This is a genomic window from Neorhizobium sp. NPDC001467 (assembly GCF_050275975.1).
Classification (GTDB): Bacteria; Pseudomonadota; Alphaproteobacteria; order Rhizobiales; family Rhizobiaceae; genus Neorhizobium.
In genome coordinates, this window is sequence record NZ_JBNNPS010000004.1 from 284,158 (window position 1) to 332,525 (window position 48,368).

General features: G+C 61.4%; 42 protein-coding genes, 1 tRNA gene and 2 pseudogenes (1 of these 45 running past the window's edge). 31 read left to right on the top strand and 14 right to left on the bottom strand.

Translation table 11 applies throughout. The annotated features are described in order from the left end of the window. Positions 1-87 carry the final stretch of a YihY/virulence factor BrkB family protein gene (locus ACQKKX_RS11670; protein ID WP_427570851.1) on the top strand. The gene continues 882 nt to the left of window position 1, outside the view, so the window shows 87 of its 969 coding nt (coding positions 883-969); its start codon lies beyond the left edge, outside the window; its stop codon occupies positions 85-87. On the opposite strand, the gene gluQRS is transcribed toward ACQKKX_RS11670, so the two are convergent. After that, positions 49-936, bottom strand: a complete 888-nt coding sequence (gene gluQRS / locus ACQKKX_RS11675; RefSeq protein ID WP_427570852.1) for a tRNA glutamyl-Q(34) synthetase GluQRS — start codon at positions 934-936, stop codon at positions 49-51. The two genes, ACQKKX_RS11670 and gluQRS, sit on opposite strands and share 39 nt — an antisense overlap. A gap of 73 nt (positions 937-1,009) precedes the next feature. Here gluQRS and ACQKKX_RS11680 point away from each other — a divergent pair, with 73 nt between their 5' ends. Both ACQKKX_RS11680 and ACQKKX_RS11685 read left to right on the top strand, forming a co-directional pair. Next, positions 1,010-1,651 (top strand): DNA-3-methyladenine glycosylase family protein, encoded by a 642-nt coding sequence (locus tag ACQKKX_RS11680; RefSeq protein ID WP_427570853.1) that lies wholly within the window; start codon positions 1,010-1,012, stop codon positions 1,649-1,651. Positions 1,652-1,785: 134 nt separating this feature from the next. Continuing rightward, positions 1,786-2,343, top strand: a complete 558-nt coding sequence (locus tag ACQKKX_RS11685; protein WP_427570854.1) for an HNH endonuclease — start codon at positions 1,786-1,788, stop codon at positions 2,341-2,343. A gap of 118 nt (positions 2,344-2,461) precedes the next feature. On the opposite strand, the gene ACQKKX_RS11690 is transcribed toward ACQKKX_RS11685, so the two are convergent. Continuing rightward, positions 2,462-2,989: a disulfide bond formation protein B gene (locus tag ACQKKX_RS11690; RefSeq protein ID WP_427570855.1), complete on the bottom strand. Its 528-nt coding sequence runs from the start codon at positions 2,987-2,989 to the stop codon at positions 2,462-2,464. 255 nt (positions 2,990-3,244) lie between these two features. Here ACQKKX_RS11690 and ACQKKX_RS11695 point away from each other — a divergent pair. Continuing rightward, positions 3,245-3,329, top strand: a tRNA-Leu gene (locus ACQKKX_RS11695). A 125-nt stretch (positions 3,330-3,454) separates the two neighbouring features. Here the strand turns inward: ACQKKX_RS11695 and rhaI are convergent. Next, positions 3,455-4,747, bottom strand: coding sequence for an L-rhamnose catabolism isomerase (gene rhaI, locus ACQKKX_RS11700; protein ID WP_427570856.1), 1,293 nt, complete (start codon positions 4,745-4,747; stop codon positions 3,455-3,457). Positions 4,748-4,930: 183 nt separating this feature from the next. Beyond that, a complete protein-coding gene (locus ACQKKX_RS11705) occupies positions 4,931-7,027 on the bottom strand; it encodes a bifunctional rhamnulose-1-phosphate aldolase/short-chain dehydrogenase (RefSeq protein ID WP_427570857.1) in 2,097 nt (698 codons plus the stop codon). A gap of 199 nt (positions 7,028-7,226) precedes the next feature. On the opposite strand from ACQKKX_RS11705, the gene ACQKKX_RS11710 reads away from it, so the two are divergent. From ACQKKX_RS11710 to ACQKKX_RS11740, 7 genes are all read left to right on the top strand, one after another. Continuing rightward, positions 7,227-8,045, top strand: coding sequence for a DeoR/GlpR family DNA-binding transcription regulator (locus ACQKKX_RS11710; protein ID WP_427570858.1), 819 nt, complete (start codon positions 7,227-7,229; stop codon positions 8,043-8,045). A gap of 51 nt (positions 8,046-8,096) precedes the next feature. After that, positions 8,097-9,092, top strand: coding sequence for a rhamnose ABC transporter substrate-binding protein (gene rhaS / locus ACQKKX_RS11715; RefSeq protein ID WP_427570859.1), 996 nt, complete (start codon positions 8,097-8,099; stop codon positions 9,090-9,092). 71 nt (positions 9,093-9,163) lie between these two features. Then, complete coding sequence (locus ACQKKX_RS11720; protein ID WP_427570860.1) at positions 9,164-10,717, top strand: sugar ABC transporter ATP-binding protein; 1,554 nt, start codon at positions 9,164-9,166, stop codon at positions 10,715-10,717. A 10-nt stretch (positions 10,718-10,727) separates the two neighbouring features. Beyond that, a complete protein-coding gene (locus ACQKKX_RS11725; RefSeq protein ID WP_427570861.1) occupies positions 10,728-11,717 on the top strand; it encodes an ABC transporter permease in 990 nt (329 codons plus the stop codon). Next, positions 11,714-12,742 carry an ABC transporter permease gene (locus tag ACQKKX_RS11730; protein ID WP_427570862.1) on the top strand — a complete coding sequence of 343 codons (1,029 nt, stop codon included), beginning with the start codon at positions 11,714-11,716 and terminating at the stop codon, positions 12,740-12,742. The genes ACQKKX_RS11725 and ACQKKX_RS11730 overlap by 4 nt, the downstream gene beginning before the upstream one ends. Continuing rightward, complete coding sequence (gene rhaM / locus ACQKKX_RS11735; protein ID WP_427570863.1) at positions 12,739-13,059, top strand: L-rhamnose mutarotase; 321 nt, start codon at positions 12,739-12,741, stop codon at positions 13,057-13,059. Before ACQKKX_RS11730 ends, rhaM begins: the two co-directional genes overlap by 4 nt. After that, positions 13,056-14,441: an FGGY-family carbohydrate kinase gene (locus ACQKKX_RS11740; protein ID WP_427570864.1), complete on the top strand. Its 1,386-nt coding sequence runs from the start codon at positions 13,056-13,058 to the stop codon at positions 14,439-14,441. Before rhaM ends, ACQKKX_RS11740 begins: the two co-directional genes overlap by 4 nt. A gap of 185 nt (positions 14,442-14,626) precedes the next feature. On the opposite strand, the gene ACQKKX_RS11745 is transcribed toward ACQKKX_RS11740, so the two are convergent. The 3 genes from ACQKKX_RS11745 to secA form a co-directional block, all read right to left on the bottom strand. Next, the gene (locus ACQKKX_RS11745; protein ID WP_427570865.1) at positions 14,627-15,895 is read right to left on the bottom strand and encodes a GNAT family N-acetyltransferase; all 1,269 of its coding nucleotides are present in this window, start codon (positions 15,893-15,895) and stop codon (positions 14,627-14,629) included. Further along, complete coding sequence (locus ACQKKX_RS11750) at positions 15,892-17,310, bottom strand: lipopolysaccharide biosynthesis protein (protein WP_427570907.1); 1,419 nt, start codon at positions 17,308-17,310, stop codon at positions 15,892-15,894. The genes ACQKKX_RS11745 and ACQKKX_RS11750 overlap by 4 nt, the downstream gene beginning before the upstream one ends. A gap of 176 nt (positions 17,311-17,486) precedes the next feature. After that, positions 17,487-20,198 carry a preprotein translocase subunit SecA gene (gene secA, locus ACQKKX_RS11755; protein ID WP_427570866.1) on the bottom strand — a complete coding sequence of 904 codons (2,712 nt, stop codon included), beginning with the start codon at positions 20,196-20,198 and terminating at the stop codon, positions 17,487-17,489. A 249-nt stretch (positions 20,199-20,447) separates the two neighbouring features. Here secA and ACQKKX_RS11760 point away from each other — a divergent pair, with 249 nt between their 5' ends. From ACQKKX_RS11760 to ACQKKX_RS11785, 6 genes are all read left to right on the top strand, one after another. Further along, positions 20,448-21,302, top strand: a complete 855-nt coding sequence (locus ACQKKX_RS11760; protein WP_427570867.1) for a peptidylprolyl isomerase — start codon at positions 20,448-20,450, stop codon at positions 21,300-21,302. A gap of 75 nt (positions 21,303-21,377) precedes the next feature. Beyond that, positions 21,378-22,619: a bifunctional glutamate N-acetyltransferase/amino-acid acetyltransferase ArgJ gene (gene argJ / locus ACQKKX_RS11765; protein WP_427570868.1), complete on the top strand. Its 1,242-nt coding sequence runs from the start codon at positions 21,378-21,380 to the stop codon at positions 22,617-22,619. Positions 22,620-22,626: 7 nt separating this feature from the next. Continuing rightward, on the top strand, positions 22,627-23,406 hold the full coding sequence (locus tag ACQKKX_RS11770) for a GNAT family N-acetyltransferase (protein WP_427570869.1): 780 nt from the start codon (positions 22,627-22,629) through the stop codon (positions 23,404-23,406). Further along, positions 23,403-23,822: an 8-oxo-dGTP diphosphatase MutT gene (mutT, locus tag ACQKKX_RS11775; protein WP_427570870.1), complete on the top strand. Its 420-nt coding sequence runs from the start codon at positions 23,403-23,405 to the stop codon at positions 23,820-23,822. The genes ACQKKX_RS11770 and mutT overlap by 4 nt, the downstream gene beginning before the upstream one ends. A 131-nt stretch (positions 23,823-23,953) precedes the next feature. Further along, on the top strand, positions 23,954-24,286 hold the full coding sequence (locus ACQKKX_RS11780) for a hypothetical protein (protein ID WP_427570871.1): 333 nt from the start codon (positions 23,954-23,956) through the stop codon (positions 24,284-24,286). A 9-nt stretch (positions 24,287-24,295) separates the two neighbouring features. Next, positions 24,296-24,469: a Flp family type IVb pilin gene (locus ACQKKX_RS11785; protein WP_427570872.1), complete on the top strand. Its 174-nt coding sequence runs from the start codon at positions 24,296-24,298 to the stop codon at positions 24,467-24,469. Positions 24,470-24,471: 2 nt separating this feature from the next. Here ACQKKX_RS11785 and ACQKKX_RS11790 read toward each other — a convergent pair whose 3' ends face one another. Then, the gene (locus ACQKKX_RS11790) at positions 24,472-25,347 is read right to left on the bottom strand and encodes a methyltransferase domain-containing protein (RefSeq protein ID WP_427570908.1); all 876 of its coding nucleotides are present in this window, start codon (positions 25,345-25,347) and stop codon (positions 24,472-24,474) included. 261 nt (positions 25,348-25,608) lie between these two features. Between ACQKKX_RS11790 and ACQKKX_RS11795 the strand changes: the two genes are divergently transcribed. From ACQKKX_RS11795 to ACQKKX_RS11815, 5 genes are all read left to right on the top strand, one after another. Continuing rightward, positions 25,609-26,367: a ComF family protein gene (locus tag ACQKKX_RS11795; RefSeq protein WP_427570909.1), complete on the top strand. Its 759-nt coding sequence runs from the start codon at positions 25,609-25,611 to the stop codon at positions 26,365-26,367. A 103-nt stretch (positions 26,368-26,470) separates the two neighbouring features. Next, complete coding sequence (grxC, locus tag ACQKKX_RS11800; RefSeq protein ID WP_427570873.1) at positions 26,471-26,728, top strand: glutaredoxin 3; 258 nt, start codon at positions 26,471-26,473, stop codon at positions 26,726-26,728. A gap of 38 nt (positions 26,729-26,766) precedes the next feature. Next, complete coding sequence (locus tag ACQKKX_RS11805) at positions 26,767-27,624, top strand: carbon-nitrogen hydrolase family protein (protein ID WP_427570874.1); 858 nt, start codon at positions 26,767-26,769, stop codon at positions 27,622-27,624. Further along, on the top strand, positions 27,621-28,049 hold the full coding sequence (locus ACQKKX_RS11810; protein ID WP_427570875.1) for a DUF1178 family protein: 429 nt from the start codon (positions 27,621-27,623) through the stop codon (positions 28,047-28,049). Before ACQKKX_RS11805 ends, ACQKKX_RS11810 begins: the two co-directional genes overlap by 4 nt. Positions 28,050-28,076: 27 nt before the next feature. Then, on the top strand, positions 28,077-28,628 hold the full coding sequence (locus ACQKKX_RS11815; RefSeq protein ID WP_427570910.1) for a DUF3291 domain-containing protein: 552 nt from the start codon (positions 28,077-28,079) through the stop codon (positions 28,626-28,628). Between the two features lie 36 nt (positions 28,629-28,664). Here ACQKKX_RS11815 and ACQKKX_RS11820 read toward each other — a convergent pair. The 3 genes and pseudogenes from ACQKKX_RS11820 to ubiG form a co-directional block, all read right to left on the bottom strand. Then, positions 28,665-29,002: pseudogene (locus tag ACQKKX_RS11820) on the bottom strand (type II toxin-antitoxin system RelE/ParE family toxin). A gap of 5 nt (positions 29,003-29,007) precedes the next feature. Then, positions 29,008-29,268 carry a ribbon-helix-helix domain-containing protein gene (locus ACQKKX_RS11825; RefSeq protein WP_427570876.1) on the bottom strand — a complete coding sequence of 87 codons (261 nt, stop codon included), beginning with the start codon at positions 29,266-29,268 and terminating at the stop codon, positions 29,008-29,010. 95 nt (positions 29,269-29,363) lie between these two features. Continuing rightward, positions 29,364-30,110, bottom strand: coding sequence for a bifunctional 2-polyprenyl-6-hydroxyphenol methylase/3-demethylubiquinol 3-O-methyltransferase UbiG (gene ubiG, locus ACQKKX_RS11830; protein ID WP_427570877.1), 747 nt, complete (start codon positions 30,108-30,110; stop codon positions 29,364-29,366). Positions 30,111-30,526: 416 nt separating this feature from the next. Here ubiG and ACQKKX_RS11835 point away from each other — a divergent pair, with 416 nt between their 5' ends. The 8 genes and pseudogenes from ACQKKX_RS11835 (at position 30,527) to ACQKKX_RS11870 (ending at position 40,618) form a co-directional block, all read left to right on the top strand. Then, positions 30,527-31,303 carry an SH3 domain-containing protein gene (locus tag ACQKKX_RS11835; RefSeq protein WP_427570878.1) on the top strand — a complete coding sequence of 259 codons (777 nt, stop codon included), beginning with the start codon at positions 30,527-30,529 and terminating at the stop codon, positions 31,301-31,303. A gap of 339 nt (positions 31,304-31,642) precedes the next feature. Further along, the gene (locus tag ACQKKX_RS11840; protein ID WP_427570879.1) at positions 31,643-32,917 is read left to right on the top strand and encodes an aspartate kinase; all 1,275 of its coding nucleotides are present in this window, start codon (positions 31,643-31,645) and stop codon (positions 32,915-32,917) included. A 78-nt stretch (positions 32,918-32,995) separates the two neighbouring features. Further along, a complete protein-coding gene (gene ptsP, locus ACQKKX_RS11845; RefSeq protein ID WP_427570880.1) occupies positions 32,996-35,272 on the top strand; it encodes a phosphoenolpyruvate--protein phosphotransferase in 2,277 nt (758 codons plus the stop codon). A gap of 181 nt (positions 35,273-35,453) precedes the next feature. Beyond that, on the top strand, positions 35,454-36,536 hold the full coding sequence (gene prfA / locus ACQKKX_RS11850; RefSeq protein ID WP_427570881.1) for a peptide chain release factor 1: 1,083 nt from the start codon (positions 35,454-35,456) through the stop codon (positions 36,534-36,536). After that, positions 36,533-37,411: a peptide chain release factor N(5)-glutamine methyltransferase gene (gene prmC / locus ACQKKX_RS11855; protein ID WP_427570882.1), complete on the top strand. Its 879-nt coding sequence runs from the start codon at positions 36,533-36,535 to the stop codon at positions 37,409-37,411. Before prfA ends, prmC begins: the two co-directional genes overlap by 4 nt. A 346-nt stretch (positions 37,412-37,757) precedes the next feature. Then, positions 37,758-38,684, top strand: coding sequence for a DUF4167 domain-containing protein (locus ACQKKX_RS11860; RefSeq protein WP_427570883.1), 927 nt, complete (start codon positions 37,758-37,760; stop codon positions 38,682-38,684). Between the two features lie 249 nt (positions 38,685-38,933). Further along, a pseudogene (locus ACQKKX_RS11865) lies at positions 38,934-39,182 on the top strand (NYN domain-containing protein); the annotation flags it as partial. 476 nt (positions 39,183-39,658) lie between these two features. After that, a complete protein-coding gene (locus ACQKKX_RS11870; protein WP_427570884.1) occupies positions 39,659-40,618 on the top strand; it encodes a class 1 fructose-bisphosphatase in 960 nt (319 codons plus the stop codon). A 151-nt stretch (positions 40,619-40,769) separates the two neighbouring features. Here ACQKKX_RS11870 and ACQKKX_RS11875 read toward each other — a convergent pair whose 3' ends face one another. Further along, positions 40,770-41,117, bottom strand: a complete 348-nt coding sequence (locus ACQKKX_RS11875; RefSeq protein WP_427570885.1) for an ethanolamine utilization protein — start codon at positions 41,115-41,117, stop codon at positions 40,770-40,772. Positions 41,118-41,433: 316 nt separating this feature from the next. Here ACQKKX_RS11875 and clpB point away from each other — a divergent pair, with 316 nt between their 5' ends. After that, the gene (gene clpB / locus ACQKKX_RS11880; RefSeq protein WP_427570886.1) at positions 41,434-44,034 is read left to right on the top strand and encodes an ATP-dependent chaperone ClpB; all 2,601 of its coding nucleotides are present in this window, start codon (positions 41,434-41,436) and stop codon (positions 44,032-44,034) included. Positions 44,035-44,206: 172 nt separating this feature from the next. Here the strand turns inward: clpB and ACQKKX_RS11885 are convergent, their stop codons facing one another. Together ACQKKX_RS11885 and ACQKKX_RS11890 are read right to left on the bottom strand one after the other, a co-directional pair. Further along, a complete protein-coding gene (locus tag ACQKKX_RS11885; RefSeq protein WP_427570887.1) occupies positions 44,207-45,622 on the bottom strand; it encodes a Dyp-type peroxidase in 1,416 nt (471 codons plus the stop codon). 166 nt (positions 45,623-45,788) lie between these two features. Then, positions 45,789-47,738: a M23 family metallopeptidase gene (locus ACQKKX_RS11890; RefSeq protein WP_427570888.1), complete on the bottom strand. Its 1,950-nt coding sequence runs from the start codon at positions 47,736-47,738 to the stop codon at positions 45,789-45,791. Positions 47,739-48,368: the final 630 nt, after the last annotated feature.

Sequence of the window (48,368 nt, forward strand, 5' to 3'; positions counted from 1 at the left end):
GACGAAAGGACGGGAGCCGGTGGCGGCGACCCGATCGACGCCCAGCCCTTATCCCAGGCCGACAAGTCGACGGATATCGGCCGCTGAAAGGCCCTGTTGCCGCAATTGCGCAAGTCCGGTCGCGCCGCTGCTCTTCGACAGCTTTCGGCCTTCGGGATCGAGCAGCAGGCGGTGATGGTGATAGAGCGGTTGCGGCAGGCCCAGCAGAACTTGCAGCAGCCGGTGCACGGATGTGGCGTGGAACAGATCAAGGCCCCGCACCACATGGGTGACACCCTGGGCCGCATCATCCACCACCACCGACAGGTGATAGCTCGACGGCGCGTCCGATCGCGACAGGATGACATCGCCCCATGCGGCGGGATCGGCCGCGACCGTGGCGCGTTCGCCATCGCCGCTGTCTTGCCAGTCGAGGGGCATATCTGTTCTTGCCAATGCTTCTGCCATGTCGAGCCGCCACGCGTAACGTCGGCCTTCCTGCCGCATCAGCGCCTGACGCTCGCCGGCCGATCTGCGGCGGCAGATGTCGGGATAGAGCGGCGAGCCGTCGGGATCGCGGGGCCAGGCATTGCCGGCCTTTACATGCGCGGTGACCATGGCTTTCACCTCACCCCTCGTGAGGAAGGCCGGATAGATCAGCCCCATCGCGTCGAGCCGGCCCAGCGCTTCGGCATAGGCTTCGAAATGCTCCGACTGTCTGCGGACAGGCTGTTCCCATGTCAGACCCAGCCAGGCAAGATCGTCACCAATGGCCTCTTCGTAGGCGCGGGAGCAGCGGGCAAGATCGATATCCTCTATGCGCAGCAGAAGGCGCCCACCCGCCGCCTGCGCCATGTCGTGATTGAGGATGGCCGATAGCGCATGGCCGAGATGCAGAAGGCCATTCGGGCTCGGGGCAAAGCGGAAGACAGGTTTCTGGTAAAGATTGACGGGCATGCGCGATTTGCTTGTTTTTACGCTATCGGGTCAAGTCCCGGCACCAATGGCTGCCGAAACGTGAAGAGAGCCGATGACAACGATCCGCGACATGACCGATATCGAAAAAGGGCTGACGCATCTGGTCGCGCACGACCCGCGTCTTGAAGCGATCGTTGCGGTGTCCGGCACCATACCGCTGCGTTTGAGCGAGCCGGGTTTTGCCAGCCTCGCCGCCATCATCGTGTCGCAGATGGTCTCGAAAGCAAGCGCTGCGGCGATCTGGAGCCGCATTGCGGCGCATGGGCCGATCACGCCCGCGACCTATCTCGCGATCGCGCCGGAGATTGCCGCCACGTTCGGCCTGTCGCGCGCCAAGGCGCAGACGCTTTCCGGTCTGGCCCAGGCCATCGTCGAGGACCGTGTCGATCTCGGTGCGCTGCTTGATATGCCACCGGACGAGGCGATGGCCGCAATGACGGCGCTTCCCGGCATCGGACCTTGGACGGCGGAAGTCTACCTGATGCTCTGCGGCGGCCATCGGGACGTGTTTCCGAGCGGTGACGTTGCCCTTCAGGCCGCCGTCGCGCATGCATTTGCGCTGGAGCGACGCCCATCGGCCAGACAATTACGGCAGATGGCCACAATCTGGTCGCCCTGGCGGTCGGTCGCAGCCCGGCTGTTCTGGGCCTATTACGCCACGCATATGCGCCGCGATGCCCTGCCGACGCGCTGATTCGGTACAGGTCTGCAACATTGGCTGTGACTGATTCGCCTATCGCGCAAACCCCTGCATTTCTTGGCTTCACATTCCTGTAACAACGGACCTAATATAGAGAGGATAGATGCCGAATCGGGTAGGAGCGTCACTTGACGATTGCAGTCTCCCCGCAGGCCTTGCCGGCGCTCGTCTTGAACGCCGACTATCGGCCGCTGAGTTACTATCCCTTGTCGCTATGGTCCTGGCAGGACGCGATCAAGGCGGTTTTCCTTGACCGCGTGAACATCATTGCCGAATACGACCACGCGGTGTCCTCCCCCAGTTTCTCGATGCGTCTGCCGAGCGTCGTCAGCCTGAAGACCTATGTGCAGCCGACCCGCAACCCGGCCTTCACGCGCTTCAACGTGTTCCTGCGCGACAAGTTCGAGTGCCAGTATTGCGGCGATCACAACGACCTGACCTTCGACCACGTCATTCCCCGCGCCCATGGGGGCGAGACGACATGGCAGAATGTCGTGGCGGCGTGCTCGCCCTGCAATCTGAAAAAGGGCAGCAAGCTGCCCAAACAGGCCGGCATGTTCCCGCACCAGAAGCCCTATGCGCCAAGCGTACAGGACCTGCACAACAATGGCCGGCTGTTTCCGCCGAACTATCTGCACGAAAGCTGGGTCGACTATCTCTACTGGGACAGCGAACTGCAGCCGTAAGATCGCGCCCAACAGGCCGTCGCTTCAACGCCAAGACCGTCGGCGCTTTTTTTGCCGGCGGTCTTTTGCATTCACGCTCGGCGCGGGGTGATGCGGTTCGTTCGGATCGGGGTCGTTTTCACGCCCGCTTGCGGACAGCGCCGGCAAAGGCAATCGCGGCCAGGGCAAGGCTTGCCAGCACATTCCAGCCGGCCATGGAAAGGCCAAGCACGCGAAGCGCTGCGGCATCGCAGGACGGACCGCGCACGGTGTTGAGGTCATCGAGAAGGCCGGCTGCGCTGGTGGTGACCGAACCGGCCGGATTGGTGCAGCTGGAGGGGCCTGCCCAGAAACCCCATTCGACGCCGGCGTGATAAACGGCAATGGCGCCGCCCACGAGCATCATCAGGCCGATCAGCGCCAGCAGTACACGGCCGGTCCATGACGGCAGCCTGAACGCGACGGTGCCGATGGCAAGAATGCCGGCAGGAATGCCGTAATAATAGGGGTCGCGCTGGATCAGGCATAGATGGCAGGGCATGTAGCCGCCGATATGCTGGAAGGCGAGCGCGCTTGAGATGACAGCTGTCATGCCGACGGTGACGGTCAGGGGAAAGACGATCTGCGGAATGCCGCGGGTGGAAGCGCTGGTTGCTGCATGCGCCATGACTGTCTCCTGATACCGTGCGCGCGCCAGCGATCCCTGCAGGGGCACTGGTCACCGCTGCTTTAATCCGCCCCGCCGCCACTGTAAATCGGCATGCCATCGCATGATGGCGGCTTGCATGGCACAGTTGCGTGATACCGGCGCAGGTCAGCGGACGAGGACGGCAGAAATTTTTCAGGTGTTGCCCCGTGACGCGGCAAGGGCGTCTTGCCGCCTTTGCGCACACATGCTAGAGGCCGATCACTCGCTTGCAATGCCCCGTTGGCGGAATTGGTAGACGCGCCTGACTCAAAATCAGGTTCCGAGAGGAGTGCTGGTTCGATTCCGGCACGGGGCACCACCACACTCGATAAAATCATCATCAGACAAATAGTGCGCTCCAGTGTTGCGCGGCGATCTGCCGTTGCCTCAACGAAAAGCGGCGGGGCTTTTTCAAAGCCCCCATCGCATTCGTTTGAGGTTCGATCAGATGATCCCGCCGCTGCCGCCTGCAACTGCCGGGCGCTCCGCCGCAACCTCGGCGCGATAACCGCTGGCGCGATAGGCGGCGATAGGGTCGATCGCGCCGCCCGCGCGGCGGCGGGCTTCGGCGAGGATCGGTTCCACGTCGGTTCGGTAGGCGCGCTTCAGCGTGTCGCTCGCCATCAGCGCGTCATTGCCTTCCTGGAAACCTTCTAGTGCCGTGCGGTCGACGATCAATGCCTGCGCATAGGCGCGGCGGATTTCGTTGGCGCTGGATATCAAGCTTTCGATCGGGTCGGTGACATTGTGCGACTGGTCGATCATGTGGGCCGGGTGAAAACCTTTTACACCGCGTGCTTCGGCATCCACCAGTTCGTTGAAGACGAGAAACAGGCGATAGGGTTCGATCGAGCCGGCATCGAGATCGTCGTCGCCGTATTTCGAATCGTTGAAATGGAAACCGCCGAGTTTCTTCGCCTGGATGAGGCGGGCAACGATCATCTCGATATTGGTATTCGGCGCATGGTGGCCGAGATCGACGAGGCAGAAGGCTTTTTCGCCGAGCGTCTGGGCGATCAGGAGGTTGCTGCCCCAGTCCTGCACGACGGTGGAATAAAAGGCCGGCTCGTACATCTTGTGTTCGGAAAACAGCCGCCAGTCATCCGGCAGGGCCTTGTAGATATCCGCCATAGAGGAAAGGTAACGTTCGAACTGCCGGGTGAAATTGCTCTGGCCCGGAAAATTCGAGCCGTCGCCGATCCAAACTGTCAGCGCCTTGGAGCCGATCGCATTGCCGATCTCAATACATTCGATGTTGTGTTCGACCGCCTGCGCGCGGGTGGCGGCGTCGGTGTGGCTGAGCGAGCCGTATTTGTAGGAATGTTTCTGGTCCGGTGCGTCGGAAAATGTGTTGGAGTTTACGGCGTCGAAGCCGAGACCCAGCTCCTCGCCCTTGGCGATGAGGTCCTTCGGGTCGGTCTTGTCCCAAGGAATGTGCAGCGAGACGGTCGGCGTGGCGCGGGTTAGCTGGTTGATGACGGCGCAGTCGTCGAGCTTGTCGAAAATGCCGCGCGGTTCGCCCTTGCCGGGGAACCTGGCAAAACGGGTGCCGCCGGTGCCGACACCCCAGGAGGGGACGCCCACGAAAAACTCCGAGACTTTCTGGGTGATGGCTTCGATATCGATGCCGCGACGGGACAGGTTGTCGCCGAGTGCTGCGTAATCGAATTTCAGGGCAGCGAGGCGCGCTTCATTGTCCTTGTCGACGGTGTCGGCGGCGATCTTGAGTGTGGTCATGTCAAAAAATCCTCCCGAAATGTTTTGAACTGCGGCTGCCCCTCATCCGGCTACCGCCACCTTCTCCCCGCAAGCGGGGAGAAGGGATATGCCGCGCCCTCTCCGTCTTCGTCCAGCGCATCGCGTGGCACGTCCCCTCTCCCCGCAGGCGGGGAGAGGGTTAGGGTGAGGGGCAGCACTATCTTACCGTGTAAAACTCTGGGCATTGCCGGCATCGACATTGATGATGTTGCCGGTCGATTTCGCGGAGAGGTCGGAGGCGAGGAAATAGATCGCCTCGGCAATGTCCTCAGGGAAGACGTTGAGTTTCAGCATCGAACGCTTGCGGTAATGTTCCTCGAGTTCGCTGACGTCGATCTTGGAAGATGTGGCCCGCTGTTCGCGCCACTCGCCGCTCCAGATTTTTGAGCCGCGCAGAACCGCATCGGGGTTGACCGTGTTGACGCGGATGCCGGCATCGGCCCCCTCCAGCGCCAGGCACCGGGCAAGGTGGATTTCGGCGGCCTTGGCCGTGCAATAGGCCGAAGCGTTGGGCGAGGAGGCAAGGCCGTTTTTCGAGGCGACGAACACGACATTGCCGCCCAGTTTCTGGCGGCGGAACAGGCGGAAGGCTTCGCGGGACACCAGGAAATAACCGGTGGCGAGAATGTCGATATTCTTGTTCCACATCGCCAATGTCGTGTCTTCCACCGGTGCCGAGGAGGCAATGCCGGCATTGGAAACAAGAATATCAATGCCGCCGAATTCGACGGTTGCCTCCGTAAAAGCTTTGGCGACGGCGCCTTCGGCGGTCACATCCAGCTGCAGGCTGCGCACTGCATCTGCGCCAAAACGTTTCGTAAAATCGGCATGGGCTTCGTCGAGTGCCGTCCGGTCGATATCGGCCAGAACCACGCAGGCACCTTCACCGATCAGGCGAGTGGCGGTGGCGCGGCCAATGCCGCCGGCGCCGCCGGTGACGAAGGCGACCTGTCCGGCAAGGCTTTTCGGTTGCGGCATGCGCTGCAGCTTTGCCTCTTCCAGCAGCCAATATTCGATATCGAAGGCTTCCTGTTCTGCCAAGCCCTGATATTCGGAGACCGTGGAAGCACCGCGCATCACATTGATGGCGTTCACATAGAACTCACCGGCGATGCGGGCCGTCGCCTTGTCCTTGGCAAAGGACAGCATGCCGACGCCCGGAACCAGGAAAATGACCGGGTTCGGATCGCGCATTTTTGGCGAGTTGTCGTGTCTGCAGGTCTCGTAATACCGAGTGTAATCGGCGCGGTAATCATCCAGCGCCTTGTCGAGGCCGGCGATCACGGCGTCCGCATCAGGCTTCGCCGGATCGAAATCGACGATCAGCGGACGGATCTTTGTGCGCAAAAAGTGGTCGGGGCAGGAGGTGCCCAAGGCTCCGAGTGGTGCGAGATTCTTCGAATTGACGAATTCGAGGACGGCATCCTGATCGTCGAAATGGCCGAGCTTGCGTTCCGCCTTGCCGATGCGGCCGCGGATTTCCGGCATCAGTTTTGCCGCGATGGCGCGGCGCTCTTCCGGCCCGAGGCTTTCGGTGACGGCGCCGCCAAAAATGGCCTTGCCGTCCGTTTCCTTCGCAAACCACGCGATCGCCTTGTTAATGATCTCGAGCGTCAGAAGGTAGCAATCCTTGGCATCGTCTGCCCAGGTGAACAGGCCGTGGCTTTCGAGAACAACGCCCTTGGCGGTGGGGTTGGCTTTCACGAAGGCTTCGAGATCAAGGCCGAGCTGGAAACCGGGGCGGCGCCAGGGCAACCAGCCGATATCGCTGCCAAAGATCTTCTGGGTCAGTTCCTTGGAATTCTTCGAGGCGGCAATCGCGATGATCGCATCCGGGTGCATGTGATCGACATGGGTAAACGGCACAAAGCCGTGCAGGGGGGTGTCGATGGAGGCTGCGCGCGGGTTGAGGTTGAAGGTGCAGTGCGGCAGGAAACCGACCATGCGGTCTTCATCTTCCACGCCCTTGTAAATGCCCTTCAGGGCTTCGAGCTTGTCCATATAGAGGGTGGAAAAACCGTCGAGCTTGATGGTGCCGACATCGCCGCCGGAACCCTTTACCCACATGACCTTCACCTGTTCGCCGGTCAGCGGGTCGGTTTCCAGCACCTTTGCCGAGGTATTGCCGCCACCGTAATTGGTGATGCGCTTGTCGCTGCCCAGCAGGTTGGAGCGATAGAGCAGCTTGCCGGGCTCATCGAGCTTTGCGGCGTAAGCATCATCCCAGCGGTTATCGAGTAGGCGGATCTGGCCCGACATGTCGTCCTCCCTGACGTTGTCTTGTTGGCGACACTCGTCCTCCGGCGCGCCTGTGCGAAAGGATATCGCGCACCCGCTTGACGCTTGTCAATCGTGTTCGGTCAAAATCAATCAAGTTGCGTCGCAGTAAGATATTTTGTGATTGTTGATGATTGACAGGATTTGGAATCTGGCAATAGTTGGCATCAGGAGGACCCCAATGCACGAACGCGAACGCCATCGCATCATTCTCAGCGCGATCCAGGAAAAGCCTGTGATCACGGTGCAGGATATTGCTGACCTGACGGACGCGTCCGAGGCGACGATCCGGCGCGACATCGCGTCCCTGCATGTGCAAGGCAAGCTGCGCCGGGTGCGGGGAGGGGCCGAGGCGATGCACCCGCCGCAGATCGGTCAGCTGGCGGCACGTTCGTTCCGGGTGTCGGAATCGGTCAATATCGATAAAAAGCGCTCAATCGCGCGTCAGGCCGTCGAATTGTGCGAGGAAGGTGAATCCATCATCATCAATGGTGGCACGACGACCTTCCAGATGGTGCATTACATGGCGCTGCGGCGCATGCAGGTGATGACCAATTCATTCGCGATCGCCGAACATCTGGTCAAGCATTCCAAGAACAATGTGACGGTGCCGGGCGGCACGATCTATCGCGAGCAGAGCCTGATCCTGTCGCCCTTCGACAATGACGCAATCCGCCATTTTTATGCGCGCCGCATCTTTATCGGCGCGCAGGGCATTGGCCCGCTCGGCATCATGGAGCCGGATGCGCTGGTGATCCAGAGCGAGCAGAAGCTGATGCAACAGGCGGAAGAGCTGATCGTTTTGGTCGACTCGTCGAAATTCCAGCGGCGCTCGAGCATGATCCTGTGTCCGCTGGAGCGTGTCGCCGCCATCATCACGGATGACGGCATCTCGGAAGAATCGATGCGCATGGTGGAAGACGCCGACGTACGACTGATCATTGCAGGGGCGGGTAATGCCGCTCAAGCAGATGAGGAGGATACCACGTCGGTGGCATGACGCGCCGGCGGGGGGACGGACTTTAGTTCAATCTTTGGGAGGAGAATTGACATGAAACTTGCTAAAAAACTCGCATTGGGTGTGGCTTTGGCCGTGACCATGATGTCGTCCGCGGCTTCCGCTGCCGACATGAAGATCGCGCTTGTGGTGAAATCGCTCGGCAACGGTTTCTTTGAAGCCGCCAACAAGGGCGCGCAGGAAGCAGCCAAGCAGCTCGGCGGGGTCGAGATCATCTATACGGGCCCGACCTCGACGACGGCCGAAGGCCAGATCGAGGTGATCAATTCGCTGATCGCACAAGGTGTTGATGCCATCGCCATTTCCGCCAACGACCCGGATGCCGTTGTGCCGGCGCTGAAAAAGGCGGCGCAGCGCGGCATCAAGGTGATCTCGTGGGATAGTGGCGTGGCACCGGAAGGCCGTATCCTGCAGCTCAATCCGTCGTCCAACGAGCTGATCGGAAAGATGTGCCTGCAGCTTGCGGCGAGCCATCTCGAAGGCGGCAAGGGCGATTTCGCCATCCTGTCTGCCACCACAACCTCGACCAACCAGAACATCTGGATCGACCAGATGAAGAAGCAGCTGAAGGATTTTGCCGGCCTCAATCTCGTCACCACCGTTTACGGTGACGATCTTGCCGACAAGTCCTATCGCGAAGCGCAGGGCCTCTTGACCTCGCAGCCGAACGTCAAGGTCATCGTTGCGCCGACCACGGTCGGTGTTCTGGCCGCATCGCAGGCGGTGAAGGATGCCGGCAAGATCGGCCAGGTGTTTGTCACCGGTCTCGGCCTTCCGTCGGAAATGGCGGGTGCCATCAAGTCGGGCGCCACCAAGGAATTCGCGATCTGGAATCCGATCGATCTCGGTTATTCCGCCACGCAGATTTCCTATCACCTCGTGAAGGGTGATGCCGACGGCAAGCCGGGCTCGGAAATCGAGGCCGGCCGCATGGGCAAGATCAAGATCGACGACAAGGGCGAAGCCGCCATGGCCGATCCGTTCATCTACGACGCCAAGAATATCGACGAGTTCTCGAAGATTTTCTGATCCCTCTTGGGACTTGTGTCCGGCGTCCTCGACGGCGCCGGACCGACCATGATTTTCAAATGGCAGATGTGATGATGACTGCAGTCGAAAAGACCGGCGCGGAGACTTTTCCTGTTGGGGATGCAACGCCCGTCAGGCGAATGTCCATCCTGGAAATGCGCGGCATTTCCCAGATTTTTCCCGGCGTAAAAGCGCTCGATAATGTCAGCATCTCGCTGCAGGCCGGCGAAGTCACCGCGCTGATCGGCGAAAACGGTGCCGGCAAGTCGACGCTCGTCAAAATCCTGACCGGCATCTATCGGCCCAGCGAGGGCGAGATCGTTATCGACGGCCAGCCGGTCGCCTTTGCCAGCGCGCAGGATGCGATCGATGCCGGCGTCACCGCCATCCATCAGGAAACCGTGCTGTTCGACGAACTGACGGTGGCGGAAAACATCTTTCTCGGCCATGCGCCGAAAAAGCGTTTCGGCCTGATCGACTGGAAGGCGATGAATGCGCGCGCCGGAAAGTTGCTGCATGCGCTGGAAAGCGAGATCGACCCGACCATCCGGCTGAAAGATCTGTCGATTGCGCAGCGGCATCTCGTCGCCATCGCCCGCGCCCTGTCCGTCGAAGCGCGCATCGTCATCATGGACGAGCCGACGGCCGCGCTTTCCCGCAAGGAAATCGATGATCTGTTTCGGATCGTTGAGGGCTTGAAAAAACAGGGCAAGGCCATTCTGTTCATCAGCCACAAGTTCGATGAGCTTTACGAGATCGCCGAAAATTTTGTGGTGTTTCGTGATGGCCGTGCCGTCGGTCACGGGCGTCTGGCGGAAACGCCGCAGGATGCCATCGTGCGAATGATGGTCGGTCGCGATGTCGAAAACATCTTTCCCAAGGTCGATGTGGCGATCGGTGCGACGGTGCTGTCCGTCGAAAACTACTGCCACCCGACCGAATATCGCGACATTTCCTTCGATCTGAAACGCGGCGAAATCCTCGGCGTTTACGGGCTGATCGGCGCCGGGCGCTCGGAGCTGTGCCAGTCTCTGTTCGGTGTGTCGCAACCCTCCTCCGGTCGCCTGACGCTGGAGGGCAATGCGGTCCACATCCGCTCGTCGCGCGATGCGATTGCCGCTGGCATCGTTTATGTGCCGGAAGAGCGTGGGCGGCATGGTCTGGCGCTGCCCATGCCGATTTTTCAGAACATGTCGCTGCCGTCGCTTGCCCGCACCTCGCGGTCCGGTTTCCTGAAAGCCGCCAATGAGTTGGCGCTTGCCCGCAAATATGCCGAGCGTCTGGATCTGCGTGCCGCAGCCCTTTCCGTGCCGGTCGGCGCGCTGTCGGGTGGCAACCAGCAGAAGGTGGTGATCGGCAAATGGCTCGCCACTCAGCCGAAGGTGATCATTCTGGATGAGCCGACCAAGGGCATCGATATCGGCTCCAAGGCTGCCGTGCACGGCTTTATCAGCGAACTCGCCTCCGAAGGCCTGTCGATCATCATGGTCTCGTCGGAACTGCCGGAAATTCTCGGCATGTCGGATCGTGTTCTGGTCATGCGCGAGGGGCTGATGGCCGGCATGTTCGATCGCTCTCAGCTGAGTGCGGAAACTTTGGTGCGCGCCGCCACCGGGAATGCGTGAGAAAACACCGATGAAAAAACTCCTGAAACACCGCGAACTTCTTCTGGTCGGCATCATCGCCATCATGGTGGCCGGTTTTGCCACGCGTGCGCCAGGTTTTGCCACGCCCGGAAACCTCGCCAACATCTTTAACGACACCTCGATCCTGATCATTCTGGCGCTGGGCCAGATGACGGTGATCCTGACGAAATCGATCGATCTGTCGGTTGCCGCCAATCTCGCTTTCACCGGCATGGCGGTAGCGATGCTGGATGCGGCCTATCCCGGCCTGCCGCTGGCGCTGCTGGTGGTGCTGGCGATCGGCATCGGTGCGGCGCTTGGCGCCATCAATGGTTATCTCGTCTGGGCCCTGCAGATCCCGCCAATCGTCGTGACGCTCGGCACGCTCACCATTTATCGCGGCATGGCTTTCGTTCTCTCTGGCGGTGCCTGGGTCAATTCGCATCAGATGACTCCCGGTTTTCTCAATTTTCCGCGTGTCTCGGTGCTCGGCATGCCGCTTCTGTCATGGGTCGCCATTGTCATCGTAGTGCTGATGTGGGGACTGTTGACCCGCACGCCGTTCGGACGTGCCGCCTATGCCTCCGGCGGCAACCCGACGGCGGCGGTTTATGCCGGCATCGATATCGGCAAGACGCGGTTTTTCGCCTTCGTGCTGTCTGGAGCCTTAGCGGGTCTTGCCGGGTATCTCTGGGTGTCGCGTTATGCGGTGGCTTATGTCGATGTCGCGGCCGGTTTCGAGCTTGATACGGTGGCGGCGAGCGTCATCGGCGGCATTTCGATTGCCGGCGGGATCGGCTCGGTGGCAGGCGCCGTGCTCGGCGCGCTGTTCCTCGGTGTCATCAAGAATGCGCTCCCGGTGATCGGTATCTCTCCGTTTGCGCAGATGGCGATTTCCGGCATCGTCATCGTGCTGGCCGTCGTCTTCAATGCCCGTGCCGAACGCCGGGCCGGACGCATCATCCTGCGCGATCGCGGCGCCAAGGAGGTTTCCACATGAGCGACGTGATCATCGAAAACCGGAGTGAAGAGCAGAGCGCGCGGCAAAAAATTCCCGATCGTCTCGGCACGCCGGTCAGCCGCCTGCTCGGCAGCTGGGAAGTATTGCTGTTCGGAGTAGCGGTCGCGATCTTCATCGCCAACTCGTTTGCCTCGCCTTACTTCCTCAATGCGTGGAACCTGTCGGACGCGACGTTCAATTTCACCGAAAAGGCGATGATCGCCTTTGCCATGGCCATGCTGGTGATTGCCGGTGAGATCGATCTTTCTGTCGCCGCCATCATCGCACTTGCCTCCACCGCCATGGGGGCGGCGGCGCAGATGGGCATCGGCACGCCGGGGATGGTGGCGATCGGCATCGGTGTCGGGCTTGCCTGCGGTGCCATCAACGGCACGCTGGTCTCTATGCTGAAACTGCCGTCCATCGTCGTCACCATCGGCACGATGAGCCTGTTTCGCGGCATTTCCTATATCGTGCTGGGCGATCAGGCCTATGGCAAATACCCGGCCGATTTCGCCTTTTTCGGGCAGGGTTACGTCATTTGGGTGTTCTCGTTCGAATTCGTGCTGTTCATCGTGATGGCTGTCATCTTCGGCGTTTTGCTGCACGCCACCAATTTCGGCCGCCAGATCTTTGTCATCGGCAATAATGAATTTGCGGCGCGCTTTTCCGGCATTCCTGTCGAGCGCATCAAGTTCAAGCTGTTTCTGCTGACCGGGCTTATGTCCGGCATCGCTGCCGTCTGCCTCACTTCGCGGCTTGGCTCGACGCGGCCCTCGATCGCGCAAGGATGGGAGCTGGAGGTTGTCACCATGGTCGTTCTCGGCGGCGTCTCCATTCTTGGCGGGGCGGGCACCATTGCCGGTGTCGTGATCGCTGCCTTCGTCATGGGCCTCGTCACCTTCGGTCTTGGCCTTCTCAATGTGCCGGGCATCGTCATGTCGATCTTCGTCGGTCTTCTTTTGATCATCACCATTGCGCTGCCCATCGTGGCACGGCGCATCAGGCATATGAGCGGCAAATGATTTTGGAAAAACACGCTTTCAAGATGAAGCTTCATCCGGGCATGGAAGCCGAATACCGCAAGCGCCATGACGAGATCTGGCCGGAACTGAGCGCACTTCTGCATGAAGCCGGCGTGCGCGATTATTCCATCCATCTCGATCGTGAGACCAATACGCTGTTCGGCGTGCTTTCCCGCCCGGTCGATCATTCCATGGCAAGCCTGCCGGACCATCCGGTGATGAAACGCTGGTGGGCGCATATGGCGGATATCATGGAGAGCAATGCCGATCATTCGCCGGTCCAGAGCGATCTCGTCACCATGTTTCATTTGCCATGAGCATCGTGGAGCGCATTGCCGTCCTCGATATCGGCAAGACCAACGTGAAAGTGGTGATCATCGATGCCGTGTCGGGCATGGAGATCGCGGCCGTGCGGATGGCGAACCACGTGCTCGCCGGTCCGCCCTATCCGCACTACGATGTGGAGGGGATCTGGTCCTTCGTGCTCGATGCGCTGGCGCAGTTCGCGCTATCGCCGGGATATGATGCGATTTCCATCGCCACCCACGGCGCCTGCGCCGCCCTTCTCGACAGCCAGGGTCGGTTGGCGCTGCCTGTGCTCGATTACGAGCACGAATATCCGCAACAGGTCCGCGATGCCTATGCCGCTATCCGTCCGAATTTTGCGCAAACGGCATCGCCGTTTTTGCCGGGAGGGCTCAATCTTGGCGCGCAACTGCATTACCAGAAGGCGATGTTTCCGGCCGATTTCGCCCGCGTCGCCACCATTGTCACCTATCCGCAATACTGGGCCTTTCGCCTGACGGGCGTTGCTGCTAACGAGGCGACGTCGCTGGGCTGCCACACGGATCTGTGGAAACCGGCCAGCGCGGACCATTCCGACCTCGTTGCAGAACTCGGCCTTTCTGATGTCATGGCGCCGGTGCGATCTGCTTTTGACAGGCTAGGCACTCTTCTGCCGGAGATCGCCCAGCGCATCGGCACGACACGGCCGGTTTCGGTGTTTTGCGGCATTCACGATTCCAACGCCTCGCTGCTTCCACATCTCTTGCGTCGCGACAGTCCGTTTGCCGTCGTTTCCACCGGCACCTGGGTCGTCAGTTTTGCGGTCGGGGGCAATCTTGCCGGGCTTGATCCTGCTCGCGATACGCTGGCCAATGTGGATGCGTTCGGCCGCGCCGTTCCCTCGTCGCGCTTCATGGGCGGGCGCGAGTTCGAACTGCTGACATCCGGCTGGCCGCAACCAGCGGACGAGGATGTCGCCGCTGCCGTCGACGCCATGCTCGCGACTGGGCGAATGCTGTTGCCTGCGGTGGTGCAGGGGTCGGGTCCCTTCGCCCGTCACAAGGCTCAATTCATTGGCGACGAACCTCGTACAGCCGCCGAAATGCATGCGCTCGCATCGATCTACATCGCGCTGATGACGGAGACTTGCCTGTCGCTTCTTGATGCGCGCGGCGATACCATCGTCGAGGGTCCTTTGGCCGGCAACGCATCCTATCTGCGCCTGCTTGCCGGCCTAACCGGCCGCAATGTGCTGGCCGTGTCCGGCTCGACGGGAACCGGGTCCGGGGCCGCCCTTCTCGCCGGTGTGCCGCCGGCGCCTGTAGCAGGGCGACAGATAGAGCCCGGAGCGATTGCGCCGGTGGCAGCGCTGCGTCGTCAGTGGCGTCAGCGCCTCGAAATGATGCCTTCCTGAACCGCAACATGCGCCGCACTTTGCCATGTGGACGGGGGATGGACGCTGGTCTTTGACAGCGCCGGCCGCTCCGCAAGGATGTGGCGGCGATCGCGGGCTCCTCTCCCGTCCGTCAACGGCGATCGGGCGGTTTCCGTCGATCGGAACGAAGAAGCCATAGTGCCTCGTATTCCAATTCCGGTCGTTCAGCCGTGTCGGCCGGCCATGGCCATGATTTTCTGGCGCAGCATGCGGGCGACGTTGCGGGTGTTGCGGTAGAAATGCAACTGGCTGGCGGCTTGGCGCATGTCACGGTCGGCATTGGATCGAAGGCCGATCAGCACGGTGCCCATGTCCTCACGCTCCCCCCAGAACCGGCTCATGATCGGGTGGTCCGGCACGGCGCAGCTATCGGTGCGCATGATGTTGGCATCGTCGAGATGCCAGTCGGTCAGCTTCATCATCAAAAGCTTGCCGGGCGAGAAACGGGCATATTGCTCGTCATAGGCCGTCTTCCAGGTATAGGCTTCGCCGGCCATGACGAAGACGACAAGGCTGGCGATCGCGCGGCCATCGATGTCGATCGTGTGTATACGGACGGCATCGGCCTCGGAAAGATTGCTGATCGCCTCGCGCGCAAAGGCGGCGCGGTAACGGTCGTTTATGAGCGCCGTACGTTTGCGGCCCTTCCACCCCTTGGCTTCCAACGCCAGGAATTCCTCCGTGCGCCGGCGGATTTCCGCCGGCTGGCGGGCAACGTTATAGGAGATGGCGCCGTCCTGCTCCAGAAGCCGCCACTGGCGGCGCATGTCGCGCAGGTGCGCCGCCGTCATCGCCTGCTTCAGATAAGCATCGCCGTCGAGATAGCTTTCCAGCATCGGGCGCTGGTATTGGCCGGTGACGGTCACCGGCAATTCGCGGCTGATCGCCACGGCGCGCAGCAACTGCGCGAAGCGGCCATTGAGACGCAGGTCGGGTAGAACCAGCACCGAGGGCAGTTTCGCCTGACGGGATCCGAGCGCCTCGAGCAGATTGTCGATGGTCTCGGCGGCGTCCTCGGCATCGAGCAGGGGGGTTCCGAGCGGGCCGAACGGATTGGCCCAGACGCGGATGATCGGCGGGCCCATGGAAAAGCCGGGCTTTTCCACCGAATAGGGCATCAGCAGGCGCATGCGGCTGCGGCCCTCGCGGTCATCGCGGATCAGGGCCAGACGCACATCACGATCTTCCACGCGCGGCATGGCGGGGGCCAGAAGTCGGCCCGAGAAGAAGATGTTGGGCTCCATCACCCGGTTGGACAGGAAATCAAGCTCCTCCTGCAGATCGTAGCCGAGCGCTGCCGGATAGATCGCAAGATGACGGCCCGGGCGCCCCACCTCAACCGTCAGCGCCGCGTCGGGCCGCTCGCTCATCGCACGGGCTCGTGTGTCCGCCGTCGGCTGATAGACATCACTGCTGATGGGTGGCGGCGTCATGGTCGGCCTTTCGCAAGGGTATTGGCAGGGCGCGGATCGGCAAAGGCAAACAGCACGATGCCAAGCACACGGCGCACGGCGAGATGCAGAAGCACGGCTTCGACCATCATCGCCCCTGCCGTCGCCGATGCCGCACCAATCAATCCGAAATGCGGTATGAGCGTGACGTTGAGACCGATATTGGCCGCAAGCGTCACGGCGTAGAGCCCGACACAGAGCTTCTGACGCCCCGCCATGCTCAGCAGCACTTCACCGGGACCAACGCAAGCCTTGGCGAGGATGCCTGCAAACAGGATCACCATCAGGATGTAACCCGAGGTGAAGGCGGAGCCGAACAGTCCCAGCAGAACCTCGCCGAGCGCCAGGACACAAAGGCCGACCGCCAAGGCAGGCCAGAATGCCCAGCGCACCGTTTGTCCGGCAAAGACGGCCAGCGTTTCGTTGTCTCCTTCGGCCATGATGGCCGAAAAGCGCGGCGCCGCAGCGGCCTTGACGGAGAAGTAGACGAATTGCACCAGTGCGATCGTCTTGGCCGCGGCGTAATAGACGCCGACCTGATCCGGCGGCATATAGAGGCCGACAACGACAACGTCGGAATTGGTAAGCAGAAAGCCGATCCCATCGACGAGAAACACCGGCAGGGAGAATTTCATCCATGGCCGCAGGCTGAAGCCCAGCGCGCCGCGGCCGTAATTTTTTCTAAGTCTCAACGTGATCCGGATGAACTGCGCAAGCGTCGTGACATAGGTGGCCGCCAGCGCCGCCGTCATCGCGGTCACGGCGGTTCTCGGTTCGCCGATCCAGACCGCCAGAAGCATGAAGATAAGGATCAGCACCGGCCGGATGATATAGGTCGGGGACAGGGCCGCGACGGTCCAGCCATGGGCGCGGGCCGTGCCGTCGAGCACATCGCCGAGCGCGATCATCGGCAGGGTAAATAGCGCGAGAAAAAGCGGCACAAGCCAGTATTCGGCAATCCTTTCGCCGGCAACATGGAGCAGCACGAAACCAAGGGCGGCGACAAGGCTTGCCGAAACCATGGCAAGGACGCGCACGGTCCAGGTCAGGCCGCGCACCATTCGGTGGTCGTCCTGCGCGCGATGGACCGGCAGGAAACGGATGACGGCGGTGTGCAGACCAAGGCAGGAGAGATTGCCGAACACCACGACCAGAACCCAGACGAAGGCGAATATGCCATATTCGAATTCGCCCATCAGCCGCGCCTGAACGATCTGGGCGATGAAGGCGATACCGGCGCTGACGACGCGGATGAAGAAGGCAACGAGCGCCACGCGTTGCGAGCGGGCCGTTTCGTCGGTTGCGGTCAGCACGGATTGCAGCCGCAGCAGGACCGGGGAGGCCCGCCGGCGCAAGGCATGCGGCAGCTGACGCTCCGCAAACTGGATGGCCGTCAACAGGGACACGCAATACTCGCAATGACGAAGATATACAGTCGCACAGAGTGTCAGGTCACGGTTAAAAAACTGTTTCCATTAGCAAGGTCTGCTAAGCGGAAATTCTGAACTCCCCCGTTTTTCATCCCATAAAAAATGCCGCCCGGAGGCGGCATTTTTCGAACCTTTCAACTCGCTCAGGCGCTTTCGAAGGCGCCGTGGCAATGCTTGTATTTCTTGCCCGAACCACAGGGGCAGTTCTCATTGCGGCCGACCTTGCCCCAGGTGGACGGATCTTCCGGGCGACGGTCCTGCGGTGCGGCCACGAAATCCTGGCCGTCGCGGTTGGCAGCCTCATCCCAGCCCGTCGAGGCGTCGATATGGTGTTCGCCGAACACCTCGGGCGCCTGCGGCGGTTCCGGGTTCTGCACCAGTTCGACGCGCATCATCTGCGCGGTGACGGCTTCGCGGAGATTGGCAAGCAGCGCCTGGAAGAGTTCGAAGGCCTCGGCCTTGTATTCCTGCAGCGGATCACGCTGTGCGTAACCGCGGAAACCGACGACGGAGCGCAGGTGATCGAGATTGACGATATGTTCGCGCCACAGGTGGTCGAGCGTCTGCAAAGTAACCGAACGCTGGACATAGGTCATGATGTCGGCGCCGAAACGCTCGGTGCGTTCCGCATTGGCCTTGTTGGCCGCCTCGGTGATGCGCTCGCGCAGATCGTCTTCGCCGATGCCTTCTTCCTGCGCCCATTCAACGATCGGCAGTTCGAGGTTGAGCAGACGGGCGACCTCGGCCTGCAGGCCGGCGGCATCCCACTGTTCGGCATAGGCGCGCTCGGGGATATGCTTGCCGACCAGCGCGTCGATGACGTCCTGGCGCATGTCGTCGACGATCTCGGTCAGATCCTCGGCGTCCATGACTTCGAGGCGCTGTTCGAAGATCACCTTGCGCTGGTCGTTGGTGACGTCGTCGTATTTCAGAAGGTTTTTACGGATGTCGAAGTTGCGAGCTTCGACCTTCTTCTGGGCACGTTCCAGAGCCTTGTTGATCCACGGATGGACGATGGCTTCGCCTTCCTTGAGACCCAGTTTCTGCAGCATGCCGTCCATACGGTCGGAGCCGAAGATGCGCATCAGGTCGTCCTGAAGCGACAGGTAGAATTTCGAGCGGCCCGGGTCACCCTGACGGCCGGAACGGCCGCGCAGCTGGTTGTCGATACGGCGGCTTTCGTGGCGTTCCGACGCGATCACGTAGAGACCGCCGGCTTCGAGCGCCTTGGCCTTCAGCTGCTTGATCTCGGCGCGGATGGCCGCTTCCCTGGCTTCGCGTTCCGCCGGGTCCTCGATGCCTTCAAGCTCGCGCTCGAGACGCATGTCGACATTGCCGCCGAGCTGGATGTCGGTACCGCGGCCGGCCATGTTGGTGGCGATCGTGACGGCGCCGGGAACGCCCGCCTGCGAAACGATATAGGCTTCCTGCTCGTGATAACGGGCGTTCAGGACCTGGAAGTTTTCAAAGCCGTCATTGCGCAGCATGGTGGCGAGCAGTTCGGACTTTTCGATCGAGGTCGTGCCGACGAGAACCGGCTGGCCGCGCTTGTGGGCCTCCTGTATCTCCTTGATGATCGCCCTGAACTTCTCCTCGCCGGTGCGATAGACCTCGTCGTCCTCGTCAATGCGCTGGATCGGCAGGTTGGTCGGCACTTCCACGACTTCGAGATTGTAGATATTGCCGAACTCTTCCGCTTCGGTCGACGCCGTACCGGTCATGCCGGCAAGCTTCGTGTACATGCGGAAATAGTTCTGGAAGGTGATCGAGGAGAGCGTTTGGTTCTCCGGCTGGATCTGTACCTTTTCCTTGGCTTCGAGCGCCTGGTGCTGGCCTTCGGAGAAACGGCGACCCGGCATCATGCGGCCGGTGAACTCGTCGATGATGACGATCTCGCCGTTGCGGACAATATAGTCCTTGTCGCGGGTGAAGAGCTTGTGGGCCTTCAGCGCGTTGTTGATGTGGTGAACGATCGCGACATTCTCGACGTCGTAAAGCGATTCACCCTTCAACAGGCCGGCCTGGCGCAGCAGGTTTTCCAGCTTCTCGGTACCGTCCTCGGAGAAGTTCGCGGAACGCTGCTTCTCGTCGATCTCGTAATCTTCGGCGGAGAGCATCGGAATGAAGGCATCGATCGTGTTGTAGAGGTCGGAACGGTCGTCGAGCGGGCCGGAGATGATCAGCGGCGTGCGGGCTTCGTCGACCAGGATCGAGTCGACTTCGTCGACGATCGCAAAATTGTGGCCGCGCTGAACCATCTGGCCGCGCTCGAATTTCATGTTGTCGCGCAGATAATCGAAGCCGAGTTCGTTATTGGTCGCGTAGGTGATGTCGCAGGCATAGGCCTCGCGGCGCTGTTCGTCGTCGAGACCATGAACGATGACGCCGGTCGAAAGGCCAAGGAAGCTGTAAAGGCGCGCCATGGTGGCGGCGTCGCGGCTGGCAAGGTAGTCGTTGACGGTAACGACGTGCACGCCCTTGCCGGACAGCGCATTGAGATAGACGGGCAGGGTGCCGACAAGCGTCTTGCCTTCACCGGTCTTCATTTCGGCAATGTCGCCATCGTGAAGGATCATGCCGCCGGTCAGCTGGACATCGAACGGGCGCATGCCAAGAACGCGGCGCGATGCTTCGCGAAGCACCGCAAAAGCCGGAGCGAGGATGTCGTCCAGTGTCTTGCCGTCGGCCAGCATCTGCCGGAATTCGACAGTCTTGGCAGCCAGTTGTTCGTCGGTCAGGGCCTTCGTGGTTTCCTCAAGGGCTGCAATCGCCTGGATGCGGGAGCTGTAGGAGCGAACGCGGCGTTCGTTTGCCGAGCCGAACAGTTTGCGGGCGATGCCGCCGAAGCTGACCATCCGAATGGTCCTTTCTCAATCATGTCCCATGGTTGCGGACCGTTCGATTGCAAGGCCTTGTCGACCCGACAAATTGCTCCGCCACGCCCGAAACTCTTCTGGACGCGAAGTTGCGTGACAGATAAGAGGGGGGCCGAATGATGTCAACGGTTCCGGCCGATACAGAATGGCCACAATCCGGTGTTTTTGAAGGTTCCCGGCCGGGATCCAGACAGGTAGATACCGGTGCTTAATCCGAAAGGTTCCCCTATGTTGCGCCACAAGCTTCTTGCAGCCACTGCCCTCGTCGCCGCGATCTCGTTTTCCTCCGCCACGTTCGCGCAGGAAGACGCCGTCGTCGCCAAGGTCGATGGTGTCGAGATCCACAAGTCCGACCTCGACATGGCTGCCTCCAGCCTTGGCCCGCAGTACCAGCAGCTTCCCGACGATCAGAAGCAGGCTGCCGCGCTTTCGCAGGTCATCGACGTGAAACTCCTGGCCAAGAACGCTACCGCCGCCGGCCTCGACAAGACGGAAGACTTCAAGAAGCGTCTGGCCTTCCTGCAGGAACGCGAACTGCACAATGCGTATCTGCGCAAGGAAGTCTTCGACGCCGTCAAGGATGAAGAAGTCAAGGCCCGTTACGAGAAGGAAATCGCTTCGCTTCCCAAGGAAGAAGAAGTGCATGCCCGTCATATCCTCGTAAAGACCGAGGAAGAGGCCAAGGACATCATCAAGCAGCTCGACGAGGGCAAGGACTTCATCGAACTGGCGAAGGCCAAGTCGGAAGATTCGAGCAAGTCCGATGGTGGTGACCTCGGTTACTTCACCAAGGGCCGCATGGTTCCTGAGTTCGAAGAAGCTGCTTTCACCCTCGAAAAGGGCGCCTACACCAAGACCCCGGTGAAGTCGCAGTTCGGCTTCCACGTCATCAAGGTGGAAGACAAGCGCGAAGCCGCTCCGCCGGCATTCGAGCAGGTCGAGCCGCAGGTTCGCCAGCTCGTGATGCAGGAAAAGTATTCGGCACTCCTCGAAAAGGCCAAGGCAGAGCAGAAGGTGGAGATCACCGACGAAGCCTTGAAGAAGGCTTACGAGGACGCCACCAAGGAACAGCAGCAGCAGTAAGTCTGTATCTGTCGCCGGGGCCCGCTTTTGCGGGCCTTTCCATGTCCAGGATTTGAAGACCCAGGGTTGAAGACCATGTCCGCCACCATTTCGCCGCTCGCCCCGACCTCCTATCCCGACATGCCGCCGCTGCGCGGTCTGCGCATGGCGACCGCAAGTGCGGGCATCAAGTACAAGGGACGGACCGACGTGCTGATGATGGTGTTTGACAAGCCGGCGGCGGTGGCGGGCGTGTTCACCAAGTCCAAATGTCCGTCGGCTCCGGTCGATTTCTGCCGTGCGAACCTATCGCATGGCGTCGCTCGCGCCGTGGTCGTCAATTCCGGCAATGCCAATGCCTTTACCGGCATGAAGGGGCGGGCCGCAACGACGCTAACCGCAAAATCCGCGGCCGAAGCCGTCGGCTGCGGGGAGAACGAGGTCTATCTGGCCTCCACAGGCGTCATCGGCGAACCGCTCGATGCCACGAAGTTTGCAGGCGTTTTGGGTGACATGAACAGCACCGCGACGGGCGATTTCTGGCTCGAAGCGGCCAAGGCTATCATGACGACCGATACCTATCCGAAGGTCGCGACCCGTACTGCCGAGATCGGTGGCGTGACGGTGACGATCAACGGTATCGCCAAGGGCGCCGGCATGATCGCGCCCGACATGGCGACCATGCTGTCCTTCGTCGTGACCGACGCCGATATTGCCGCGCCGGTTCTGCAGAGCCTGCTTTCCGCCGGTGTGGAACCGAGCTTCAATTCGATGACGGTCGACAGCGATACCTCCACCTCGGACACGCTGATGCTGTTTGCGACCGGCGCTGCGGCCAGGGACGGACAGACGCAGATCGTCGATGCTGAGGATCCGGCGCTTGCTTCGTTTCGCGACGCGCTGAACGCGCTCCTCAAGGACCTTGCGATCCAGGTGGCCCGCGATGGCGAAGGCGCCACCAAAATGCTGGAAATTACCGTAACCGGCGCTGAGAGTGACGCGGCCGCAAAGACGATCGCGCTGTCGATCGCCAACTCGCCACTGGTCAAGACCGCCGCTGCCGGCGAAGACGCCAACTGGGGTCGTATCGTCATGGCCGTCGGCAAGGCGGGAGAAGCCGCCGATCGCGACAAGCTGGCCATCTGGTTCGGCGACGTACGCGTTGCCGTCAACGGCGAACGCGATCCCGGCTATTCGGAGGAGGCAGCTTCCAACGTGATGAAGGAAAAGGACATCCCGGTGCGCGTCGATCTCGGTCTCGGATCGGGCAAGGCGACGGTCTGGACCTGCGACCTCACCAAGGAATATGTCGCCATCAACGGCGATTACCGGAGCTGATCTGTCGATGCTGGCGAATTCTCCCCATGGCGATCTGCCGATGGTGCGTCGTCTGGAAGCCGTAGGCTTCCGGGCGTGGCCGGCAGCCTCCGTGGTCTATGACGGCAGCTGGCAGGTGCGCCTGACCGGCGGGCATCCGTCGAAACGGCTCAACTGCGTGGTGCCGCTCGATCCGTCCGATTACCACGATGCCAATATCCGGCTGGAAAAGGCCCGCAAGAAGTTTGCCCATTACGGACGGCAGCTGGTCATTCGCGAAACACCGCTTTCGCCGCGTCCGCTGATCGACCGGCTGGACGAAAATGGCTGGACCTGTATCGAAACCGTGTCGGTGATGACGGCGGATCTCGCCGCGATCGATTTTTCCGAAACGCTGGCGCATCTGCCGACCCACGATATCGGTCGCTTCATCGATGCCAGCCTTGCCGTGCACAAGGCGGATCCGGCCATCAAGCCGGCCATGGCCGAAATCCTGAGCGCCATCAAACCGGCGACCGGGTTGTTCCTGATGGAAAATCCAGGCGAGAGACCGGCTGCGGTGGTGATCTGCGTCCAGGACAACGACCTTGCCGGCATTCAGGATCTCGCCGTCGCAGAGGAGCGCCGCGGACAAGGGCTTGGCACCGAAATCCTCGCTGCCGCGCTGCGTTGGGCCCGCATCAGCGGCGCGCGTATGGCCTGGCTGCAGGTCGGCGAAACCAATGCTGCGGCGATCGCCCTTTACCGGCGTTTCGGGTTTCGTGAAGCCTATCAATATCATTACTGGCGCAAGGACGAGACGGCGTGAACGGGACCGGGACCGGACGCAATATCCTGCTGGTGGCTGCGTGCGCGCTCGTTGATGCCGATGGCCGCATTCTCCTGGCGCAGCGCCCGCAAGGCAAATCGCTGGCGGGGCTATGGGAATTTCCCGGCGGCAAGGTGGAGCCGGGCGAGACACCGGAAGAAACCCTGGTGCGCGAGCTTGACGAGGAACTGGGCATCGCTACCAGGGTGGCATGCCTTGCACCGCTCACCTTCGCGAGCCACAGCTACGAGACCTTCCACCTACTGATGCCGCTTTATGTCTGCCGTCGTTACGAGGGAATCCCGAGCGGGCGCGAGGGACAGGCTATAAAATGGGTGCGGCCGCAGGCATTGCGCGACTATCCCATGCCGCCGGCCGATGAGCCGCTGATCCCGTTCCTGCAGGATCTTTTGTAACAATCCACAGTTCATTTGCGCCTGAGCGATCGCCGCGCGACTAAGACAACGGCGTTAACAGATCCTTTAACCGATCATGCGAAGTTTACGCTCGGGCGGGCAAGCAACTGCGTGTGTGAGGTTTTAATACGATGGACGACGAACTCTGGAAGACTGTGCGCACCCGGCCGCGGCCGACGTACCGGTCCGGCCGGACTGGCGCCCTTAATGTTGCACTTCTGTTCGGTACGGCCGCGATCGCCCTGTCGCTGATCGTGACGCCGATGCTGGCCAAGCGCGGCGATCAGGATCGGATGGCGCATGTCCAGCAGGATTTCGACATGATCTCGACTGGTTCAATTCAGCGCGATACTGATAACACAAAAGCAAAGAATAGGCATTACACAATACGCAGAAGCGTTCTGCAAGAAATGCCGGGTTCGGTCTGTATCGTGCAGGGCTATAATTCAGAAACCGGTTGCTGAGGGCCCATAATGCGATTGATCCGCGCCTTTCTGTGCGACGAAAGTGGTGCAACTGCTATCGAATATGCCCTGATCGGCGGATTGATCTCGATTGCCGTCATTTCCGGCGCCAGTGCCCTGGGCAACGGCGTCGGCAACCTGTTCGGCTATGTTACGAACGAGTACACCAACGCCACGCGATAGGCTCACCCGGGCCTGCCCTTCAACGCATCCGCCAGCCTGACCGTTGCCGAACCTGGCTTCAGCGGTTTCGGCTGGTTTTCGTGCGGCGCCCATCCGGACACGTAGATCATCGCAAAAGTCGCCCGGATGCGCCCGTCCGGGTCAGCGTAGCGTTGGGCATAGATCTCTGCCGCCCGCATCAGGAACGCCCGGTTGAGCGGCCTGCGGGCGCGGCCGGCCAGCGGGTTGGTCATGCCGGTGGCACGCAGATCGCGGATCAGGTCGAAGATCGACTCGTAGCGGACCGTATAGGTTTCGGCGTCGGCGACGGGCAGGGCAAAGCCGGCGCGCTGGAGAAGCGCGCCGATATCGCGCACATCGGGGAAGGGGATCACGCGGGGACTGGCGCCGCCCAACAGTTCCGCCTCTGTGGTCAGAAGAACGTCACGCAATTCGGCCAGGGTGCCGGCGCCGGGAATGGCGGCCAGAAACAGGCCGTCCGGCTTCAAGGCGCGGCGGATGCGCACCAGCATGCCGGGCGTGTCGTTGGTCAGGTGGAGCGCCAGTGGCGACAGCACGAGATTGGTCGATTGCGGCGCCAGCGGCACGTCTTCCAGCGCCGCCGTCACGAATTCCTGTTCGCCCGCGCCGGCAAAGACGGCACCGGTCTCGACGCGGGTGAGATGCTCGATCTTGCCGGTTCCAAGGCCTAGACGCGCGGCAATGCCGGTGGCCCCATGCAACTCGACGGCCTGTTCGAACCGGCGCTCGACCACGTCCAGCCGCTCGGCCAATTCTCGGCCGGCCAGTTCCAGCAGGAAATCTGCCCCGGGCAACGGTTTCGTTGCCGCGCGTTCACGGCGGGCGGCGACCAGGTCGAGATCGAAGAGAATTTCCATCATGCACTCCGGATGCGGGATCACGCCAATATGGTGATCGCATCGCCATCCCCCAAGAATCCCTGATCGCAAAGGCGGCGGCAAGGGGATAATGTCAAGGCCGGAACGAAAGACATGCGGCTGGTGACGGTAGCAGTTGGCCTGAAGGCGTCCGGCTGCCGGGCTTCCGGACGTAGGTCGCCGGTGGGGGAGAAGGGCATGCACGAGGAAGCCGAAGCGCCGGTTCGCAACGTGGGTATTGCCCGTAGGCTTGCACCTGTGATGCAGGGTGTCACCGGCATTTTGCGCAGGATGGCCGATGTTGTCTATCCGCCGGTCTGTGCCGCATGCGGCGCGCTGACGGCGCGGCATGGCGCGCTTTGTCCTTCCTGCTGGCAGTCGGTGCATTTCATCGAGCACCCCTTTTGCGATGTGCTTGGCATTCCCTTTGCCTTCAACCATGAAACCGGGATCGATAGCGAGGGCGGTCGGCTGGTCTCGGCCAAGGCCATCGCCGAGCCGCCGCGCTACGACCGGCTGCGAGCCGTCGCGATCCATGACGGCGTGGCCCGCAAGCTTGTGCACGGGCTGAAATACCGGGATCGCACCGAGCTTGCGATCATGATGGCTTCATGGATGCAGCGGGCCGGTGGCGACCATCTGCTGCGATGTGACGGGATCGTGCCGGTGCCGCTGCACTGGACGCGGTTTGCGTCGCGAAAATTCAACCAGTCGGCGGAGCTTGCGCGTCATCTGTCGCGGCTTTGTGATCGACCGCTGCTGGCCTCGACGCTGAAACGCGTGAAACGCACCAGTCGCCAAGTGGGGTTGTCGGCCAAGGGACGAAAGGACAATGTCCGCGCCGCCTTTGCCATCGTTCCCGGCCACGAGAGCGACGTGTTCGGCAAGCGGCTGGTGCTGGTCGATGATGTTCACACGACCGGCGCCACCGTCTCGGCCGCGAGCGCTCTCCTCAAGCGCGCCGGCGCCACGGAGGTGACGGTTTTGACCTTTGCACTGGCGATTTCAGCTCCTATATGACAGGAGAAAGACGAGCTGGCCGATTGGCCCTCATGGTGCCGCCGGGAGCATCGATCCCTGAGGATTTTCATGAGGGTCCACAAAGTGCCCCATGGAGATACGAATGGCTGATATCATCCTCTATACCCGCGACGGCTGCGGCTACTGTGCGCGGGCAAAATCCCTGCTGGACGCCAAGGGCGCCGACTATGTCGAGCACAATGCCAGCCGCACGCCTGCGGCGCGGGCCGAGATGATCGCCAGGTCGAATGGCGGCACGACCTTCCCGCAGATCTTCATCAACGGCCAGCATATCGGCGGCTGCGACGACCTGCACGCGCTGGATCGCGCCGGCAAGCTCGATCCACTGCTTGCGGCATGAACCACTGACACGATTTGCGACGAGCAGGACCCACGACCATGGTTTTCAAGGCTGCTGCCATTCAGATGTGCTCCGGTGTCGATCCGGTGAAAAACGCGCAGGATATGGCAAGGCTCGTGCGTGAAGCCGCCGCCAAGGGCGCGGTCTACGTGCAGACACCGGAAATGACAGGTGCCGTGCAGAAGGATCGCGCCGGCCTGCGCGCCGTGCTGAAGGACGAGGATGGCGACGTCATCGTTTCGACGGCCGTGCAGTTGGCAAGAGAACTGGGCATTCACGTGCATGTCGGTTCCACCGCAATAGCGCTCGAGGATGACAGGATTGCCAATCGCGGCTTTCTGTTCGGCCCCGACGGTTCGCGGGTTTGCACCTATGACAAGATCCACATGTTCGATGTCGATCTCGACAACGGCGAGAGCTGGCGCGAAAGTGCCGTCTACCGGCCGGGCGAGGTAGCGCGGGTCGCCACGCTGCCATTTGCAAAACTCGGTTTCGCCATCTGCTACGACGTGCGTTTCCCGCAGCTGTTTCGAACCGAGGCGCTTGCCGGCGCAGACGTGCTGACCGTTCCTGCCGCCTTTACCCGCCAGACCGGTGAGGCGCATTGGGACATTCTCCTGCGTGCCCGCGCCATCGAGAACGGCGCCTTCCTGATCGCTGCCGCACAGGCGGGCGTTCATGAGGATGGCCGCGAGACGTTCGGCCATTCGATGATCGTCGATCCCTGGGGCCGCGTGCTTGCCGCCGCCGGTGGCGTTGGCGAGGCGGTCGTGATGGCCGATATCGACGTGGCCGAGGTTCCGGCTGCGCGCGCAAAAATTCCGAATTTGAAAAACGCCCGCGACTTTTCACTCGATACGGTTGCGCCGGCACGCTCCGGCGAGGTTCTGGCTTGATCAAATATTCGCTCAGCTGCGACAGCGCACACAGTTTCGAAGGCTGGTTTTCGCAAGGCGCGGATTTCGAAAAGCAGCGTGCGGACGGACTTCTGAACTGTCCCGTCTGCGGTTCCGCGACAATTTCCAAGAGCCTGATGGCGCCCTCGGTCTCGACCGCCCGGGCAAGGGAAAAACGTCACGGGGTGGCGATGGACGCGGCGCGGGCGCAAGCCATGGCGAAACTGAAGGCGGCCGTCGCCGAGATCAGGGCCAACGCAGAGGATGTCGGCGAGCGCTTTCCCGAAGAAGCGCGAAAGATCCATTACGGCGAGGCGGATGCGCGCGGCATCATCGGACAGGCCAGTTTTGGCGAGGTGCGTGAATTGCTGGACGAGGGAATCGAGATCGCGCCGATTCCCGTCATTCCCGACGACGCCAACTGAGATGGCGAACACGCGAAAAGACTGGCCATTTACAATTTCGGTCTTTTCGTTGGCCCTTACGACAGTCCCGAAGTCGAAGGTTTTCGCGTTCGCGAGCCTGTGAAGTTTGCCGCCGCCGAAAGCGCGGAAGGATTTGTCGGACGTTCCGGTTATGATGGCGAACCCGGGCCGGAAGGCTGGGGCAGGCAGGTGTTTCCGCGATTTATCGAGGGGAGCGGGTTTGCAACGGCACCATCCAGCCTGTCGCTCTGGACAGATATCGAAAGCCTGATGGCGTTTTCCTATTCCGGTGTGCATGCTGATGCCCTGAGACATGCGCGCAACTGGCAGCTTCCCCGACGCTGGCCGGCGCTGGTTCTGTGGTGGAAGGAACACCGGCCGGACTGGCTCGAAGCGGTTTTTCGCTTCGAGCAGTTGCACGACCACGGGCCGGGGCCGTCGGCTTTTCAATTCAAAGAACCATACGGGGCTGACGGGCAGAGATTGGTCCTCGACCGCGAGCGTATCCGCAGGCTGTCAGAGGTGAGTGCCGAAAGGCATGAGGACCTGCTGGCTGCCGTGCGTGGTATAGGAGTGTAGCGCGGGTTTGGGGCAGGGGGATGAACGCAGGCGGTTTTAATTTTGCTCTGGTTCACGATCCAGTTCGAGTGAAAAGCCGTTATCTTCGGGAAATGGAATTCTATCGTAATCCCGTGCGCCGTGCAGGATATGGAGGATTTCGATCCGGTCCTCGCCGACCTCATAAAAGATCAGATATTTCCCGGATCGGCGCCTGCGTATTCTCGCCGTTGGTGCGCGAGGCGTTCGAAAGCGAATGGCCCGTTTGCGAGATCGATCGCCTTTTCTTCAAGGTCGGTTACGAAGCTTGCTGCCCGCTGCGGGTTTGATGCTGCGATATATTCACCAATCGCTACGAGGTCTTCGATTGCCTCGAGTGCGAAGATGATTGTCATTGTTCTTACGCCTTGATGCCAAGTCGTGAACGCACTTCCGCAAAAGCCTCATCGATCGGCCGGAAACGTCCCGCCTCTATGTCGTCGATACCCTTTTGTATTGCCGCGTCGAGCTTTTCCCGCGCCAACTCGGTGTCCTGACGGTTCCGGATCAGGTCTCGCACAAGGTCCTCGGGTGAGGCCGCAGCACCACGCCGTACTTCCTTCAGAAGGAAATCTTCCCTCTCCGGTTCAAGCGTCACGGTAATCGTGGCCATCTGCGACATTGGCGGTTCCTCAAACAAGCCTATGCTCGTAAGCGTCCTTCCTGTCATAGCAGACTTTACCCCGCCGGGGATCATCCCTTTTAAGGGGCGGCCTATTACCCCGGACGCCGTGCCAGCAGCATGTAGTTCACGTCCATGTCGGCCGACAGGTTCCATCGGTCCTGGAGAAGATTGTAGAAGACGCCGGTGCGTTGGATGATGTCGAGGCCTTCGGCGGTCAGGGGCTTTTCCACTTCTTCCGGACGGACCAGCTTTTCATACTGGTGCGTGCCGCGCGGCAGCCAGCGCAGCACGTTTTCGGCGGCGAAGATGGCAAGCGCGCGCGCCTTGAGCGTACGGTTGATGGTGGCAACGAACATCAGGCCGCCGGGCTTGACCATCGAGGCGCAGGTGCGCAGGAAGAAATCCACGTCGGCGACGTGCTCGACCACTTCCATATTGAGGACGACGTCGAAACGCTCGCCTGCCTCGGCCAACTGTTCGGCCGTAACGGCGCGGTAATCCACCTCCACCCCGGTCTGCCGCGCATGCGTGGAGGCGATGCCGATATTCTTTTCCGACGGATCGGCGCCGACGACGATCGCCCCCATGCGCGCCATCGGTTCCGACAACAGGCCGCCGCCGCAGCCGATATCGAGGATGCGCAGCCCCTCGAGCGGCTTATGGGCGTGCGGATCGCGGCCGAAATGGGCGCAGACCTGATCGCGAATATAGGCGAGTCGCACCGGATTGAACTTGTGCAGCGGCCGGAACTTGCCGGTCGGGCTCCACCATTCCGCCGCCATTTTCGAAAACCATTCGACCTGACTCGGATCGACGGTGGTTTTTGTGGCATCACTCATGGTGTCATTCCTTTTGCTCGGCCGCATTTGGGCCGCCTGTCCGGCCACTGAAGTCGGCCGATCGGCAAACGAAGTCAAGTGGTCGGGCAGCCGATATGCCCGCAGCTGTCAGGGTTGTCCGGCGCGCAGTGGTGATGCTGTCGTCTTGCCGCTGGGCAGAGCGGCCGGACGGCGAAGCATGCGTTGCCCTCCGCGGCCGCGCCTTCTTCGTGTGTCGACGGCGTTTCCGGCCCTGGGCGGGAAATGCTGACGAAATTCTGGACTTAACATCAGCTAAACGCCGCATTCATGCCCGGTTCACGGGCAAACTGGAACTATCGGGAGGTCTTCGGCATTGTTCGCGGCATTTCTGCGGACGTGGCGACCCCTGGTCCGGACGACTGAGGTATCAGGCAATGTTCTTCAAGGAGGAACGCGTGAAAAAGTTTATTCTGGCTGCGGCCGCGACAAGCGCGCTGATGGCTGCGCCTTCGCTGGCGGAAGCTGCCGTGCGCGGCGTGGCGACCGCCAATGTCAACATGCGCTCGGGCCCGAGCACCGGCTATCCGGCCGTCACCGTCGTGCCGGTCGGCGCGCCGATCACCGTGCATGGCTGCATGAGCAACGTCAACTGGTGCGACGTCTCGTTCGTTGGCGGTCGCGGCTGGGTCTCAGGCAGCTATATCAGCACGACCTATCGCCAGAACCGCGTTTATGTCGAGCCGGACTACTACCGGTCGCTCGGCATTCCGACGGTCACCTTCGAGGTCGACAACTATTGGGGTCGCTACTACCGCGATCGCGATTTCTACCGTGATCGCGATCGCTGGGATCGTCGCCCGCCACCGCCGCCGCCGCGTTGGACCCGCGACGACCGTCGCGGCCCGCCGCCCGGCTGGGATCGCGATGACCGCCGTGGCCCGCCTCCGGGCTGGGACCGAGGCAATGATCGCGGCAACTGGGATCGCGACAGGGATCGGGACCGCGACCGTGGCGACTGGAACCGTGGTAATGACGATCGCCGCGGCCCGCCACAGGGCTGGACCGGCGGCAATGATGATCGTCGCGGCCCGCCGCCGGGTGCCGATCGCAGAGACGACCGCCGTGGTCCGCCGCCAGGCGCAGGCCGCGGCGACGATCGCCCGGCACCGCAGGGTCGTGAGCGCGGTGGCCCGACGTTGCTGCCGCTTGATCCGTCGGATCCGAACAACTGACCACGCAAGTCGCGCCAACCAGCCTTGCGCTGGTGTGAAACGGGATATATCGGCCCTCGGGCTGGACAGAATAGGGGCTGCCTTCGCGGGCGGCCCTTTCCCGTTGCCGGTGCGGGTTGGGGCCAGGTCGCTTGCGGAAACGTCTTTTTGCGGACGGCGGCGCAATTCCGCGGCTCAACCGTACCGCTTTGGCAGGATGCGGCCATTGCACCGCATTCCGCTTTTCGCTATGAGACGCCGCAACTTCGGGCTTTTCCGGCATGGGCAAGTCCGTTCGACAGGAGACGCGTCCGCCGGCCGATGCCATATGGGGCGCGAACGAGTGGTATTGGTCTCAAAATGGCGCGCATTGTCATGAAATTCGGCGGCACGTCCGTCGCCAACCTCGAACGCATCCACAATGTCGCCCGCCATGTGAAACGTGAAGTCGATGCCGGCCACGAGGTCGCGGTCGTCGTGTCGGCCATGTCCGGCAAGACCAACGAACTGGTTGGCTGGGTCGAAGACATGCCGAAGGTGGCCGGCGCCACCTCGCCCTTCTACGACGCGCGCGAATACGATGCGATCGTTGCCTCCGGCGAACAGGTGACCTCGGGCATTCTGGCCATTGCGCTGCAGTCGATGGGCATCAACGCCCGCTCCTGGCAGGGCTGGCAGATCCCGATCCGCACCGACAGCGCCCATGGCGCGGCCCGTATCGAAGAGATCGACGGCGCCGAGATCATCAAGCGCATGGGCGAAGGTCAGGTAGCGGTGGTCGCCGGTTTCCAGGGGCTCGGCCCCGACAATCGCATCGCCACGCTCGGCCGCGGCGGTTCCGATACATCGGCCGTGGCGATTGCCGCTGCCGTCAAGGCCGACCGCTGCGACATCTATACCGACGTCGATGGCGTCTACACGACCGATCCGCGCATCGTGCCGGCGGCGCGCCGGATGAAAAAGGTGTCGTTCGAGGAAATGCTCGAAATGGCATCGCTCGGCTCCAAGGTCCTGCAGGTCCGCTCGGTCGAGCTTGCCATGGTCCACAAGGTCCGCACCTTCGTTCGCTCCAGTTTCGAGGATCCCGATGCACCGGGCATGGGTGACTTTCTCAATCCGCCCGGTACGTTAATTTGCGCAGAGGAAGAAATCGTGGAACAGGAAGTCGTTACCGGCATCGCCTATGCCAAGGATGAGGCGCAGATCTCGCTGCGCCGGCTCGCCGACCGTCCGGGCGTTTCGGCGGCGATCTTTGGCCCATTGGCCGAAGCCCATATCAATGTCGACATGATCGTGCAGAACATTTCAGAAGACGGTTCGCGCACCGATATGACCTTCACCGTGCCGTCCGGCGACGTCGACAAGGCGATGAAGGTGCTGAACGACAACAAGGATGCGATCGGCTTCGACGTCGTGCAGACCGAATCAGGCCTGTCCAAGGTGTCGGTCATCGGCATCGGCATGCGCAGCCATGCTGGCGTCGCCGCCACCGCCTTCAAGGCACTTGCCGCAAAAAGCATCAACATCAAGGCCATCACCACGTCGGAAATCAAGATTTCCATCCTGATCGACGGTGCATATTCCGAACTTGCAGTTCGTACTTTGCATTCCGCTTACGGTCTCGATAAGAATTGATCGTGAACCGGTTCGCCGCGCCTGACATGTGAGGCGCGGCCGCTTCCGGAGGTGGGGTACCTGTTTTCGGGAGCAAGCATGCCGACGCGAGATCTATCGGCAGGTCCGCGGGTTCTGTTGAAGCGCCTGCGTGAGTTGATGGCGGAACCGCTCGAGCCGCAGGAAAGGCTCGACCGCATCGTCCGCCAGATTGCCAGCAATGTGGTGGCGGAGGTCTGCTCCGTCTATGTGCTGCGCTCGGATGGCGTGCTGGAGCTTTATGCCACCGAAGGCCTCAACAAGGACGCGGTGCACCTTGCCCAGCTGAAAATGGGCCAGGGTCTGGTCGGCACGATCGCCGCCTCCGCGCAGCCTCTCAACCTCTCCGACGCACAGTCGCATCCGGCGTTCCGCTACCTGCCGGAAACCGGCGAAGAGATCTACCATTCCTTTCTCGGCGTTCCGATTTTGCGGGCCGGCCGCACTTTGGGCGTTCTCGTCGTGCAGAACAAGGCGCAGCGCAACTACCGCGAAGACGAGGTGGAAGCGCTCGAGACGACTGCAATGGTAATCGCAGAAATGATCGCGACCGGAGAACTGAAGAAGATTACGGCCCCCGGTCTCGAACTCGATCTGACCCGCGCGGTGTCGATCGATGGCGACGGCTATAACGAGGGCATCGGGCTTGGCCATGTGGTCCTGCACGAGCCACGCATCGTCGTCACCAACCTGCTCAACGAGGATGCCGACAAGGAAATCACCCGTCTGGTCGAGGCGATCGGATCGCTCAGGCTGTCGATCGACGACATGCTGCAGCGCCGCGACGTTTCCCAGGAGGGCGAACATCGCGAGGTGCTGGAGGCGTTTCGCATGTTCGCCCACGACCAGGGCTGGGTGCGGCGCATGGAAGAGGCGATCCGCAACGGCCTGACCGCCGAAGCCGCCGTCGAAAAGGTGCAGAGCGACACCAAGGCGCGGATGATGCGCCTGACCGATCCGTATCTGCGCGAGCGCATGCATGATTTCGACGATCTCGCCAACCGGTTGCTGCGCCAGCTGACCGGCTTTGCCGGACGCGATTTCGAGGCGGGCTTTCCCAACGATGCCATCGTTCTGGCACGCGCCATGGGGGCGGCGGAACTGCTCGATTATCCGCGCCAGAGCCTGCGCGGTCTGGTGCTGGAAGACGGTGCGGTGACCAGCCACGTGGTGATCGTGGCGCGCGCCATGGGCATTCCGGTCGTCGGCCAGGCGGCCGGCATCGTGGCGCTTGCCGAAAATGGCGATGCCGTTATCATCGACGGCGATGACGGGCAGGTGCATCTGCGCCCGATGGTGGACCTGCAAAAGGCCTATGCGGAAAAGGTAAAACTGCGCGCCAGGCGGCAGGAGCAGTTCCGGGCGCTGCGCTCGGTGGAGCCGGTAACGCGCGACGGCCAGCGTATCGGCCTGCAGATGAATGCCGGGCTGATGGTCGACTTGCCGCAACTGGCCGAATCCGGCGCGGACGGCATCGGCCTCTTCCGCACCGAATTGCAGTTCATGATCGCTTCCAATATGCCCAAGCTCGAGGAGCAGGAAGCCTTCTACCGCGCCGTGCTGAAACAGTCCGCCGGGCGGCAGGTGACCTTTCGCACGCTCGATATCGGCGGCGACAAGGTGGTGCCGTATTTTCGCGCCCATGAGGAAGAAAACCCGGCTCTGGGCTGGCGTGCCATCCGCCTGTCGCTTGACCGTCCGGGCCTTTTGCGCACCCAGCTTCGCGCCTTGCTCAGGGCATCGGCCGGTTCCGAACTGAAGATGATGGTGCCCATGGTGACGGAAGTCGCCGAGATCCATGCGGTGCGCGAATTGATCCTCAAGGAAGTGCAGCATCTTTCGAAGCATGGCCACGCGCTGCCGAAAAAGCTGCAGTTCGGCGCCATGCTGGAAGTGCCATCGCTGATGTGGCAGCTCGACGAACTGATGGCGGCGGTGGATTTCGTTTCGGTCGGTTCCAACGATCTGTTCCAGTACACGATGGCGGTGGATCGCGGCAATTCGCGGGTGTCCGACCGTTTCGACAATCTGGGAAAGCCGTTCCTGCGGGTCCTGCGCGATATCGTGCGGGCGGGGACGCGCAACAATACGCCGGTGACCCTGTGCGGCGAGATGGCCGGACGGCCGCTGTCGGCCATGGCGCTGATCGGGCTCGGCTTCCGCTCGGTCTCGATGTCGCCGACGGCGATCGGGCCAGTGAAGGCGATGCTTCTTGGGCTCGATGCCGGCAAGCTTTCCGATGCGCTCAACGCCGCCCTTGACGACCATTCGTTGTCGGGCGAAACGACGCGCCAGATCCTGCTGCGGTTTGCGACGGAACATAACATTCCCGTTTGACCCACGCTGGGCCTTGAATGGCGGCTATTGGCCGGGGTAAACGCTCTCTCGACGTCATCCTCGGGCTTGACCCGAGGATCTGCTGCCCTCTCCGACGTGGTTAGATCCTCGGGTCAAGTCCGAGGATGACGACACGGAAAATGGCTCCCAAGTGTAAGCCGGCATATCTGGAGTTTTCTAATTGGCAAAACTGCCTGTCGAAAAGATGCGCGACCTGGAGCGCCGGTTCGCCGAGATCGAGGCGCGCATGTCGGAGGGGCCTGCCGCCGACGTTTATGTGAAGCTGGCATCGGAATATTCCGAACTGCAGCCGGTGGTGCGTAAGATCCGCGAATACGAGAAGGCGGTGGCTGAAGAAGCAGACCTTCGGACCCTGCTGGCCGACAAGGCGACCGACCGCGAGATGCGCGAGCTTGCCGAAATGGAATTGCCCGAAGCGGAAGAGCGGGTCGAGGCACTGGAAAAGGATATGCAGATCCTGCTTCTGCCCAAGGATGCTGCCGACGAGCGCAGCGCCATCCTGGAAATCCGTGCCGGTACCGGCGGCAACGAGGCTGCGCTTTTCGCCGGCGACCTTTTCCGCATGTATGATCGTTACGCCAGCGGCCAGGGCTGGAAGGTCGAAATACTGTCGGCAAGCGAAGGCGAAGCAGGCGGCTACAAGGAAATCATCGCCAATGTCACAGGCCGCGGGGTGTTTTCCAAGCTGAAATTCGAAAGCGGCGTGCACCGCGTGCAGCGCGTGCCCGATACCGAGACGCAGGGACGCATCCACACGTCTGCCGCCACCGTTGCGGTGATGCCGGAAGCCGAAGAGATCGATATCGAGATCCGCCCCGAAGACATCCGCATCGACACGATGCGGGCCTCGGGCGCGGGCGGCCAGCACGTCAACACCACCGATTCGGCGGTGCGCGTCACCCATCTGCCGACCGGCATCATCGTCGTCAGCGCCGAAAAATCGCAGCATCAGAACCGCGCCAAGGCGATGCAGGTTCTGCGCACCCGGCTCTACGACATGGAACGCCAGAAGGCCGACAGCGAACGCTCCGCCGACCGCAAGAGCCAGGTCGGGTCCGGCGATCGTTCCGAGCGCATCCGCACCTATAATTTCCCGCAGGGACGCGTGACCGATCACCGCATCAACCTGACGCTCTACAAGCTCGACCGGATGATCGAAGGCGAGATCGACGAAATGGTCGATGCGTTGATTTCCGATTATCAGGCGGGCCAACTGGCGCAACTGGGCGAGAAGCAGGGATGAAGACCCTTGCCGGAGCCGTGATGGCCGCCCGGCGGCGATTTGCCGAAGCCGGACTTGCCGACGCGGCTTTCGAGGCGCGCTATCTGATCGGCGGGCTGCTTGGGCTTTCGAGCACGCAGGTCTTCACCGGTGGCGACCGCCTGCTGACGCTGTCGGAGACGGCGCGGATCAGCGATGCCATCGAGCGGCGGCTGCACCATGAGCCGGTGCATCGCATTCTTGGATCGCGCGACTTTTTCGGGCTGACACTAAAGCTTTCGAAGGAAACGCTGGAGCCGCGGCCGGACACGGAAACGCTGGTGGAAGCCGTTCTGCCGCATGCCCGGCGGATCGCCGAAGAGAAGGGCAGCCTGCGTCTGCTCGACATGGGCACAGGCACCGGAGCGATCGCGCTTGCCCTGGCAAAAAGCGTGCCGCAACTGACGGCTGTCGGTAGCGATATTTCGCGCGGCGCTCTTGATACGGCGCTGGCCAATGCCCATTTGAATGGTATCGAGAACCGGTTTTCGACATGCGAAAGCCGCTGGTTCGACCGGATTGAGGGTTGTTTCGACATAATCGTGTCAAATCCTCCCTATATACGTTCGGACGTGATCCCGCAGCTTGCCGAGGATGTCCGCTTTTTCGATCCGATGGCGGCATTGGACGGGGGCCCGGACGGGCTCGACGCCTATCGCGATATCGCGGACGGGGTCGGCCCTTTTCTCCAGCCTGACGGTATGATCGGTTTGGAAATTGGCTTCGACCAGAAGGAAACGGTCGCCGCGATATTCAGGTCCAGAGGTTTTGAACTTGTCGAGGCCGTACGTGACTATGGCGGAAACGATCGTGTTCTGCTTCTTCGGGCCGGTCGCGAAGACAAGCCTTCAAGCTAAGCATGACAGCCGGATAACAAAGCTTGTGCGAGACTTTAGGACGTTTTGCACAAGCGAAAGAAAAGGCTTGGAATTCCGCTTGAAGCGGGCTAGGTTCGGATCACGCATTGGGCGGCTGGGAATGAACGGTTAAGTTCAAAGACAGATCAACCGGAGTTCGGCTCTCTTTTCGGGAGCATTCAGGGTTGAGCTTTTCCCGGTGCGTGATCAGACAAACCGACCTTCACGAGCAGCAGCGAGACGATGATGTCCGCATGCCGCCAGTGAAGCCTTGGTCCGGCGCGTGGCCGGTATGGCCAGCGTGGCCCTTTTATCAGCAAAACTAGAGAATTCAGGTGAAAGATCGATGAGGCCAGGACAACAGCAGAATAAGCGTGGTCGAGGGCGCGGTAACAACAACAATGGCGGCGGCGGTGGTGGTAACAACTTCAACCGCAAGGGCCAGAACCCCCTGACCCGGACTTATGACAGCTCCGGTCCCGACGTGAAGATCCGCGGCACCGCGCAGCATATCGCAGAGAAATATGCGACGCTGGCGCGCGATGCGCAGAGTTCCGGCGACCGCGTCATTGCTGAGAACTACCTGCAGCACGCCGAACATTACTACCGCATCATTGCCGCCGCGCAGGCGCAGATGCAGGAACGTTTTCAGGGACAGGAACGTCAGGATTATAACGGCCAGGACGATCGCGACAGCGACGACATGGACGGTAACGATTACGACGACGCCACGGGTTCGCAGCCTGCGATGGAACAGCCGCGCGAAAACCGCGAGCAGAACCAGAACCGTGATCGCAATCGCGACGACCGCAACAATAACCGAGGCGACCGGCCGGAACGCGGCAATCGCGGCGATCGTGACGGCAATCGCGACAATCGTGGCGAGCGCCCGCAACGCGGCGAGCGTAACGGCGTCCACGGCGGCGCACCGGTTGGCGAGCAGGGTGCCGAACAGGGTCAGGCTGCTGGCGCAGAACCGGCACTCGCTGCCGAGACGGACGACCAGCCGCGCATCGAAACCCGCGAGCGCCGTCCGCGTCGCGAACCGCGTGAACCGCGCGAGCAGGCAGCCGCCGCCGTTGTCGACGGCAGCGGTCCTCAGCCGGTGATTGAAGGCGTTCCGGCCGAAGTGGCTGCCGAAGAAGCCGAAGCACAGGCCGCCCCACGCCGCCGTGCCGCACCGCGCCCGCGCCGCCAGCCACGCAAGACCGCCGAAGGCGGCGAGGGCGATGGCGACAGCAAGGCCGAACTCGCGGACGTTGCCGGCGAATAAGGTTTCAAGACAGCGACATGGAAAAGGCCGTCCCGGTTGGGGCGGCCTTTTTTCGTTGTGCGGGGGGTGGTTCGCGAGTGCCCGCCACTATGGAAGGGGCGGGGGAGCGAATAGGACCCCGATCGCCGGTGTCGCGGGAGCAATGTCGGGTACAACGCCGCCGGCTTGCATGTTCAGTGGCCAACTGAGCCGATTGCAACGCTGCAGATCTCGGGCACCCTGATGGGACAGGAGCGTTTGGGGGAATGCATGCGTGAAACGCGGTCGCCACGTCTTGCGGTTCTGATCGATGCCGACAATGCTTCGGCAAAGATTTCCGATGCTCTTTTCGAGGAAATTGCAAGGATCGGCGAGGCCAGCGTGCGGCGCATCTACGGTGACTTTGCCAGCGGCCTGTGCAAGGCCTGGATCGACGTGCTGTCACGGCACGCGATCATCCCCCAACAGCAGTTCGCCTATACTACGGCCTGGAACACGTCGCAGCTAATCTGCGCCATTCTGCCGGAGCAGGTTTTCGTCAGGGCAGAGGCGATTGGCGAGGGGCATGCCTCAAGGTACGTTCGGGCCGATCGCCTCCAATCCTGGCGGAAGATGCCCGGCCCCCCTTCCTTCTGATCAAATGCGGGGTTGGCTGATACGGGCCGCCTATTCGTCTGCACCCGAACCGCGTCGCGATCGCGCCGTTGGGAATGCGCGAGCAGTTGTAGACATGGGTCGGATAAAGGTAGGAGCCGGCCTCGAGCAAAGGATGCGCCGGCCTGCGCCGAGGCGATCGGCCAGATCGTCGGCAAGAATGCCGCCGCCGAAACCGAGCCAGCTCGTCGTCCATTCGAAAAGCCAGGGAGCGAACGGGTGTCGCTGTCATTCCCGTCATATTGCGGTGCGCTATGTGTTTTATCGAACAGCGACCAATATTTACCGCGCTGCGCAAAATCATTAGGCTGGGTGCCAGCATTTTTCCGGAGGAGTTGCCGATGACGACGTTCGAAACATTTCTTGATGCCCAGACGGATGCGCTGGGCGGCGATCTTGTCGCCGTGCTGCGCGCGGTTGCCGAGGCCACGAGAAAGATTTCGGACACGCTCAAGACATCCTCGCTTGACGGACTGACCGGCGCCACCGAGATCACCAACGTCCAGGGCGAAGCGCAAAAGCCGCTCGACATCCTTTCCAACGATATCCTGCTCGACGCCTGCCGCGCGGTCCCATCGGTTGCCTTTGCCGTGTCGGAAGAACTCGATGCGGAAGTGGCGATCCATGTCGATGGCCGGTATGCGGTCATCTTCGACCCGCTTGACGGTTCGTCCAATCTCGACGTCAACGTCACGGTCGGCACGATCTTTTCGGTGATCGAAGCGAAGAGTGCCGATGAGATCTTAAAAAGCGGGCGTCACCAGCTGATCGCCGGCTATGCCGCCTATGGGCCGCAGACGACGCTCGTGCTGACCACCGGTCGCGGCGTGCAGATCTTCACGCTTGATGCCGCGGGCACCTATGTGATGACAACGGCGGATGCGAAGATTACGCCGGAGGCGAAGGAATTCGCTATCAACGCGGCGCGACGCGCCAGCTGGGACGACGTGGTGTCAGCCTATATCGAAGACGCGATCGACAGCGGCCACAACATGCGCTGGGTCGGCTCGATGGTGGCCGATACGCACCGTATCTTCAATCGCGGCGGCGTGTTTCTCTACCCTGCCGACCGCAACAAGCCGGGGGCCGGCGGGCGTCTTCGCCTGCTCTACGAAGCCAACCCGATCGGTCTTTTGGTGGAAGCGGCCGGCGGCGAGGCGATCATCGGGAATGAGAAAATTCTCGATATCGCGCCGACCTCGCTGCACCAGCGCGTGCCGGTGATCTTTGGATCCAAGGCGGAAGTGGACAAGCTCGCCACAGCGTATCGCGCGCGGGTGCTGGAGGCGGCGGCGGAATAGGGAAGGCGCCACGGCTGTCATGGCGACAGCCGATCGCGACGGCGTTCGGTGTCCGTCGAGGGCTCTGCCGGTGACGCGCATGGTTGGGTGACGCGCCAAGGACCGTCGGAGTGGACCGACGGTCAGGGTTGGCCGCGAAGCTCAGGTCGTTCTAGCGCGCCTCCTGCCAGTGCGGATAGGTAACATAGGCGGTGACGGCACCTTGCGCATGGGCGCGGATCGTGACGCCGTCTCCTTTCGGCATATGCACGATCTCGCCCGGTCCGGCGGTCACCGAATGGCCGTCGCTCGTCACCGTCAGCCGGCCTTCCAGAACGATCATCGTGTCGTGCACCGCCATGGTTTCGGTGAGCGTGGCATTGGCGCCGTAGCGCCCGAAACCTACGGTAACTGGCCCGCCGTGACGCTGGTCGACGAGATTGGCGGTATAGACCGCATCGTCCTGACCCGGCGACTGCTCGAAGGTTGCGTCGGCAATGGCGAATTTCTGCACTGTCATGGCCCTGTCTCCCATGGTTGCGGCCAGCGGGAACCTGAAGATCTGGCCGGTTCGACAGGGCAACGCCCGACGCGGCCGGTTGTTCTGTGCCGAGCTTCGGTTGGCACGCATGGCCCTTCGACTTCTGCCTCTTGGGGCGCAAGAAACGATGCCCGCAAAAGCGCTTGACCCGTCTTTAAATCCAAAAAAACTGCTCCCATATGTCCATCGAAGCCGGTCCATATCGTGATCCGGCTTGGGGCTTGCCGCAATCGGGAGCCCTATCCCAACCGTCGTTTCGTGCCGATCCGGGCGAGGCGATTTCAGGAGGTAAGGTATGAACATCGAAAAATATTCCGAACGGGTGCGCGGTTTCCTGCAGTCCGCCCAGACGCAGGCTCTGTCCGACGGTCACCAGCAATTCGCTCCCGAACATGTGCTGAAAGTGCTGCTCGATGACGATCAGGGCATGGCGTCCGCGCTGATCGAACGCGCCGGCGGCAATGCCAAGGAAGCGAAGATCGCCAACGATGCGGCGCTCGCCAAGCTCCCAAAGGTGTCCGGCGGCGACGGGCAGATTTATCTTTCGCAGCCTCTGGCCCGCGTGTTTTCGACAGCCGAAGACGCCGCCAAGAAGGCTGGTGACTCATTCGTCACCGTCGAGCGTCTGCTGCTGGCGCTTCTTATCGAAAATTCCGCCTCGACCTCGGCCAGCCTGAAAAAGGCGGGTCTGACGGCGCAGGGGCTCAATCAAGTGATCAACGAATTGCGAAAAGGCCGCACAGCCGACAGCGCCAATGCCGAACAGGGTTTTGACGCATTGAAGAAATATGCCCGCGATCTGACCACGGATGCGCGCGAGGGAAAGCTCGACCCAGTGATCGGCCGTGATGACGAAATCCGCCGCACGATCCAGGTCCTGTCGCGCCGGACCAAGAACAATCCGGTCCTGATCGGTGAACCCGGCGTCGGCAAGACGGCGATCGCCGAGGGTTTGGCGCTTCGTATCGTCAATGGTGACGTGCCGGAAAGCTTGAAAGACAAGCAGTTGATGGCGCTCGACATGGGCGCGTTGATTGCCGGTGCGAAATATCGTGGCGAGTTCGAGGAACGCCTGAAGGCCGTGCTCAACGAGGTGCAGGCGGAAAACGGCGACATCATCCTGTTCATCGACGAGATGCACACGCTGGTTGGTGCCGGCAAATCCGATGGCGCGATGGATGCGTCCAACCTGCTGAAACCCGCACTTGCCCGCGGCGAACTGCATTGCGTCGGTGCGACCACGCTTGATGAATACCGCAAGCATGTGGAAAAGGACCCGGCCCTTGCCCGTCGGTTCCAGCCCGTAATGGTGGATGAGCCGACGGTCGAGGATACGATCTCGATCCTGCGTGGCCTCAAGGAAAAATACGAGCAGCACCACAAGGTGCGCATCTCGGATTCGGCGCTCGTGGCGGCGGCAACCCTGTCGAACCGCTACATCACCGACCGTTTCCTGCCGGACAAGGCGATCGACCTGATGGATGAAGCTGCATCGCGGCTGCGCATGCAGGTGGATTCCAAGCCGGAAGAACTGGACGAACTCGACCGCCGCATCATGCAGCTGAAGATCGAGCGCGAAGCGTTGAAAAAGGAAACCGACAGCGCTTCCGCTGACCGGTTGGCGCGTCTTGAGACCGAAGTGACGTCGCTGGAAGAGCAGGCGGATGCGCTCACCGCCCGCTGGCAGGCGGAAAAGCAGAAGCTCGGTCTTGCCGCCGACCTGAAAAAGCAGCTCGACGACGCCCGCAACGAGTTGGCGATTGCCCAGCGCAAGGCGGAATTCCAGCGTGCCGGCGAACTGACCTATGGCGTCATTCCCGATCTGGAAAAGCGTCTCGCCGAAGCCGAAGCGCAGGATACGACCGCCAATGCCATGGTGCAGGAAGTGGTCGATCCGGATGCGATCGCGCATGTGGTGTCGCGCTGGACCGGCATTCCGGTCGACAAGATGCTGGAAGGCCAACGTGAAAAGCTGTTGCGCATGGAAGACGAGCTGGCTCTGTCGGTCGTCGGCCAGGGCGATGCGGTTCAGGCCGTGTCACGCGCGGTTCGCCGTTCGCGTGCGGGACTGCAGGATCCGAACCGGCCGATCGGCTCGTTCATCTTCCTTGGGCCAACCGGTGTGGGCAAGACGGAGCTGACCAAATCGCTGGCGCGGTTCCTGTTCGACGACGAGACAGCGATGGTGCGACTCGACATGTCGGAATATATGGAAAAGCATTCCGTCTCGCGGCTGATCGGTGCCCCTCCGGGCTATGTCGGTTATGACGAAGGCGGCGCGCTGACCGAAGCGGTGCGGCGCAAGCCTTATCAGGTCGTGCTGTTCGACGAGATCGAGAAGGCGCATCCGGATGTTTTCAACGTTCTTCTGCAGGTGCTGGATGACGGCCGCCTGACGGACGGGCAGGGCCGCACGGTCGACTTCAAGAACACCATCATCATCATGACCTCGAACCTCGGTTCCGAGTTCCTGACGCAGATGAAGGATGGCGATGACAGTGACAGCGTGCGCGAGCTGGTGATGACGCAGGTGCGCGGTCATTTCCGGCCGGAATTCCTGAACCGTGTCGACGACATCATCCTCTTCCATCGCCTGAAGCGCGATGACATGGGGGCGATCGTCGATATCCAGCTGCAGCGCCTGCTGAAACTGCTGGCCGATCGCAAGATCGAACTGGAACTGGACGATGATGCGCGCATCTGGCTGGCCGACAAGGGATATGACCCGGTTTACGGCGCGCGTCCGTTGAAGCGGGTCATCCAGAAGTTTGTTCAGGATCCGCTGGCCGAGGACATTCTGGGCGGCAAGATCCCGGATGGCTCGACCGTCAAGGTGACGTCGGGTTCGGACCGGTTGCTGTTTCGGGTGAAGGGTAGTTTGAGCGAAGCGGCGTAAGGCTGCTCAGTGTGAGTGATTGAGATGAGGCCGCGCCGGGTGACTGGCGCGGTCTTTTGGTTGCAACAGGCGGAGCGCGCTGCGAACAGTTGAAGCCTGTGTGAAGCGCAAAACTCCGGGAAAGGCCGTCGCTTGGGACTGCCTTTCTCGTGTCCGTATCCAGACGGCGTTGCTAGAGATTTTTCAGAAAGGCGAGGGAGGGCATGAAGAAATATTCCCCGCCCTTCATTGTGACCGTTTGCGGCACCGACGCGACCGTTCTGATCGACGCAGCATCACCCCAGCTGACGGGACAACTGATATCCGGACGCGGTTCGCCGTCTGGCATCTGACCGATGATCGGGTCGACGCCGGGGGGCGGCGAACCGTCGGGAACCTCCGGAAAGTCAATGGCATTGGCCCAGGCTACCTGCGTAAACTCGAACTGCTGTCCGATGTCGCTGTTGAAGGCCATGAACAGCAGGCCGACATCCTTTTCCGGCTTGTTGTCGATCCGGCCGTCATTGAGGTCGTCGGTCCGCACACCATAGGTCTGGCCGCGTCGGGCCATGATATGCGTTCGTTCACGTTCTTCCGGCTGGCCAAAGCCGCCGCTGCCGCGGGGATTGGTCTTACGGATGTGGCCGGCGAACGGACATTTCGCACCGTCCCCGTCGCTGTTATAGTTGAAATTGTTGGGGACCGGACTTTCGACGCCGTCTTCGAACTGCATCGTCACCGGCGTACCGTCTTCGAAGCGGCCGACCAACATGGCACCGGCGCGTTCATCCCCCGCAATGCCCAGCCTGCTGGCGAAATCGCGTTCCGACTGTTTGAAAAGTCTGACATTCTGCTCAAGCTTACGGAAGATGAAATAGCTGCCGCAATGCACAGTGGGATCCGGTGCGCCCGGATCCGGGACGATGACCTGTTTGAGCGGACAGAGCGGATTCCAGTTGGCAATCCCGTCGGTACCCCGTTCCTCAGCGACGACGTCCTCCATCAGGAATAGCGGCTGGCTTCGGCCGTCGACATAGCCGAAATGTTCGATACCCTCGGCATTGTCATTGTGCTGGCTCAGGCCGTCCTGTCTTGCCAGGATGGAAACGCCATCGGCTGCGCTTATCCATGCACAGACCTGTTCCAGAGTTTCATCCCTTGCGTCGGCCAGCATGTCACCAACCAGGATCACAGCATGAAGCCTGGATGCCTCGCGAAAATGCTCGTCCCATTCCGTCGGGTTCGGGTCGTTGAGTTTGGGATTTGCCTGCATGCCCTGGACGAAGGCAGGATCGGATGGGACGATTGGCAGATCGAGCGCAATATAGCCGGCCCGGCTCAGTCCGATGCCGATATAAGAGGTGCCGGGCACCATGGTTTTCTTGAAGGTTTCGATTTCCTTGAAGTGGCGCCACGCGGACTTCACGCCGTTGCCGACCGTGCGCAGAAATGCGCGTCCACCCGCCGGATCGTCGAAGCCAAGAAACAGCAAGGTCAGAAATTCCCTGACATGGCCCTTCAGGATATTGGGCTGCAGATTGTCGAGCATGGCCCGTTCGACGCCGGTTGCTTTTCGCCATGAGATCGCATTGTCAAAGTCGATTGCCATCGGATCCCCCATAGTGTCTGTGGAGCACAAGGGCATTATTGCCTAGAATTGCATTATTTCAACAATAGAACTTTTAGTTGTATCCTGCAGCAATGAAAGCGTGGTTGCCTGCCGAGGTGCTGGCAGGGTGATTACGCTTGCTGAGAGATCTTGGGAACTCGAGATGTTACCGGCTGGCGACCTGATCGCCCGACTGGCCGTTCGGTCCCAGCAGCGTGTCGATGCGCATGCGTTCCTGCTCGAAGCGGGCGAGCGCCTTGCCGTCGAGCGATTTGCCGCCCGGAAGACGCACTTTCAGCGGGTCCACCTTGGCGCCGTTGACGATCAGTTCGTAATGCAGATGCGCGCCGGTCGACTGGCCGGTCGTGCCGACATAACCGATCACCTGGCCCTGCGTCACTTTCGCACCTTCGCGCACGCCCTTGGCAATGGCGCTTTGATGGTTGTAGGAGGAGACGTAGCCATTGCCGTGGCGGATCAGCGTCTGGTTGCCATAGGTTCCCGCCCAGCCGGCTTTTTCCACGATGCCATTGCCGGCAGCGATGATCGGCGTGCCGCGCGGGGCGGCCCAGTCGGACCCCGTATGCATGATCGAGCGGCCGAGGATCGGGTGACGGCGCATGCCGAAACCCGAAGTGAAGCGGCCGTTCGGAACCGGGTTGCGCAGCAGGAACTGGCGGATGCTCTTGCCGTCCTGGTCGTAATAATCGACTGAATTGTCATCGCTGTTGAGGAAACGGTAGAAACGCGAAACGGTATCGCCGAACTTCGCGTTGACATAAAGCAGTTCGGAGGAGGCGGTCGCCTGACCGCTCTGGTCGGCCACCGAAAAGAACGCCTCGATCGTGTCTGTCGGACGCAGTTGGGCCTGCAGATCGACATTGCTGGCAAGCAGCTTGACAAGCAGCGCCGTCATGTCGGTGGTCATGCCATAGGACAGGGCGGCACGGAAAATGCCGTCATAGATGCGCGGCAATTCGCGGCCGGCAATCATCGGCGGGGCTGAATCGTCGAAGGCCGTATCGACGGCGTCGAGCTTCATCGGTTCCTGGCCCTTGATGAACCGTCCGCCATCATCGAGCGCGATGGTCATCAGATGATACCCGCGTCGATATAGGCTGGCGCGGACGATCTGTACCAGTTCGCCTTCCTGGATGAGGCCGATGCGCAGGACCTGTCCCTGCGTCAGGCGGTCGGACCCGAGATAATCGGAAAGACTGTCGGCGAGTTCCTTGGCCTGGGCCTTGGGATATCCGACGGCGGTCATTGCGGCCATGATGGTCTGGTCCTGGCGCACCGGAATGACGTCGTCGGCGTAGTCGCGGGTCTTCGAGGTGACCGGCTCCGGCTCGGACACCGTCATGTTTTCCTCGACGATGCGGGCAGACAGAAGATTGGACGTATCGAGATGATCGTCGTCATTGTCGAAACGGCGCGGATCGACATAGGCGAGGCCCGAAACCTGGCTGTTGCCGGCGGTCAGCAGCGACCCGTTGGTGCGCACGTTTTCCTCGACCTCGTCGAGCGACATGCCGGGCGCATAGGTATAGCTGCCGCGGGTGGCCGGGAAGGGGACGGTCTGGAGGCTGACATCGGTCTCGACCTGCGACCCGTAGATCAGACCGGTGCGATTGACCGGGGCTTCGTCTTCGGTGCGGTTCTCGCCGGTGGAGAAGATCGTCAGCGGATTGAAGGAAGGGTATTCCTCGGTGGCGACGTGATTGGCGGCAAGCTGCATCTTCACATGCGAAAACGGCTGGCGTCGGATGATCTCCTTTGAGCCCTCGTGGACGACGGTTGCCACTTCCATCACCTTGCGGTCCGTCGGCATGGCGACGATATTGGCGCCGAGCAGGCGTTTGCCGCGCGTCACGCCGTCGCCGTCGTGCGCGTCGGGAACCGAGGCATAGGCTTCGGCCGGGATGGCGAGCTGCTGGCGGCCGTCGAGCGCCGCAAACAGCGCCACGCCCATCAGGATGGAAGAGGTGATGCCGGTCAGAAACGTGCCGGACAGCCAGCGCACCGAGATCTCGCGGCGATCGGGCGCGCGCCGGCCATCTGCCAGGATGGGGGCCTCATTGCCGAGCGATCGGATCATGTTTCGGGGTGTCATCATGCCGGTTCTAACCAATATCCCGTGGGAAGCGGGCCCGTCCTATCTCTGCGCCGTTCTTATGTGAGGCTGTGACCGCAAGATGTGCCCTTTTCAGGGCATGGTGTCAAACAACCCAGGCACGATGGAACAAGCTGACAGGCCTTCCTGTATAAACCGTCCTCCTGTCCCGCCGCGCGCCTGTCTTTCCATAACCGAGCAGTGTTGAGCGAAACATGCTATTCGATGCGTCGCGGACGAAGGCGGACCGGCAAGCAGACGGGACGATTTTTCGCGAGACCGAATTCTGTCAGGCCATAACGAAGACAGGGACGCGTTCTCATGAGAACCAGGCCGCATCCCCGGTTGGCACTGGAAAGCTGTCATCCACGAACAACGAATTTAAGTCTAAAATTGCCGGACTCCGCATTATACGTCACAAAATCAATAACTTATTCGATTTTTGCATTTTTGTGAATTTGGGGTGTTGACGTTTTCGGGGGTGTTCGCCTATAACCCGGTCACTGACGAGGGCGGCGGCGCTGCTGGCGACGAAGTCTCTCGTTCTGAAGAAAGCCACAAAAGATTAGCGGAATGCTGGTTGGGACCGGGTTTAACGGTTTGGTCTCTGGTTTTTTGTGACGGCGGTGTTTT

What these genes read in the sequence shown, in the direction of transcription:
- ACQKKX_RS11705 (WP_427570857.1), bottom strand. Translation starts at nt 7,027, where the DNA reads ATGTCGGGCCAGATCCGCCTACTCGATAACCGCTGGGATGATGCTTAC.
- ACQKKX_RS11690 (WP_427570855.1), bottom strand. Translation starts at nt 2,989, where the DNA reads ATGGCGCATGCAGCAACCAGCGCTTCCACCCGCGGCATTCCGCAGATC.
- rhaS (WP_427570859.1), top strand. Translation starts at nt 8,097, where the DNA reads ATGAAACTTGCTAAAAAACTCGCATTGGGTGTGGCTTTGGCCGTGACC.
- prmC (WP_427570882.1), top strand. Translation starts at nt 36,533, where the DNA reads ATGAAGACCCTTGCCGGAGCCGTGATGGCCGCCCGGCGGCGATTTGCC.
- ACQKKX_RS11780 (WP_427570871.1), top strand. Translation starts at nt 23,954, where the DNA reads ATGGACGACGAACTCTGGAAGACTGTGCGCACCCGGCCGCGGCCGACG.
- ubiG (WP_427570877.1), bottom strand. Translation starts at nt 30,110, where the DNA reads ATGAGTGATGCCACAAAAACCACCGTCGATCCGAGTCAGGTCGAATGG.
- argJ (WP_427570868.1), top strand. Translation starts at nt 21,378, where the DNA reads ATGTCCGCCACCATTTCGCCGCTCGCCCCGACCTCCTATCCCGACATG.
- ACQKKX_RS11875 (WP_427570885.1), bottom strand. Translation starts at nt 41,117, where the DNA reads ATGACAGTGCAGAAATTCGCCATTGCCGACGCAACCTTCGAGCAGTCG.
- ACQKKX_RS11760 (WP_427570867.1), top strand. Translation starts at nt 20,448, where the DNA reads ATGTTGCGCCACAAGCTTCTTGCAGCCACTGCCCTCGTCGCCGCGATC.
- gluQRS (WP_427570852.1), bottom strand. Translation starts at nt 936, where the DNA reads ATGCCCGTCAATCTTTACCAGAAACCTGTCTTCCGCTTTGCCCCGAGC.
- ACQKKX_RS11885 (WP_427570887.1), bottom strand. Translation starts at nt 45,622, where the DNA reads ATGGCAATCGACTTTGACAATGCGATCTCATGGCGAAAAGCAACCGGC.
- ACQKKX_RS11740 (WP_427570864.1), top strand. Translation starts at nt 13,056, where the DNA reads ATGAGCATCGTGGAGCGCATTGCCGTCCTCGATATCGGCAAGACCAAC.
- ACQKKX_RS11825 (WP_427570876.1), bottom strand. Translation starts at nt 29,268, where the DNA reads ATGTCGCAGATGGCCACGATTACCGTGACGCTTGAACCGGAGAGGGAA.
- ACQKKX_RS11890 (WP_427570888.1), bottom strand. Translation starts at nt 47,738, where the DNA reads ATGATGACACCCCGAAACATGATCCGATCGCTCGGCAATGAGGCCCCC.
- ACQKKX_RS11790 (WP_427570908.1), bottom strand. Translation starts at nt 25,347, where the DNA reads ATGGAAATTCTCTTCGATCTCGACCTGGTCGCCGCCCGCCGTGAACGC.
- ACQKKX_RS11870 (WP_427570884.1), top strand. Translation starts at nt 39,659, where the DNA reads ATGACGACGTTCGAAACATTTCTTGATGCCCAGACGGATGCGCTGGGC.
- ACQKKX_RS11745 (WP_427570865.1), bottom strand. Translation starts at nt 15,895, where the DNA reads ATGACGCCGCCACCCATCAGCAGTGATGTCTATCAGCCGACGGCGGAC.
- ACQKKX_RS11785 (WP_427570872.1), top strand. Translation starts at nt 24,296, where the DNA reads ATGCGATTGATCCGCGCCTTTCTGTGCGACGAAAGTGGTGCAACTGCT.
- rhaI (WP_427570856.1), bottom strand. Translation starts at nt 4,747, where the DNA reads ATGACCACACTCAAGATCGCCGCCGACACCGTCGACAAGGACAATGAA.
- ACQKKX_RS11795 (WP_427570909.1), top strand. Translation starts at nt 25,609, where the DNA reads ATGCAGGGTGTCACCGGCATTTTGCGCAGGATGGCCGATGTTGTCTAT.
- ACQKKX_RS11720 (WP_427570860.1), top strand. Translation starts at nt 9,164, where the DNA reads ATGATGACTGCAGTCGAAAAGACCGGCGCGGAGACTTTTCCTGTTGGG.
- ACQKKX_RS11860 (WP_427570883.1), top strand. Translation starts at nt 37,758, where the DNA reads ATGAGGCCAGGACAACAGCAGAATAAGCGTGGTCGAGGGCGCGGTAAC.
- ptsP (WP_427570880.1), top strand. Translation starts at nt 32,996, where the DNA reads ATGCCGACGCGAGATCTATCGGCAGGTCCGCGGGTTCTGTTGAAGCGC.
- ACQKKX_RS11730 (WP_427570862.1), top strand. Translation starts at nt 11,714, where the DNA reads ATGAGCGACGTGATCATCGAAAACCGGAGTGAAGAGCAGAGCGCGCGG.
- ACQKKX_RS11840 (WP_427570879.1), top strand. Translation starts at nt 31,643, where the DNA reads ATGGCGCGCATTGTCATGAAATTCGGCGGCACGTCCGTCGCCAACCTC.
- clpB (WP_427570886.1), top strand. Translation starts at nt 41,434, where the DNA reads ATGAACATCGAAAAATATTCCGAACGGGTGCGCGGTTTCCTGCAGTCC.
- ACQKKX_RS11710 (WP_427570858.1), top strand. Translation starts at nt 7,227, where the DNA reads ATGCACGAACGCGAACGCCATCGCATCATTCTCAGCGCGATCCAGGAA.
- ACQKKX_RS11680 (WP_427570853.1), top strand. Translation starts at nt 1,010, where the DNA reads ATGACAACGATCCGCGACATGACCGATATCGAAAAAGGGCTGACGCAT.
- grxC (WP_427570873.1), top strand. Translation starts at nt 26,471, where the DNA reads ATGGCTGATATCATCCTCTATACCCGCGACGGCTGCGGCTACTGTGCG.
- secA (WP_427570866.1), bottom strand. Translation starts at nt 20,198, where the DNA reads ATGGTCAGCTTCGGCGGCATCGCCCGCAAACTGTTCGGCTCGGCAAAC.
- ACQKKX_RS11725 (WP_427570861.1), top strand. Translation starts at nt 10,728, where the DNA reads ATGAAAAAACTCCTGAAACACCGCGAACTTCTTCTGGTCGGCATCATC.
- ACQKKX_RS11805 (WP_427570874.1), top strand. Translation starts at nt 26,767, where the DNA reads ATGGTTTTCAAGGCTGCTGCCATTCAGATGTGCTCCGGTGTCGATCCG.
- ACQKKX_RS11770 (WP_427570869.1), top strand. Translation starts at nt 22,627, where the DNA reads ATGCTGGCGAATTCTCCCCATGGCGATCTGCCGATGGTGCGTCGTCTG.
- rhaM (WP_427570863.1), top strand. Translation starts at nt 12,739, where the DNA reads ATGATTTTGGAAAAACACGCTTTCAAGATGAAGCTTCATCCGGGCATG.